This is a genomic window from Nitrosopumilus sp. Nsub (genome assembly GCF_001541925.1).
Classification (GTDB): domain Archaea; phylum Thermoproteota; class Nitrososphaeria; order Nitrososphaerales; family Nitrosopumilaceae; genus Nitrosopumilus.
This window is the reverse complement of the sequence record NZ_LQMW01000026.1, coordinates 1-52,337: the sequence shown is the minus strand read 5'-3', so window position 1 is coordinate 52,337 and position 52,337 is coordinate 1. Positions and strand designations below refer to the sequence as shown.

The 52,337-nt window shown below is 32.6% G+C and carries 70 protein-coding genes, 2 rRNA genes and 1 pseudogene; 38 read left to right on the top strand and 35 right to left on the bottom strand.

All coding sequences use genetic code 11. The annotated features are described in order from the left end of the window. Nucleotides 1-260, top strand: a pseudogene (locus tag AW732_RS08360) (ammonia monooxygenase); the annotation flags it as partial. Between the two features lie 70 nt (nucleotides 261-330). Here AW732_RS08360 and AW732_RS08620 read toward each other — a convergent pair. Both AW732_RS08620 and AW732_RS08355 read right to left on the bottom strand, forming a co-directional pair. Continuing rightward, a complete protein-coding gene (locus tag AW732_RS08620; RefSeq protein WP_156416099.1) occupies nucleotides 331-522 on the bottom strand; it encodes a hypothetical protein in 192 nt (63 codons plus the stop codon). After that, entirely contained in the window at nucleotides 500-829 is a 330-nt protein-coding gene (locus AW732_RS08355; protein WP_067961276.1) for a hypothetical protein, read from the bottom strand. The genes AW732_RS08620 and AW732_RS08355 overlap by 23 nt, the downstream gene beginning before the upstream one ends. Before the next feature lie 124 nt (nucleotides 830-953). Here AW732_RS08355 and AW732_RS08350 point away from each other — a divergent pair, with 124 nt between their 5' ends. Continuing rightward, nucleotides 954-1,214, top strand: coding sequence for a hypothetical protein (locus AW732_RS08350; protein WP_253805612.1), 261 nt, complete (start codon nucleotides 954-956; stop codon nucleotides 1,212-1,214). 120 nt (nucleotides 1,215-1,334) lie between these two features. Beyond that, on the top strand, nucleotides 1,335-1,580 hold the full coding sequence (locus AW732_RS08345) for a hypothetical protein (RefSeq protein ID WP_067961274.1): 246 nt from the start codon (nucleotides 1,335-1,337) through the stop codon (nucleotides 1,578-1,580). Here the strand turns inward: AW732_RS08345 and AW732_RS08340 are convergent. Continuing rightward, nucleotides 1,577-1,789, bottom strand: coding sequence for a hypothetical protein (locus AW732_RS08340; RefSeq protein ID WP_067961271.1), 213 nt, complete (start codon nucleotides 1,787-1,789; stop codon nucleotides 1,577-1,579). The genes AW732_RS08345 and AW732_RS08340 overlap by 4 nt on opposite strands. 285 nt (nucleotides 1,790-2,074) lie before the next feature. Between AW732_RS08340 and ilvB the strand changes: the two genes are divergently transcribed. From ilvB to AW732_RS08315, 6 genes are read left to right on the top strand one after another with little or no spacing between them, the layout of a single operon-like run. After that, nucleotides 2,075-3,763 carry a biosynthetic-type acetolactate synthase large subunit gene (gene ilvB / locus AW732_RS08335; RefSeq protein ID WP_253805611.1) on the top strand — a complete coding sequence of 563 codons (1,689 nt, stop codon included), beginning with the start codon at nucleotides 2,075-2,077 and terminating at the stop codon, nucleotides 3,761-3,763. Between the two features lie 8 nt (nucleotides 3,764-3,771). Next, the gene (gene ilvN / locus AW732_RS08330; RefSeq protein WP_067961265.1) at nucleotides 3,772-4,254 is read left to right on the top strand and encodes an acetolactate synthase small subunit; all 483 of its coding nucleotides are present in this window, start codon (nucleotides 3,772-3,774) and stop codon (nucleotides 4,252-4,254) included. After that, complete coding sequence (locus AW732_RS08325; RefSeq protein WP_067961263.1) at nucleotides 4,251-5,765, top strand: 2-isopropylmalate synthase; 1,515 nt, start codon at nucleotides 4,251-4,253, stop codon at nucleotides 5,763-5,765. The genes ilvN and AW732_RS08325 overlap by 4 nt, the downstream gene beginning before the upstream one ends. A 22-nt stretch (nucleotides 5,766-5,787) precedes the next feature. Further along, the gene (locus tag AW732_RS08320; protein WP_067961260.1) at nucleotides 5,788-6,801 is read left to right on the top strand and encodes an isocitrate/isopropylmalate dehydrogenase family protein; all 1,014 of its coding nucleotides are present in this window, start codon (nucleotides 5,788-5,790) and stop codon (nucleotides 6,799-6,801) included. A gap of 41 nt (nucleotides 6,802-6,842) precedes the next feature. After that, entirely contained in the window at nucleotides 6,843-6,974 is a 132-nt protein-coding gene (locus tag AW732_RS09035) for a hypothetical protein (RefSeq protein WP_256381667.1), read from the top strand. Nucleotides 6,975-7,031: 57 nt separating this feature from the next. Further along, entirely contained in the window at nucleotides 7,032-7,706 is a 675-nt protein-coding gene (locus AW732_RS08315) for a hypothetical protein (RefSeq protein WP_067961258.1), read from the top strand. 35 nt (nucleotides 7,707-7,741) lie between these two features. Here AW732_RS08315 and AW732_RS08310 read toward each other — a convergent pair whose 3' ends face one another. Genes AW732_RS08310 through AW732_RS08300 form a run of 3 tightly spaced genes read right to left on the bottom strand, consistent with a single transcriptional unit; the run spans nucleotide 7,742 to nucleotide 9,158 of the window. Beyond that, on the bottom strand, nucleotides 7,742-8,125 hold the full coding sequence (locus AW732_RS08310; protein ID WP_067961300.1) for a CBS domain-containing protein: 384 nt from the start codon (nucleotides 8,123-8,125) through the stop codon (nucleotides 7,742-7,744). Between the two features lie 59 nt (nucleotides 8,126-8,184). Beyond that, nucleotides 8,185-8,748, bottom strand: coding sequence for a hypothetical protein (locus tag AW732_RS08305; protein WP_253805610.1), 564 nt, complete (start codon nucleotides 8,746-8,748; stop codon nucleotides 8,185-8,187). 59 nt (nucleotides 8,749-8,807) lie between these two features. Then, on the bottom strand, nucleotides 8,808-9,158 hold the full coding sequence (locus AW732_RS08300; RefSeq protein WP_067961251.1) for a helix-turn-helix transcriptional regulator: 351 nt from the start codon (nucleotides 9,156-9,158) through the stop codon (nucleotides 8,808-8,810). A 98-nt stretch (nucleotides 9,159-9,256) separates the two neighbouring features. Between AW732_RS08300 and AW732_RS08295 the strand changes: the two genes are divergently transcribed. Further along, entirely contained in the window at nucleotides 9,257-9,775 is a 519-nt protein-coding gene (locus AW732_RS08295; RefSeq protein ID WP_067961249.1) for a plastocyanin/azurin family copper-binding protein, read from the top strand. A 142-nt stretch (nucleotides 9,776-9,917) separates the two neighbouring features. Here AW732_RS08295 and AW732_RS08290 read toward each other — a convergent pair whose 3' ends face one another. From AW732_RS08290 to AW732_RS09030, 3 genes are all read right to left on the bottom strand, one after another. Continuing rightward, complete coding sequence (locus tag AW732_RS08290) at nucleotides 9,918-10,172, bottom strand: hypothetical protein (protein WP_067961246.1); 255 nt, start codon at nucleotides 10,170-10,172, stop codon at nucleotides 9,918-9,920. Between the two features lie 428 nt (nucleotides 10,173-10,600). Next, entirely contained in the window at nucleotides 10,601-10,903 is a 303-nt protein-coding gene (locus AW732_RS08285; protein WP_067961241.1) for a hypothetical protein, read from the bottom strand. A 284-nt stretch (nucleotides 10,904-11,187) separates the two neighbouring features. Beyond that, a complete protein-coding gene (locus tag AW732_RS09030) occupies nucleotides 11,188-11,316 on the bottom strand; it encodes a hypothetical protein (protein ID WP_256381666.1) in 129 nt (42 codons plus the stop codon). A gap of 167 nt (nucleotides 11,317-11,483) precedes the next feature. On the opposite strand from AW732_RS09030, the gene AW732_RS08280 reads away from it, so the two are divergent. The 5 genes from AW732_RS08280 to AW732_RS08260 all read left to right on the top strand — a co-directional run bounded on the left by AW732_RS08280 (nucleotide 11,484) and on the right by AW732_RS08260 (nucleotide 13,292). Next, a complete protein-coding gene (locus tag AW732_RS08280; RefSeq protein ID WP_067961239.1) occupies nucleotides 11,484-12,044 on the top strand; it encodes a hypothetical protein in 561 nt (186 codons plus the stop codon). A gap of 150 nt (nucleotides 12,045-12,194) precedes the next feature. After that, nucleotides 12,195-12,389 (top strand): hypothetical protein, encoded by a 195-nt coding sequence (locus AW732_RS08275; RefSeq protein ID WP_067961236.1) that lies wholly within the window; start codon nucleotides 12,195-12,197, stop codon nucleotides 12,387-12,389. Nucleotides 12,390-12,435: 46 nt separating this feature from the next. Further along, nucleotides 12,436-12,666, top strand: coding sequence for a hypothetical protein (locus AW732_RS08270; protein ID WP_067961233.1), 231 nt, complete (start codon nucleotides 12,436-12,438; stop codon nucleotides 12,664-12,666). A 20-nt stretch (nucleotides 12,667-12,686) separates the two neighbouring features. After that, on the top strand, nucleotides 12,687-12,872 hold the full coding sequence (locus AW732_RS08265; RefSeq protein ID WP_067961231.1) for a hypothetical protein: 186 nt from the start codon (nucleotides 12,687-12,689) through the stop codon (nucleotides 12,870-12,872). Between the two features lie 66 nt (nucleotides 12,873-12,938). After that, the gene (locus AW732_RS08260) at nucleotides 12,939-13,292 is read left to right on the top strand and encodes a hypothetical protein (RefSeq protein WP_067961229.1); all 354 of its coding nucleotides are present in this window, start codon (nucleotides 12,939-12,941) and stop codon (nucleotides 13,290-13,292) included. 279 nt (nucleotides 13,293-13,571) lie between these two features. Here AW732_RS08260 and aspS read toward each other — a convergent pair whose 3' ends face one another. Beyond that, complete coding sequence (gene aspS / locus AW732_RS08255) at nucleotides 13,572-14,858, bottom strand: aspartate--tRNA(Asn) ligase (RefSeq protein ID WP_067961227.1); 1,287 nt, start codon at nucleotides 14,856-14,858, stop codon at nucleotides 13,572-13,574. Between the two features lies 1 nt (nucleotide 14,859). After that, nucleotides 14,860-15,366, bottom strand: a complete 507-nt coding sequence (locus tag AW732_RS08250) for a transcription elongation factor NusA (protein WP_067961225.1) — start codon at nucleotides 15,364-15,366, stop codon at nucleotides 14,860-14,862. A gap of 82 nt (nucleotides 15,367-15,448) precedes the next feature. On the opposite strand from AW732_RS08250, the gene AW732_RS08245 reads away from it, so the two are divergent. Continuing rightward, entirely contained in the window at nucleotides 15,449-16,384 is a 936-nt protein-coding gene (locus AW732_RS08245; protein WP_067961222.1) for an ABC transporter ATP-binding protein, read from the top strand. On the opposite strand, the gene AW732_RS08240 is transcribed toward AW732_RS08245, so the two are convergent. The 3 genes from AW732_RS08240 to AW732_RS08230 form a co-directional block, all read right to left on the bottom strand. Further along, nucleotides 16,381-16,662, bottom strand: coding sequence for a hypothetical protein (locus AW732_RS08240; protein ID WP_067961220.1), 282 nt, complete (start codon nucleotides 16,660-16,662; stop codon nucleotides 16,381-16,383). The two genes, AW732_RS08245 and AW732_RS08240, sit on opposite strands and share 4 nt — an antisense overlap. 124 nt (nucleotides 16,663-16,786) lie before the next feature. After that, nucleotides 16,787-17,161, bottom strand: a complete 375-nt coding sequence (locus AW732_RS08235; RefSeq protein ID WP_067961217.1) for a DUF6659 family protein — start codon at nucleotides 17,159-17,161, stop codon at nucleotides 16,787-16,789. A 79-nt stretch (nucleotides 17,162-17,240) separates the two neighbouring features. Beyond that, nucleotides 17,241-17,741, bottom strand: coding sequence for a VTT domain-containing protein (locus tag AW732_RS08230; protein WP_253805609.1), 501 nt, complete (start codon nucleotides 17,739-17,741; stop codon nucleotides 17,241-17,243). An 86-nt stretch (nucleotides 17,742-17,827) separates the two neighbouring features. Here AW732_RS08230 and AW732_RS08225 point away from each other — a divergent pair, with 86 nt between their 5' ends. Next, nucleotides 17,828-18,484, top strand: coding sequence for a VTT domain-containing protein (locus tag AW732_RS08225; protein WP_067961214.1), 657 nt, complete (start codon nucleotides 17,828-17,830; stop codon nucleotides 18,482-18,484). On the opposite strand, the gene AW732_RS08220 is transcribed toward AW732_RS08225, so the two are convergent. From AW732_RS08220 to AW732_RS08210, 3 genes are read right to left on the bottom strand one after another with little or no spacing between them, the layout of a single operon-like run. Beyond that, a complete protein-coding gene (locus tag AW732_RS08220; RefSeq protein WP_067961211.1) occupies nucleotides 18,481-19,038 on the bottom strand; it encodes a DNA-3-methyladenine glycosylase in 558 nt (185 codons plus the stop codon). The genes AW732_RS08225 and AW732_RS08220 overlap by 4 nt on opposite strands. Further along, entirely contained in the window at nucleotides 19,022-19,615 is a 594-nt protein-coding gene (locus AW732_RS08215; protein ID WP_067961208.1) for a uracil-DNA glycosylase, read from the bottom strand. Before AW732_RS08215 ends, AW732_RS08220 begins: the two co-directional genes overlap by 17 nt. Before the next feature lies 1 nt (nucleotide 19,616). After that, the gene (locus AW732_RS08210; RefSeq protein WP_067961203.1) at nucleotides 19,617-21,032 is read right to left on the bottom strand and encodes a TldD/PmbA family protein; all 1,416 of its coding nucleotides are present in this window, start codon (nucleotides 21,030-21,032) and stop codon (nucleotides 19,617-19,619) included. A gap of 296 nt (nucleotides 21,033-21,328) precedes the next feature. Here AW732_RS08210 and AW732_RS08205 point away from each other — a divergent pair, with 296 nt between their 5' ends. Next, the gene (locus AW732_RS08205) at nucleotides 21,329-23,149 is read left to right on the top strand and encodes a PINc/VapC family ATPase (RefSeq protein WP_067961199.1); all 1,821 of its coding nucleotides are present in this window, start codon (nucleotides 21,329-21,331) and stop codon (nucleotides 23,147-23,149) included. On the opposite strand, the gene AW732_RS08200 is transcribed toward AW732_RS08205, so the two are convergent. Then, nucleotides 23,136-23,600, bottom strand: coding sequence for an iron dependent repressor, metal binding and dimerization domain protein (locus AW732_RS08200; protein WP_067961196.1), 465 nt, complete (start codon nucleotides 23,598-23,600; stop codon nucleotides 23,136-23,138). The genes AW732_RS08205 and AW732_RS08200 overlap by 14 nt on opposite strands. Nucleotides 23,601-23,728: 128 nt before the next feature. Here AW732_RS08200 and AW732_RS08195 point away from each other — a divergent pair, with 128 nt between their 5' ends. Genes AW732_RS08195 through AW732_RS08180 form a run of 4 tightly spaced genes read left to right on the top strand, consistent with a single transcriptional unit; the run spans nucleotide 23,729 to nucleotide 26,085 of the window. Further along, nucleotides 23,729-24,079 carry a hypothetical protein gene (locus tag AW732_RS08195; protein WP_067961193.1) on the top strand — a complete coding sequence of 117 codons (351 nt, stop codon included), beginning with the start codon at nucleotides 23,729-23,731 and terminating at the stop codon, nucleotides 24,077-24,079. 38 nt (nucleotides 24,080-24,117) lie between these two features. After that, complete coding sequence (locus AW732_RS08190) at nucleotides 24,118-24,612, top strand: DUF192 domain-containing protein (protein WP_067961190.1); 495 nt, start codon at nucleotides 24,118-24,120, stop codon at nucleotides 24,610-24,612. Nucleotides 24,613-24,653: 41 nt separating this feature from the next. Further along, entirely contained in the window at nucleotides 24,654-25,283 is a 630-nt protein-coding gene (locus AW732_RS08185) for a hypothetical protein (RefSeq protein ID WP_067961187.1), read from the top strand. A gap of 37 nt (nucleotides 25,284-25,320) precedes the next feature. After that, a complete protein-coding gene (locus tag AW732_RS08180; protein ID WP_067961184.1) occupies nucleotides 25,321-26,085 on the top strand; it encodes a sulfite exporter TauE/SafE family protein in 765 nt (254 codons plus the stop codon). 103 nt (nucleotides 26,086-26,188) lie between these two features. On the opposite strand, the gene AW732_RS08175 is transcribed toward AW732_RS08180, so the two are convergent. Beyond that, a complete protein-coding gene (locus AW732_RS08175) occupies nucleotides 26,189-26,644 on the bottom strand; it encodes a hypothetical protein (protein ID WP_067961180.1) in 456 nt (151 codons plus the stop codon). Between the two features lie 2 nt (nucleotides 26,645-26,646). Next, nucleotides 26,647-28,413, bottom strand: a complete 1,767-nt coding sequence (locus AW732_RS08170) for an SDR family NAD(P)-dependent oxidoreductase (RefSeq protein WP_067961293.1) — start codon at nucleotides 28,411-28,413, stop codon at nucleotides 26,647-26,649. A 96-nt stretch (nucleotides 28,414-28,509) separates the two neighbouring features. Here AW732_RS08170 and AW732_RS08165 point away from each other — a divergent pair, with 96 nt between their 5' ends. Next, entirely contained in the window at nucleotides 28,510-28,746 is a 237-nt protein-coding gene (locus AW732_RS08165; RefSeq protein ID WP_067961178.1) for a hypothetical protein, read from the top strand. Between the two features lie 2 nt (nucleotides 28,747-28,748). Further along, complete coding sequence (locus AW732_RS08160; RefSeq protein ID WP_067961176.1) at nucleotides 28,749-29,126, top strand: hypothetical protein; 378 nt, start codon at nucleotides 28,749-28,751, stop codon at nucleotides 29,124-29,126. Here the strand turns inward: AW732_RS08160 and endA are convergent. The 5 genes from endA to fbp all read right to left on the bottom strand — a co-directional run bounded on the left by endA (nucleotide 29,123) and on the right by fbp (nucleotide 33,889). Beyond that, entirely contained in the window at nucleotides 29,123-29,659 is a 537-nt protein-coding gene (endA, locus tag AW732_RS08155) for a tRNA-intron lyase (RefSeq protein WP_067961173.1), read from the bottom strand. The two genes, AW732_RS08160 and endA, sit on opposite strands and share 4 nt — an antisense overlap. 93 nt (nucleotides 29,660-29,752) lie before the next feature. Next, on the bottom strand, nucleotides 29,753-30,406 hold the full coding sequence (locus AW732_RS08150) for a DUF47 family protein (protein WP_067961171.1): 654 nt from the start codon (nucleotides 30,404-30,406) through the stop codon (nucleotides 29,753-29,755). 65 nt (nucleotides 30,407-30,471) lie between these two features. Further along, complete coding sequence (locus AW732_RS08145; RefSeq protein WP_067961169.1) at nucleotides 30,472-32,238, bottom strand: ATP-dependent DNA ligase; 1,767 nt, start codon at nucleotides 32,236-32,238, stop codon at nucleotides 30,472-30,474. A gap of 37 nt (nucleotides 32,239-32,275) precedes the next feature. Further along, nucleotides 32,276-32,686 carry a hypothetical protein gene (locus AW732_RS08140; protein WP_067961165.1) on the bottom strand — a complete coding sequence of 137 codons (411 nt, stop codon included), beginning with the start codon at nucleotides 32,684-32,686 and terminating at the stop codon, nucleotides 32,276-32,278. Between the two features lie 66 nt (nucleotides 32,687-32,752). Beyond that, nucleotides 32,753-33,889, bottom strand: a complete 1,137-nt coding sequence (gene fbp / locus AW732_RS08135; protein WP_067961163.1) for a fructose-1,6-bisphosphate aldolase/phosphatase — start codon at nucleotides 33,887-33,889, stop codon at nucleotides 32,753-32,755. A 130-nt stretch (nucleotides 33,890-34,019) separates the two neighbouring features. Between fbp and tuf the strand changes: the two genes are divergently transcribed. The 3 genes from tuf to AW732_RS08120 are packed head-to-tail and all read left to right on the top strand — an operon-like array spanning nucleotide 34,020 to nucleotide 35,858. Beyond that, nucleotides 34,020-35,318 carry a translation elongation factor EF-1 subunit alpha gene (gene tuf, locus AW732_RS08130; RefSeq protein ID WP_067961161.1) on the top strand — a complete coding sequence of 433 codons (1,299 nt, stop codon included), beginning with the start codon at nucleotides 34,020-34,022 and terminating at the stop codon, nucleotides 35,316-35,318. 9 nt (nucleotides 35,319-35,327) lie between these two features. After that, nucleotides 35,328-35,636 carry a 30S ribosomal protein S10 gene (gene rpsJ / locus AW732_RS08125; protein WP_067961158.1) on the top strand — a complete coding sequence of 103 codons (309 nt, stop codon included), beginning with the start codon at nucleotides 35,328-35,330 and terminating at the stop codon, nucleotides 35,634-35,636. Nucleotides 35,637-35,666: 30 nt separating this feature from the next. Continuing rightward, nucleotides 35,667-35,858 (top strand): RNA polymerase Rbp10, encoded by a 192-nt coding sequence (locus AW732_RS08120; RefSeq protein ID WP_067961290.1) that lies wholly within the window; start codon nucleotides 35,667-35,669, stop codon nucleotides 35,856-35,858. Here AW732_RS08120 and AW732_RS08115 read toward each other — a convergent pair whose 3' ends face one another. The 3 genes from AW732_RS08115 to AW732_RS09025 form a co-directional block, all read right to left on the bottom strand. Beyond that, the gene (locus AW732_RS08115; RefSeq protein WP_067961287.1) at nucleotides 35,859-36,056 is read right to left on the bottom strand and encodes a C2H2-type zinc finger protein; all 198 of its coding nucleotides are present in this window, start codon (nucleotides 36,054-36,056) and stop codon (nucleotides 35,859-35,861) included. Nucleotide 36,057: 1 nt separating this feature from the next. Then, a complete protein-coding gene (locus AW732_RS08110) occupies nucleotides 36,058-36,468 on the bottom strand; it encodes a hypothetical protein (RefSeq protein WP_067961155.1) in 411 nt (136 codons plus the stop codon). 107 nt (nucleotides 36,469-36,575) lie between these two features. Continuing rightward, complete coding sequence (locus AW732_RS09025; protein ID WP_256381665.1) at nucleotides 36,576-36,698, bottom strand: hypothetical protein; 123 nt, start codon at nucleotides 36,696-36,698, stop codon at nucleotides 36,576-36,578. Between the two features lie 75 nt (nucleotides 36,699-36,773). Between AW732_RS09025 and AW732_RS08105 the strand changes: the two genes are divergently transcribed. Beyond that, a complete protein-coding gene (locus AW732_RS08105; protein WP_067961152.1) occupies nucleotides 36,774-37,283 on the top strand; it encodes a TIGR00725 family protein in 510 nt (169 codons plus the stop codon). On the opposite strand, the gene AW732_RS08100 is transcribed toward AW732_RS08105, so the two are convergent. After that, a complete protein-coding gene (locus AW732_RS08100; RefSeq protein ID WP_067961149.1) occupies nucleotides 37,273-38,412 on the bottom strand; it encodes a 3-hydroxyacyl-CoA dehydrogenase in 1,140 nt (379 codons plus the stop codon). The genes AW732_RS08105 and AW732_RS08100 overlap by 11 nt on opposite strands. A 55-nt stretch (nucleotides 38,413-38,467) precedes the next feature. Between AW732_RS08100 and AW732_RS08845 the strand changes: the two genes are divergently transcribed. The 3 genes from AW732_RS08845 to AW732_RS08090 are packed head-to-tail and all read left to right on the top strand — an operon-like array spanning nucleotide 38,468 to nucleotide 39,360. Next, nucleotides 38,468-38,635 (top strand): hypothetical protein, encoded by a 168-nt coding sequence (locus tag AW732_RS08845; protein WP_172790434.1) that lies wholly within the window; start codon nucleotides 38,468-38,470, stop codon nucleotides 38,633-38,635. Nucleotide 38,636: 1 nt separating this feature from the next. Next, nucleotides 38,637-38,915 carry a hypothetical protein gene (locus AW732_RS08095; RefSeq protein WP_067961146.1) on the top strand — a complete coding sequence of 93 codons (279 nt, stop codon included), beginning with the start codon at nucleotides 38,637-38,639 and terminating at the stop codon, nucleotides 38,913-38,915. 37 nt (nucleotides 38,916-38,952) lie between these two features. Further along, a complete protein-coding gene (locus AW732_RS08090; protein ID WP_067961143.1) occupies nucleotides 38,953-39,360 on the top strand; it encodes an HIT family protein in 408 nt (135 codons plus the stop codon). Here the strand turns inward: AW732_RS08090 and AW732_RS08085 are convergent. From AW732_RS08085 to AW732_RS08075, 3 genes are read right to left on the bottom strand one after another with little or no spacing between them, the layout of a single operon-like run. Continuing rightward, on the bottom strand, nucleotides 39,357-40,025 hold the full coding sequence (locus AW732_RS08085; protein WP_067961140.1) for a DnaJ domain-containing protein: 669 nt from the start codon (nucleotides 40,023-40,025) through the stop codon (nucleotides 39,357-39,359). The two genes, AW732_RS08090 and AW732_RS08085, sit on opposite strands and share 4 nt — an antisense overlap. Before the next feature lie 50 nt (nucleotides 40,026-40,075). Further along, on the bottom strand, nucleotides 40,076-40,438 hold the full coding sequence (locus tag AW732_RS08080) for a cupin domain-containing protein (protein WP_067961135.1): 363 nt from the start codon (nucleotides 40,436-40,438) through the stop codon (nucleotides 40,076-40,078). A 5-nt stretch (nucleotides 40,439-40,443) separates the two neighbouring features. Next, nucleotides 40,444-40,899 carry a cupin domain-containing protein gene (locus tag AW732_RS08075; protein ID WP_067961285.1) on the bottom strand — a complete coding sequence of 152 codons (456 nt, stop codon included), beginning with the start codon at nucleotides 40,897-40,899 and terminating at the stop codon, nucleotides 40,444-40,446. Between the two features lie 107 nt (nucleotides 40,900-41,006). Between AW732_RS08075 and AW732_RS08070 the strand changes: the two genes are divergently transcribed. Next, the gene (locus AW732_RS08070) at nucleotides 41,007-41,711 is read left to right on the top strand and encodes a hypothetical protein (RefSeq protein WP_067961281.1); all 705 of its coding nucleotides are present in this window, start codon (nucleotides 41,007-41,009) and stop codon (nucleotides 41,709-41,711) included. On the opposite strand, the gene AW732_RS08065 is transcribed toward AW732_RS08070, so the two are convergent. Then, a complete protein-coding gene (locus AW732_RS08065) occupies nucleotides 41,706-42,527 on the bottom strand; it encodes a tetratricopeptide repeat protein (RefSeq protein WP_067961132.1) in 822 nt (273 codons plus the stop codon). The genes AW732_RS08070 and AW732_RS08065 overlap by 6 nt on opposite strands. 492 nt (nucleotides 42,528-43,019) lie before the next feature. On the opposite strand from AW732_RS08065, the gene AW732_RS08060 reads away from it, so the two are divergent. Beyond that, a complete protein-coding gene (locus AW732_RS08060; protein ID WP_067961129.1) occupies nucleotides 43,020-43,373 on the top strand; it encodes a hypothetical protein in 354 nt (117 codons plus the stop codon). Between the two features lie 9 nt (nucleotides 43,374-43,382). On the opposite strand, the gene AW732_RS08055 is transcribed toward AW732_RS08060, so the two are convergent. After that, nucleotides 43,383-44,678 carry an aminotransferase class III-fold pyridoxal phosphate-dependent enzyme gene (locus AW732_RS08055; RefSeq protein ID WP_067961278.1) on the bottom strand — a complete coding sequence of 432 codons (1,296 nt, stop codon included), beginning with the start codon at nucleotides 44,676-44,678 and terminating at the stop codon, nucleotides 43,383-43,385. Nucleotides 44,679-45,057: 379 nt separating this feature from the next. On the opposite strand from AW732_RS08055, the gene AW732_RS08050 reads away from it, so the two are divergent. From AW732_RS08050 to AW732_RS08035, 4 genes are all read left to right on the top strand, one after another. After that, a 16S ribosomal RNA gene (locus AW732_RS08050) occupies nucleotides 45,058-46,528 on the top strand. Between the two features lie 148 nt (nucleotides 46,529-46,676). Beyond that, nucleotides 46,677-49,673 (top strand): 23S ribosomal RNA (locus tag AW732_RS08045). The 16S and 23S rRNA genes sit together here, the layout of an rRNA operon. 328 nt (nucleotides 49,674-50,001) lie before the next feature. After that, nucleotides 50,002-50,241, top strand: coding sequence for an Lrp/AsnC ligand binding domain-containing protein (locus AW732_RS08040; RefSeq protein ID WP_067961127.1), 240 nt, complete (start codon nucleotides 50,002-50,004; stop codon nucleotides 50,239-50,241). Between the two features lie 12 nt (nucleotides 50,242-50,253). After that, the gene (locus AW732_RS08035) at nucleotides 50,254-50,781 is read left to right on the top strand and encodes an Lrp/AsnC ligand binding domain-containing protein (protein ID WP_067961124.1); all 528 of its coding nucleotides are present in this window, start codon (nucleotides 50,254-50,256) and stop codon (nucleotides 50,779-50,781) included. A 270-nt stretch (nucleotides 50,782-51,051) separates the two neighbouring features. Here AW732_RS08035 and AW732_RS08840 read toward each other — a convergent pair whose 3' ends face one another. Continuing rightward, nucleotides 51,052-51,222, bottom strand: a complete 171-nt coding sequence (locus AW732_RS08840) for a hypothetical protein (protein ID WP_172790433.1) — start codon at nucleotides 51,220-51,222, stop codon at nucleotides 51,052-51,054. Nucleotides 51,223-51,887: 665 nt separating this feature from the next. Between AW732_RS08840 and AW732_RS08025 the strand changes: the two genes are divergently transcribed. Continuing rightward, nucleotides 51,888-52,253, top strand: coding sequence for a hypothetical protein (locus tag AW732_RS08025; protein ID WP_067961118.1), 366 nt, complete (start codon nucleotides 51,888-51,890; stop codon nucleotides 52,251-52,253). The last annotated feature ends 84 nt before the right edge of the window (nucleotides 52,254-52,337 follow it).

The following is a 52,337-nucleotide window of genomic DNA, read 5'->3' as shown; positions in this document are numbered from 1 at the left end:
GTTACTTAGCAACAATGTTTACAATTGGGGTCAATGAGATGTGGCATTTCTGGTTTGTAGAAGAAGTATTTGCAGTACCAAATCACTGGATGTTTAACATGGGAGTCGTAGTGGCTTTCATTGGTGCACTTGCATACGTAGTCAGAGTATATGCTCGACTCGTAGAACTAGGTGCAGAAACCCCTGGTGAGAATCCTCATGTTGCAGAAATGTACAAGATGGCCTTAGAAGGTAAATTGTACAGTAGAAGCATCCCATAGACACACAAATTGTGCATTAGCACATTTTTTTTCTTATTTTTATTTAGTCTAATGAAATTTATTTCAAAAATTATTTTTTTTGATATTTTTTCTCTAAATTTACTTTATGATAAGCACGTTGTTTTTTTAAATTAAGTATCTCTCTGTGTTTTTGTCTATATCGTTTATTTTGTTGTCTTCGTAATTCTTTGTCTTCTTTTTTTAATTCATTTAAGAATTGTAAATTCATTAGTTTTTTATTAATATGATGAAGGAGTTGCAATGCCTGTGATGTACTCCACATCTGGATCTTGAGAAAATTGTTCCACAACACTCGTATCCATTTTACCTACTACATTAATTCCATGATCATTTGATTGATTTGGAAATCCAAATCTGTTCCTTAAGATTTCTTTTTTTCTTTCAGCATCTACATTTGGTTTGTAGTGAATATTTAATTCAACTCTAGGAGGGGCATCTGGTAGTTTTCGTTCCAAATACATCATTCTAACAAGTAAATCTGGATCTACATTTTTTATTGTTTGATTGAGAATTGCGATAAACTGATCATATTGTGCCTCTACAGTCATGAATAAAATTTTAAATTAATTTATTTATCTAGTAAGAATACACTGCATGAGATTTCTATTATATGCATACATTGTCTTGCAATAGAGTCTTAGATGATTAATACTGAAAAACGAAAATTAATTCATGGCGTCACGAACAATGATAGTGATTGCAGGAATTGCAGTAGGTGTACTTGCTATGGCAGGTGCTATTGCATATGGAACTGCAAATCAAGCAAATTACGTACAAGAGGATTCAGTAAAGGCTGCTGCCGCAGAGCAAGGCATTTTGCCTAAAACAGGTATGCTGGGAGCTGATTTAAACAAAGAGCAATGGCATGAAGACCCATTTGCAGAAATGGCAGCTGAAGTACGAGCTGAATATGAAAAAAACAAAGGGCAATAATCTAAAAGGTTATTCCCATTTCTTTTAATTATTTTTTTAAACAATTCTATATTCTAGAATTTAATAAAAAGGGTGCATTGTAATCCTCTTTTTTATTAGTTATTTTTTTTGTGAAAATTTATGGATATTGATAAAATTCCAAAAAACCCGTGGAATAGAAATGATGGTGAAAATATTGGGCATGATGAATTTGAATGGGGTAAAATAAAAGATTCAGAAAAACTGCAAATTATAGCTTATGATGTAAAATGGGATGTGGATAAAAAAAATAAATGCATTACATGTGGCCAATCCTACGAATTTGTCGGAAGTAAATTTTGTTCAAAGAAATGTTATAAAAATTACTTTATTCCAAAATTTGATTAATTTTTTTGTAAATGTAAATGGTATTGCTCTTTTCCTTTTCTGCTTCTAGGGAGACATCTCAATTGACTATTGCAACAAGGACATAAAATATTATCAATTTCAATAAAAATTTCACAAAAATTACATCTTTTTTGTCCCATTGCATATCTTCCCACTCCTGTGGGTTTGAGTGCCTTGTACTCTTTACATTTTCCAACACAATAAGTCATAAATTTCAGAAAAAAATACTGAAGATAAAAGGTATGATTGCACTGCACTAAAAATTAAAAAATCATGTCAAAGGAAGTAAAAATTCCATTGTTTTAATAACTATTGAAAGAAATCCGTAATAATTCTAATTTAATCTACTGTAGAGTTCATAATTTTAATGACAATGAAGAATTTTTATTTTTTAATAATCAAAATGGGTAATTGCTGATTATTGCTTGTTTTTTTGTATTTGTGCCTAAAATTTTGATACATTTTAAATTATGGAGAAAAATTTAATCAATATTATGGAAAGTATGACTGGTGCAAAAGCCTTGATGACTGCAATGGAAAAAGAAGGTGTCAAAGAGGTATTTGGATTACCTGGAGGAGCAAATCTTCCAATGTATGATGAATTTTCACGATGTGATATTAGACATATTTTGGTACGTCATGAACAATCTGCATCACACATGGCAGATGGGTTTGGTCGTGTTAGTAGAAAACCTGGAGTTTGTTTTGCAACTTCTGGACCTGGCGCTACAAATATCTTAACTGGGATAGCAACTGCACAAGCAGATTCATCTCCAATGATTGCAGTAACAGGACAAGTTCCTGTTGCAATGATAGGGAAAGATGCATTTCAAGAAAGTGACATAATTGGAATGACAAATCCTGTTGTCAAATATGCTTTTCAACCTAGAACTCCTGGAGAAGTTCCTGAAGTAGTAAAAAAAGGATTTTACATTGCTGAAACCGGTAGACCTGGTCCTGTACTAATTGATATTCCAAAAGATGTTCAACAAAATGAAGCTTCAATGGAATTTCCTGATGAGTTTAACATTCAAGGTTATCATCCTTGGACTGATCCTGATATTGTTGCTTGTGAAAAAGCAATTGAAATGTTACTTAATTCTGAAAAACCAATAATCTTAGCTGGTGGTGGAACTATTATTTCATCAGCATTTGCTGAATTACAATCTCTTGCAGAAACCCTTATGCTTCCTGTAGTTACCACTTTCAAAGGCAAAGGTGCATTTCCTGAAAACCATCCTTTGTCTTTAGGTCCAATTGGAATGCATGGTCATGCTGAAGCAAATAAAATGATGGCTGAAGCTGATTGTGTTTTGGCAATTGGAACTAGATTTTCTGATAGGTCTGTTGGAACCTTTGAGGCTTTTGAAAAACAATTAAAGATTATTCATATGGATGTTGACCCAGCTGAAATTGGTAAAAATCAAACAACTAGTTTGGCAGTTGTCGGTGATGTTCGTACTTCTCTTAGAATTATGGTAAAATTACTTTTACAAAAAGCAATTAAAAAAACTGAAGAATCTGTTTGGTTAAAACATGTTAAAGAAACCAAAGATTATTGGCGAGAAAATTTGAAACTTCATCCTGGTGAAATGGGTGCAGCAAAAATTCTTAGAAAATTAAGAGAAATTTTACCAAAAGAATCCGTTATCACTACTGAGGTTGGCCAACATCAAATGTGGGCTTCATTATTTTATGATGTAATTCAACCTGGAACTTTCTTTAGTTCTACAGGACTTGGTACAATGGGTTGGGGTTTCCCTGCATCTATAGGGGCAAAAGTTGCAAGACCTGATGTACCAGTTGTTGATATAGCAGGAGATGGAAGTTTTAGTATGACTGAAAATTCTCTTGCAACAGCAGTATTGGAAGATATTCCTGTGATTGTATTTGTTTTGAATAACTCTACATTGGGAATGGTAGCTCAATGGCAAAGAACATTCTATGATAGAAGGATGGTCGGTGTAGATCAAGGCGGTTGTCCTGATTATGTTAAATTAGCAGAATCTTATGGGGCTCAAGGAATAAGAGCACAATCCATGGATGAATTAGATAGGGCAATCAAATCTGCAATCAGCAGTGATGTTGCAACAGTAATTGATATTCCAATTGATCCTGAAGAAGATGTGTTACCATTTGTTGCTCCTGGAACTTCGTTATCGGATATGATTTTACCTTCTTAGTGATAATCATGTGGGCTATTCTTTCTGTTTTAGTTGAAAATAGACCTGGAGTCTTGTTTAAGATTACTCATCTTTTTAGATCCAGAAATTTCAATATCGATAGTATCTCTGTTGGAATAACTGATAATCCTAATTACTCTAGAATGACAATTACTTCTTATGGTGATGAAAAACAAATCGAACAAATTGTAAAACAACTTGATAAAATGATTGACACTGTTGAAGTAAAACAACTAGATGAGCACAAAACAGTTTTTCGTGAACTATGTATTTTTAAGTTAAAGCTTAGTAATGCTAATGATAGCATGGAAGTAAACAAATTAGCAAATGCATATGGTGCAAAAGTACATGATGTGAAAAAGGACTCACTTATGGTTGAGTTAACTTCTACACCAGATCAAATTAAAGCATTTGAAGAACTGGCAAAACCATTTGGAATCATTGATGTTGCTAGAACTGGTGTTACTGCTTTGCAAAGGAGCGGAGCTTGAAAGTAAGAATTTTTGATACGACATTAAGAGATGGAGAACAAACTGTTGGCGTTTCTTTATCTCCAGATCAGAAATTATCAATTGCAAAAAAACTAGATGAACTTGGAGTTGATGCTATAGAAGCTGGTTTTCCAGTGATTTCTGAGGGTGAATCTAAAGCAGTAAAGATGATTACTAGTGAAGGTTTATCTTGTGAAATTGCAGGCTTGACAAGAACCATAAAAGGTGATATTGATGCTGCAGTTGATGCTGGATTAAATTATGTTCATACGTTCATTGCAACTTCTGATATTCACTTAAAATACAAACTCCAAATGACCAGAGAACAAGCACTTGAAAAAGCAATTGAAGCCGTTGAATATGGAAAATCTCGTGGACTGCAAGTTGAATTTTCAGCTGAAGATGCAACTAGAACTGATAGAGATTTCTTAAAACAAGTTTTTGGTGATGTTGCAAAATCTGGAGCTGACAGAATTGACATTCCTGACACAGTGGGATATTCTACTCCTGAATATATTGCAGAAATTACAAAAGATGCAATTGCTGCAACACAACTTCCAGTTAGTGTTCACTGTCATAATGATTTTGGATTGGCAGTTGCAAATGCTTTATCTGGCATTCATGCTGGTGCAGCATGTGCACATGTAACAATTAATGGTATTGGAGAACGTGCTGGAAATGCTTCTTTGGAAGAACTTTCTATGGCATTACAATGTCTTCCACAAGATCAAAAATATGAAACAAATATCAAATCAGAATTAATTTACGATGCTTCAAGATACATTTCAAAAATAGTTGGTATCAAAGTTCAACCAAACAAAGCTATAGTTGGTGATAATGCATTTGGGCACGAATCTGGTATTCATACTCACGGTGTTTTGAATAATCCTCTTACTTACGAACCAATTAGTCCTGAATTAGTTGGAAGAAAGAGACAACTTCGAATAGGAAAACATGCTGGAATTCATGGAATGAATGCCATGCTTGAAGAATTTGGAGTAAAAACTACTGAAGACCAATCCAAACAAATTCTTGAAAAAATCAAAGTATTGGGTGATCAAGGACAACAAATTACTGATGTTGAATTGTTATCAATTGCAAGTGATGTTTTAGGTGAAAAAGGAATTAAACGAATTGTTCAATTGTCTGCATTTTCAGTTTCTACTGGAATTGGAATTATGCCATATGCATTTGTAAAACTAAATATTGATGGTGAAGATTTCATTGGAACTGATTATGGTGTAGGTCCTGTCGATGCTGCATTAAATGCCATTCAAAAAATTACTGGAAAGGTTTCAGAATTAAAAATCACAGACTATAGATTGGCATCTATTTCTGGTGGTGCAACAGCATTATGTGAAGTAACAATAACTGTTGAAGATCCTCAAGGAAATTCTGTTTCTGCAAAATCTGTTGGAGAAGATATTGTAACTACTAGCGTTAAAGCTGTAATTGATGGGATCAATAGAATTATGCTTAAAAATATGCTAAAGGAAAAACAGTTAAACTGAATTTAATTATTGATGTGATATAATGTATAAGATTTCTTTAATCACTGGTGATGGCATAGGTCCAGAATTATCTGATTCTGCAATTTCTATATTAAATACAATTCAGGAAAAATATGGAATTGAATTTAAAATTTCTAAATTAATTGCTGGAGATAAGGCACTTGAACAAACAGGAAAAGCACTACCTGATGATGTTGTTGAAACTATCAAAAATTCTGATGTGTGTCTAAAAGCCCCTGTCGGTGAGAGTGCAGCTGATGTGATTGTTGTGTTAAGAAGAATGCTTGATCTATATGCAAACATTCGACCCTCAAAATCATACCCTCACATGCCTGCATTACGTGATGATATTGATATGGTAATCGTTCGTGAAAATACTGAAGATCTTTACACTGGAAAAGAATTCAGTTTGGGTAATTCTGCAGTTGCTTTGAGAATCATTTCTGAAGATGCATCAAAAAGAATTGCTAAATATGCTTTTGAAACCGCAAAGCAACGTAATTCAATGAATAAAGTAACTTGTGTTCATAAGTCAAATGTAATGCGTGTTACTGATGGATTATTTGCAAAAGCATGTGTTGATGTTTCAAAAGATTATCCTGAAATTGAATTTGAAGAAATGTATGTTGATGCATGTGCAATGAACTTAATTCGTCAACCTGAAAAATTTGATGTTGTGGTTACTACAAATCTTTTTGGAGATATTTTGTCTGATGAATCTTCTCAAGTGGTTGGTGGTTTGGGAATGGCACCTGCTGCAAATCTTGGTGATGATTTTGCCTTGTTTGAACCTGTTCATGGTGCAGCATTTGACATTGCTGGACAAAATATTGCAAACCCTTCATCATTTTTACTTTCAATTAAGATGATGCTTGACTGGTTAGGTGCAAAACATAATGATCAAAAATGTTTTGAAATGGCAATAAAATTGGAATCTACTATTTTTGATTTGGTAAAATCTGGAATTAAAACCAAAGATATTGGTGGTGACAAAACAACTTCAGAATTCACAAAACAAATAACTGATAATTTGTAAATTTACCAAATTTTATTAATTGCAAATTTTACTTGTTTAACATGGCAGTTTGTTGTATTTGTAAAATTGCACCTGGAACATTAAAGATCAAAGATGGCAATCCAAAGTATAAAGGAAAACCTGTTTGTAAAGAATGTGAAGGTTATAGAAAACTTTTGAAAGAAACCAAGTGATGTGGGACTTTATTGGGAACAAAAATGCTTATGTAAACAGACTCATGGTATTCTATTATGGGATTTTTGGATAGATTTAGTCATACATTTGACAAACAGGGATATGATCTTGATGGGTATGATCGAGATGGATTTTCTAAAAGTGGGTTCAACAAAAAGGGATATGACAAAAATGGATTTGATAGAAATGGATATGACAAAAAGGGATATGATAAAAGAGGATACAATCGAAAAGGATTTGACAAAAACGGATATGATAAAAAAGGTTACAAAGAAGGATATGATGAAGATGGATTTAATTTTAAAGGTTACAACAAAGATGGATTCAACAAAAAGGGATATGATAAAAAGGGATATGACAAAAATGGATATGATAATCGAGGGTTCTCTGTAGATGGACTTCATATTGAAACGAAAATAGCTTTTGACAAAGATGGATTCAACAAAAAAGGATATGACAAAAATGGTTACAACAAAGATGGGTTCAACAAAAATGGTTACAACAAAGATGGATATGATTTAGACGGATTTGATGAAAACGGTTATGATAATCATGGATATGACAAAAATGGTTACAACAAAGATGGATATGATTTAGACGGATTTGATGAAAACGGATATGATAATCATGGATATGATAATCTAGGATATGATCATTTAGGTTATGATGTGGAAGGATATAATCAAGATGGCTATAATAAATTCAATAAAAAGAAAGATGAGGATTCTTAAAATTCATCAAGTGTTTTAGTTCTTTAAAGTGATTTTTAGATATTAAGATCTTTCATAGTCACAATTCCTAATAATTTGTCCTCGTCAATGACTGGTAATCTTTTGATTTTATTTTCTTCCATCAGTTTTCTAGCATTGGATATATCTTCATTTTCATCAATTGCAACTAATGGATAACTCATCAATCTATTGATGGGCGTATCAATTGGATATGCGTGAGAGCCAATTTTAATCGTAAAATCCCTATCTGTAATTATTCCTACTAATTTTTTATCTTCAACTACCACTACTGCTTCGGCATTACATGTTTCCATAATTTTTGCTGCATCTGAAGCCGTGGCAGTTGATTCTAAAGAAACAATTGTTGGACTCATCACATCTTTGATTTTTTTGTTTTTTTGATATGGATCAAATTGCATTGTTGATATCTTCATTCATACACTATTTCAATATGTTAATCAAATTTCAACATTGAAAATCATTCTTCATTAAAATCATGTTCATTGAAATCTGAACCTAATGAAACTTTTAAAATTACTGTAGAGTCTGTAGTTTGAAAATCTAATTCTTTATCTGGTAAGAAACTTCGGAATACTTGTTTTAGTAATTGTTCTGTAAATACTGACCATTTTGTTCCTAAATCATGTTGAATTAGAAATGTGTGAATGTTACCCTTTACCCTATGATCCGAATTCATTCCAGACGCTTTCATGTAATCTTCTAATGTTTCAACACATCTCTTCAAATCATATCCGCCTTTGATGAACATTACCGTATCTTTAATGGTGGGAAAAATCAAATTAATTATTTCATCAATTTCTTGTCCGTCTAAATCATCTCCCAGTGATTGTAAAATTCCTACTGGAACTGGAATCAATCCAATTTTTTGTGAAAATCTATCCCATTGAATATATTTTTCTAAAATTTGTTTTACTAACACGTTTTGAGATATGCCTTTTTGATTTGCTTCAGTTTCTAATTCTGTAATTAATTTTTCTGATAATCGATAAGTGATACTTCTAGTTGGATCTTTTTTAGTCATATGTATTTGCCTCTTTGATGAATCCATGCCTCTATAGTCAACGTAATGACTCTGTGATATTAATTGATGTCTTCTTGTTTTGTGTTATTTAAAACACAATCAATTTTTGTGTCCATTAAATCACAATGTATGTTTATTTCCCGAATTTTACTCATATAAAGAAAATATCTTTTCCCATCTCTGTTAATTGACCCTGAGATTGCCAACAATTTTCCATCATATAGTTTTTGTAATTTTCGATAAACTGTACTTAGAGGAATTTCTTCTTCTTGGGAGATATTCATTGCTGATTTGGGCTTTTCAAGCGTATTTTTTAAAATTAATTTACAATATCTATCTGCAAGGCTTTCTAAAATTACCTGCTTTCTTTCTTCTTCTGTGATTTTTTTTGTTTGAATTAAGTCTAGCATGGATAAACTATTTCCAAATTAGTTATAATACTGATGTTTGCAAAGTATTGCAATGTATTCCAATTTGTTATATTTCGAAATAACGAAATAGGCTTATCTTGAAAAATTTGAATCTAAAATTAGTCTTCTTTTCAATTTCAGTTTTAATTCTAATTTCTTTATCCACAAGTTCTGTAAATGCTGAAAATGTGCCTGCCTGGATAAAAAATAATGCATTATGGTATGGTCAAGGACATATTACTGAAACAGAATTTCTTAATTCAATTAAATTTTTGATTGAAAATGATATCCTTGTTTTGGAAAAGAATGAGCCAATTAAACGAAATCAATTGGAACAAATTATAATTCCTAATGGAAATTATGTTGTTTCTGGTGGAAATGTTTACTTACCATTAAATTTGGAAATTCGTCCTATGACAACAGTCCAATGGATAAATAATGATATTGTTTTACATACAGTTCAAAGTCAAGATGAGTTTGGAGAAATTATTGGATTATTCAATAGTGCACCCCTAAAGTCAGGTGAAACATTTGAATTCAAATTTACTGAAGAAGGTGTTTACAATTACTTTTGTTCATTACACCCATGGCGAGTAGGATTAGTTACAGTTAGATGATGAAATCTCAATTGTGAGATTTAAGTTCAATATTTAATTATTAAAAATTTTAACTTAATTTGTGAGGGTGACTCATTTAAAATTAGATTTGTTCAGATCTGCCTAGAATTCTGTCATCCTCTACAATGTTTCCAAATACTAATCAGGTAGATTTTTCAGCTTGAGGCTTGTTTTGCATTGCCCATTTTTCATACATTTTCATTAACTCATCAACATCTTTTCCTTCTTCAGAATATGTGACAATTACTCCAAACGTGCCTTTTTTGTCATGACCTCGTGCAAAATATCCCCAAAATGAATCAGGTAATTTTTGAAAACTGTTTGAATCATGTGATACTCCTATCAAATTATTGCCAATCACTTCGATTACTTTTTTTGCATCTTCTTTTTCGATCATATTTTGTAGTTAACTTGTTATAATAAAAAGCTGAATATTTATGCCTAGAATGATAATGTGATTGTTTTTACAAAAAACTTATTTCTATCGTCAACAATAAAGATCAATTTGGATTGTCTTCAATGTGATGGAAAAGGAAAATTCATGAATGAGTTTGGATTGATGGAAAAATGCACTTTTTGCAAAAACCCTGATTTGAGTTTTGGATAGTTTTTTTGTTAAATAATAAAGATAATTTCAAAACTCTAATTTTTTTACAACAAGAAAAACTGGAAAACATTGGAGACGTAAACGAATCCTAACATGAATTGTTTTCCTTACTCACCACTCTACTACGCAGACATGGCGGTTTCTTGTTAATTATACAATGTCAAAATGATATTTAAGACTGATCATGATTTTTAAGATTATTTTCAATTTTAATTGTTTTATGATTTTGCAATATCATAATCTTCTTTACCGTTACCGAATTTTTGTGTGATGATTTTCACTCTGTATTTTTTGCCTTTTTGAATGTCTTGGCATAAAGTGGTTGGGTTTCCATTATCAAAAAATTTTGCAATAATCATCTTTCTTGACGTATAGAATTTTTTAATTCCTTCAAATTCTTCCTCAGTTTCAAGATCTATTTCAAAAATTATTTCTTTTCCAACTTTACGCTCAACTTTTTGTACATTTATGATTGTAAATACTCCTTTATCGTCTAATTTTGAGAGTGAAGCCTCCTTCATATTCGATTCCTGGAATTTTTGTTATTTATCATATTGGAATTCTTTTTTCTATTGATTTTTGATAGTTTTACTAGGGAATTTTAAAAAGAAAAAATCATGAGATTGGCATTACTGTTGTATCTGCAATTACTAGAAATCCTACAAAAAGAACAGAGCGCTCTTTGATCTCGTAAAAGTTTCCTTTCGAGTATATATTTAATTTTTTAATTTAGATTTTAAACAATATATTTTATTTTGTTTAATTTATGATGTGGAAATTCATATGTTAATTTTTGATGCCCACTTCAAAAATTATTTTGAATTGTTCTTTTTTTATCTGCAAAAATTGATTTTACAAAATAAACTACCAATATTCCTGCTGCAGTTGTAGAAAGTATGCTGACCATGTCCATGATCAAAGGAATTGTATCCATGAATAAAATATGTTAAAATATGTTATAACAATCAGGAATACACTGCATTATTTTGAATACAATCTCTTTTAATGATGTCTTATGAGTAATTTTTTAAAAAATTTAATTTTTTATATAGACGTGAAAATCTACATAATCTTTAATTGTGTTATAGATTTTTTTGCCACATGGGTGTTTCAAAAGTTATCTCTACAATAAAAAAAAATAAGAAATTGCCTTTAGAAGTTAGAATTTATCTAATTGATAAGGAAAAACACTACTTTTTCAATAACGGTGTCTTAAAAAATGGATTTGATTCTAAATTAACTATTGTAAAAAATCGTGATAGTGTACTTTCTGCATATTCAAAAATGGCATTTTTGTTTGATGAAATTATTCGATTAAGAATTGTCCAGTCCTCAAATGGGACTGATAGTGACGAATTACTATATCTGTTAAATCTTGTTCCAATTAATCGAAAGATAAGGACATTTTTGGATTGGAAAGTCTTTTCTCCTGAATTTACACGTGATATGTCTAGACTTTTTGAAGTAAGAAATGATGCTGTACATTGTATTTCTATTGATGAAGTAATGTATAATCCAAAAATGAGTATTTCTCTTTCCACTAAATCTGGATTTAATAAATTCTCTTCTGATCTTCAAAGAGCTTGGAAAACATTGCTTAAAATCTATGTTGGAGAACAACAAAAAATAGATTTAGAGAACATCTGTAATCAAAGTAGTTAAATTTGAGAATCTCTTTTTGAGTCACTTTTTTTAGTGGATGTTTTGTAAATATTATGTGGCCTTTACCTCTTGCCCTGCATGTCATCAAGTACGATTTGATAAAAAAGCGAATCGTTGTAATGACTGTGGATATCAAATAGGAAATTAGATATGAAAATCAAGATGTGTAATCATATTGATGTATCTGGAATTAGAATAGAGGCATCTCAATCTGTTTATGCACTTTGTACGGTTGATGAAAATCAATTTGTAACTTATTCATGCAAAAAATGTTTCAATGAAATAAAAGAGTTAGATCACCAAATAATTTCAAAAGAAGAATTTGAAAAATATTTGAATCAATAATATCTTCTATAGTGTGATTTTTTAGTGGCATATGAATTGTATTATTATGGGTCTATTAGGAAAAAAGAAAGAAAGATGTGATGCTTGTAACAAACCATTTGATAGTCTTGATGAATGTCGTGATCATGTGAAAAACATACATCCCGCAACAAAACCTTGTACCAAATGTTCAGGGTTAATGGCATGGGAGAGACAAATGACTCAGGCATATGGAAATCTAATCTATGTCTGCAGAGAATGTGATTTTATTGGTGAAATGTGGAGATATTATCCATAACTGATTTTTGATGATGCATAATGAGTGAAAAATCTGTAAAATTAGACCAAGATGAGGAACAAAAGATTATTGCTGAAATTACTAAAGAATTACAAGCAGAAGGATATTCTGAAGAAGAAGTTAGACAAGGTCTTGAACTTGCTTATCATTTAAAAACAGACGTAAAGTCAAAAATGGATTCTGTTTCAGATTCTTGTGAACACTAAAACTAGAATTATTCCTGAAATCATTCATTACATTTTCCTTAAATTCTGTTTGTGCTAAATAGCATTATGACTTGGGTTCCCATTTTTTATGTATCTTCACAAGATTTTGAAGGAGATATCAAATTATTGAAAACAGTTTTTTCACAATTTGAAAAACAGATTCATCGCAATGATGGTTATAGATTTAGTCTGGAAGCTGAATTTGCAATGGGGTGGTGGTTTTACACAATTTATGTAAGAATTGGTTTTATCAAAAAACTTGTAGAATATAATCACACACGTGATCCTAAAATTAAAGATAAAAAAGCAATTCTAAAGATTATTCAAAACTATTTCAAAACACAAAAGAGTAAAGCTAGAATAAAATTTCATGGTGAAAAACCAATGCTCGGTGGATATTGGCATTGGTTGTTAAGATAACTTGTTGAAATCTTATATTTTTTAATATGTGCTAATTTTTTACAAAAATTTTTTGTTAAAAAAATATTTTGTACATACATTGCAATACATTATGGACTGATTACTTTTATTTCATGTTTAGAAAACTAAATTAAAAGCCAACACAGTACCCATTGTCATGAATTCCCCATCGTGTTACTGGTGTAAGCCTACCTGCTACATTACGTAAAGGGTGTGATTAGTTGGCTTTTGAAAAATTATTGAATCTAATTTTTTTAACGCGTAAATATTTTGAATTGTTTATGGTGATAGTCTGTCTGGATCTCTTGGATAAAGAACCACCTCACGAACATTATCAATTCCAATCAATGTTGTCATGAGTCTGTCTAATCCCATACCCCAACCTGAATGTGGTGGCATTCCCCAATCATATGTCTTAAGATGGTCTGCAAATTGTGCTGGATCCAATCCTTGTTCTGTTAATCTTGCTTTTAGCAATTCAGAATCATGGAGTCTTGTTCCTCCTGATGACAATTCCAGATATCCATATTGCAAATCAAAAGAACGTGATAATGTTGCATCTTCGTCTTTTTCTCTAATGTAAAATGGCTTAAGCTTCATTGGCCAGTCAGTTAAAAAGTAAAATCCTGGATGATTGTTTCCAATAATTCTCAAATGTGAGTCTAACAAGTCATCTCCAAACTCAATTTTTTCTCCTGCTTGTTTGAGTTCTTCTACGCATTGACTGTAAGTAATTCTTTCAAATGGTGCAGTTGGAATCTCAATAGTATGGCCAATTGATTCTTGTTCTTTTTTACAATTTTCTGCTGTAAATTTGTAAACTGCAATAACTAATGCTTCTAAAACATCCATGACGTCTTCATAATCCATAAATGCTGCTTCAATGTCTATGCTAGTAAATTCAGTTAGGTGTCTTCCTGTATGTGAATTTTCTGCTCGATAAAAATTTGAAATTTCAAATACTCTTTCTAATCCAATTGTCATTTGTTCTTTGTAAAGTTGAGGACTTTGTGCAAGGTAAGCTGTTTTGCCAAAATATTCTAATGAAAATAAATCTGCTCCTCCTTCACTTGCACTACCGATAATTTTTGGAGTTGTAATTTCAATAAATTTTTTTTCAGCTAAAGTTTTTCGTAATATTTGTAGAACATAATGTCTCAATTTAAAAATTGAAGCTGTTTTTTGATTTCTCATATCTAATGCACGATGATTTAATCTTGTGTCAATGTTACTTTCTAATCTTCCAATTGGGTCTACTGGTAATGGATGAATTGCTTTTGCTAACACTTCAATTTCTTCAGCCTTTATTTCAAATTCGAAATCTCTAGCTTTTGTTTCTTGAACAATTCCTTTTATTCTTACAGCACTTTGACGATTAATTTCTCCCAGATTGTCATTTAGTTCACCTTTTACAATTACTTGTGAGATTCCTGAAATATCTCGAAGTGTGATAAATGACATTTTCCCTAGTTTTCTAAGATCCTCAATCCATCCTCCTAAAATTACATCTTTTCCGATAAGTTCCTGGTTTAATTCAGAAATATCGTGAGTTTTAACAAAAACCATTTCATTTATCCTCAAATTCTATCTCAATGTCAAGGTTTCGGGCATTTTTGACAATTTCCACCACTTTATTGGTGTCAATTGGGAATTTTGGAGTCCATTTGCCCGAAACTACGGCTTTAGTTTTTTGATTGCCTCCTGAAAAAACAGAATTAATTGTTAAAATTTTGGTAGGAAAAAACAAATCTTCTATAAATTTTTTATCAGTTTCATCTGCTTCTACTAACCAAATTTTTTCTTTAAACTGATCTTGAATTAGTCTGTACAATGTTCTACTTTGTCTAATTGCCATGATGTCATTTTTTGATAGTGATAAAATGTAATTTCCTCCAAAGTTTTTACATGAAAATAACGTAAAATTTTCTAATTCTTTGTTTGATTTGGCAATTTTTGCTAATGTGATTGATGCATCTACGTCTGCTTTAGTTAATTCTCCTCTTTCTACTTTTGCCTCACATTGAGGACATAATACTGCATTTTTTGCATCAAAGCCACATATTGGAAATATCATTTGAATCGATTTTTTTAATTCTAATAATGTTGTTTATATCCCTTAGTGCAAAATAAAAATTCTAGATGGATCTAAGTAATACATGACTCTGTTATCTGTTGATGGGCTATTTTCTAGATATTCTACATCTAAAGGCCCCGTTTATGCTGTAGATGATGTGGACTTTCAATTAGGTGCTGGAGAGTCGTTAGGAATTGCAGGTGAAAGTGCATGTGGAAAAAGCACATTGGGATTATCAATTATTAGAATGCTTTCTGGAGGAAAAAGCACTGGAAAAATAATTTTTGACGATCAATCCATTTTGGATATTTCTGATTCTGAATTTGATGAAAAATTTCGTTGGAAAAAAATATCTATGATTTTTCAAGGCGCCATGAATTCTTTGGATCCTGTTTTTACCATTTCTCAACAATTCCATGAAATTCTGAAACAACATAATTTTGATGGAAATGTCGATAAATTGATTTTAGATTCAATCAATTCTGTTAATTTAGATGAGGCTGTCTTAAAAAAATATCCTCATGAATTAAGCGGTGGTATGAAACAACGAGTTATCATTGCTATGGCTTTAATTTTAAAACCTCAATTTGTTGTAGCTGATGAGCCTACAACTGCATTAGACGTTTTAATTCAAGCACAAATAATCAATTTACTAAAAAAATTAAAAAAAGATGGAATGTCTTTTATGTTAATCACACATGATTTAGCCGTTTTATCTGAAATTGCCGATAAAATAGGAATTATGTATGGTGGACAAATGGTTGAATTTGGAACTTCTAAAGAAATTTTTGAAAATCCTAAGCATCCTTACACTCAAGGACTCATAGAATCAATTCCTACACTTAAGGGGAAAATTCCAAAATATATTCGTGGAACTCCTCCTAGTTTGCTTGAACCTCCAACTGAATGTAGATTCATTGACAGATGTCCTCAAGCTATTGAAAAATGTAAAAAACTGCCTCCAAAATTTAAAATAAATACTGGTTACGTAAGATGTTGGCTTTATGAAGAGAATTAATTTTTAGAATTTAGATACTGTGAATCTATTTTTTTCAAGTATGTTTCTTGAATTAATAGAGTTTCTCTTTCTATGATTTTTTTATAAATCATTTTTGCGTATTGTATCAGATCTGGTTCTTGGTGGTCATCTTCAAATAATTTCAATTTTTTTAACACTATTTGTTCAAATTCCATAACTCTATGAAGTTCATCACTGATTTCTTCTATGTTCATTTTTTCATAATTTTTTGGTTTTCTTGAATTAATCTCTTCAATTAATTCTTTGATGCCTTCCATGTATTGCTAATTTTTATTTCCTACTTTAATTTTGATTCTCTTTTTTATGTTCTAAAATGTGTTTTAATCCATCTGTCATACTTAGTGAATCCAAATCAATTTCACAAAATGGGCATTTCAAATTTTAAGAATGTTTTTTTACTATTGGTAGACATGCGTCAATGATTCTCAGCATTTCTGATCTGATGACTTTTTTATCTATTGATACCCATACTATTGCTTTTTTAATTGCAAAGGAAATTGTTTGTACTTTCTTTCTTTCTTCCCATACAAATTCTACTTCTCCTAAATTTTTGTCAAAAAATCCTTCAAGATCGGTTTTCATAGCAATATGTGAAAATTGATATTTTGTATTTTTTTCATCTAATAATGGTGTTAATTCTTGTCTTCTAGTATGTGCCAATAATTCTCCTCTTTCTCCAATTACTCCTACAAATCTGATAAATGGGCTAATCGAGGCTATATCCTGACAAATCAATTTGAATTTTTTAGATGTCATACCACACACTTAATTTTAAATGTATTTTAATCATCTCTTTGATCTTGAACTATTTTAGATTGAATTCATACGTTGTTTTTTAAAATATTGTTCCTAGTCCTACTACTACGATTATTGTTTTGACTATTTTTCCTGAAACCATGAAAATTGAAAATTTTACAAGTTTCATTTTCTTAACTCCTGCTGAAATTAAAATTAGATCTCCAATCACTGGAATCCATGCTGCAAAAAATATTGCACTCCATCCAAACTTATCTAATATTTTGTTGTGTTTTTTTTCATTTTTTTCGATATCTGTTTCTTTTTTGATTTTTTTAAATAATTTGTTTCCTCCAAATCCTATGAAATAATTTAAAATTCCTCCGATCACTGATCCTATAATTAATGCTAGTGAAACAAGAAAAATATTTTCTCCTCCGATTAATAATGCCGATGTTAAAATTTCTGTTGGTATCGGAATTGCAGTAGCTGATAATAATGAATTCAGAAATAAACCGATTACTCCATATTCTTGAAAATAATTATTTGATAAAATTTCTTGAATTTGTTGATAATATTCTATGATTAATTTATAACTCATGAATACCCCTTTTTCTTGTGATTATTATTCACTTTGATTTTTTGTTGTTAGTTTTGATTAAATATTGCCTAATTATCATTTGAATAATGGAGTTGACAGACATCTTTCCGTTTGCTCCTGATGATGGTTATATTATTCTGGCATTGGTCAATTTCATTGGTTCTTTAGTTCCATTTGTACCTCTTCCTGGATTTTTACTACTTGCAACAATGTCTGTAGGCTCTGAATATGATTTGCATATTCTTGCTTTAGTTTCTGCAATTAGTGCCACTGTTGCAAAACAAATTATCTTTTTCTTAAGTTTTGGCGGTCGTAAAATCTTAAATCCCAAAACAAGAAAACGAATGAAACCTTTTGAAAGATTAGTAAAGAAATATGGTGCAGCTGCCGCATTTTTTGCAGCTGCAACTCCAATGCCTGATGATATTATTTTCATACCTCTTGGTCTTGCAAAATATAATCCAAAAAGATTTTTTGTTGCTACATTAACTGGAAAAATTGTACTTAGTTACATCATTGTGTTTATTTCTCATTATGTTGGATTGTCATTTATTGAACCATTTTTAGAAAATGTATCTGATCCAACTCCTGTTTATGTTGGAATTTTAATTTTTGGTGCTATGATGACTGGCGTAGTGGTATTAGTTCTAAAATTAGATTGGCAAAGAATTATGGTGAAATTTGCACCTTGGACATTAGATGATTCTTTAGATGATGAAAATAATAAAAACTCTAAAAATTAATCCATTACTTTAAAATTCCACAAAAATTCTTTCCCATTTTTAATTCCTATTCTGGGCGATTCAATAATTTTTTTTATTTTGTTACCTTCAGTAATGTATATTTCTGATTTCTTTGTTAAATCCATTCCGTAATGTTCTTTTGTAATTCTTAATGCCTGTGTTAGTTTTGCTGGACCATTTGTAAGATTTTTTAGATCTTTTAGGTTTCTATTTCCTTGTATTTTTTTAATTCCTTTATCTGGTTTTATTGAACGAATTAAAACTGCACCTGCTGGAACTTTTGATTTTTTTGCAACAACATTAAAACAATAATGCATCCCATACGTAAAATAGACATATGAAATTCCAACATCTCCAAACATTACTTTATTCCTGTCTGTGATTTTTCTAAATGCGTGACTAGCAGGGTCATCATTGTGCCTATATGCCTCTGTTTCAGTAATGATTCCTGAAATTTCTTGATTTCCTATTTTCCTTACTAGTTTTTTTCCTAATAGCTTTTTTGCAACAATTACTGTATCTTTTTGATAAAATTCTCTAGGAAGTATATTCAATATCTATCTTAATTTTTTTCATATCTTTTAATTCTTTTATTACTTTGAACAATTTTTTCATATCTTTTTTTAACACATCAATCAATTTCTGATTGTAAATTGTTGCAGCTGGATGTACTGTCAAAAAATATAGTTGATTATTTTTGCTGACTACTTTTCCTCTAAATTTTGTTATTTCCTTACCATCTAATAATGAACTAAATGCAGTATTACCTAAAATACAAATTATTTTAGGTTCAATGATCTCTATTTCTTTCTTAAGATAATTTTGACACATCTCTCTCTCAATTGGTGTTGGAACTCTGTTTTTTGGTGGCCTGCATTTGACAATATTTGTAATGTACACTTCCTCTCGTGTAATTCCTGCACTTTCAAGTGCAATTGATAATTTTTTTCCTGCAATTCCAATAAATGGTTCTCCTTTCAAATCTTCATTTTTCCCTGGTGCTTCACCTACAAAAATCACATCTGCTTTGAAATTCCCTTTTCCTGCAACTGAATTATTGCGTGTTTGACTTAATTCACACTTTGTGCATTCAATTACTTGTTGCTTTATTTTTTCTAATTTTTTTTCCATACTAATTTACACTTTTTACTGTTGCAGTTCCTCTGATTGTAGGACCTCCGTTTCCCATAATCATTGATTGCATAGGATCTCCTTTTCCGCAATTAGTTATTGGTCTTACTGTAAAATCATTTCCACATGCATCTATGGAATTAAAAAATTCAGGTGCAGTTCCCATTACAATGACATCTCTTTGCAAATCTGTTAATTCCCCATTTTCGATTTTTTGTGCGTATTGACATGAAATGCTCCAATTGTATCGTTTCATGTCTATTGATGGGACTTTCATATTTGAAATATAGTATCCATTTTTTACATCTTTGATTATTTCACTTACATTTTGGTTTCCGTTATCAATACAGGTGCAGGCCATTCTAATTAATGGCATATATCGATAATTTGTTGCTCTCATATTGCCTGTTGGTGTAGAATTGAATATTTCAGATGTTTCTCTATTTTGCATATGATTTTTTAAAATTCCATTTTCTACTAGGTTTGTTCTTTTAGTTTCAACTCCTTCATCGTCAAAATAATACCATCCTAGACTTTCTTTTATTGTCGGATCATCAAACACATTAAGATTTTCTGAACCAATCTTTTCTCCAATTTTTCCTTTCCACCAAGCTCCTCCTGCCCAAGCCATTTCTTTACCTAGAACTCTATCTGCTTCTGATGGATGTCCTAAAATTTCATGAGTAAGCAAGGAAACAAAATCTGGATTCATTACTAGTGTTGTTTTTTCTTCTTTTACTGGTTTTGCCTTTATTAATTCTGATGCTTTGTTTGCAATTTCTTTTGCACTTTGTTGAACTTTATTTTGAATTAATTCTAAACCTCCTCTTCCTCCTTCTGTAATGTTAACTGATTGTGTTAATCCTGATTCATGTGCAGTTGCAATCATTTCAATAATTACATCTGTGAAATTTTGTAAAATTTCTGAACCTTCTGAATTAACAAAATATTTTGAACTAGTTACATAATATGGATTTGTAACTGATTTAATTATTGATGGTGAATCCATAATTATTTTATTGCATTCTAATCCTATCGATGTTAATTCTTCAATTTTTGGTTTTTTTAATACAGGAAAATCAATCTGTTTTTTATTTATTGGATTGTCATGAAGATTAATTTTATTTTTTTTATTTGAATTTGTATAATCTGAATTTCTTATTGTATCATCTAAAATATTTTTTATTTCATCAAATGATTTTGGATTGCTAATTGAACAAAAACTCCATGCACCATTTTTAATTAATCTGACTCCTATTCCTTTATCTTCACTATTTCTAACATGTTCAATTTCATTATTTTCTATTAATGTGGATTTTTTCACCTGCTGTTCTGCTCTGGCATCACAATATTGCACGCCTGATTGTTCTGCATATTCAATTATTTTATCAGCTAACTCCTGTAATTTTTTATCCATATTCTACTAATTATGATGAGTTCTAAATCTTGTACTATTTGTGACTAGATATTGCAGGCATGGTGAAATAGTATTCATCTTCAAATTCAAAGTCAACTGTGCTATTTTTTCTCAAAAATTCAAAGTACTCTGTACAATTTTTGTAAAATTCATCATTTTTCTTCATTTCATGATTCATGATTTTGTTATTAATTTGATAATTTTTTCATGAGAGTGAGTCATTTTGATCCTTGATGTTGGTTTTCTTTAACTAATTCTATTGGATATTTTTTATATACAAACATTGATCATATTTTATGACTACTATTGTTGCAGATACTAGTGTAATCATTAATGGCAATCTTGCTCAACAAATTGAATCTGGTTCTATTAGAAATTCCGATTTGATCATCCCTCAGGCAGTATTTGATGAACTTCAATCTCAAGCTTCAAATCATAAACAACAGGGTTTTGTGGGGTTAGAACAAATTGAAAAACTGAATAAATTATCTGAAGACTCTGGAGTAAAAATTCTGTTAATGGGTTCTCATCCTGACATAAATGATATTAAATTTGCGTCAAGTGGCAGAATTGATGCTTTAATTATTGATATAGCAAAACAAAACGATGCAATTCTTTATACCTCTGATAAGGTCCAACATTTAGTTGCAAAAGCTGAAGATGTCCAAACTGTATTTTTAAAACCTAAGATAGTTTTTGAAAAACTTGAATTCTTAAAATTCTTTGACAGCACAACAATGAGTATTCATCTCAAAGAAAACCAATTTCCTCTTGCTAAAAAAGGAAAACCTGGGGAATTTTTGCTTACTCAAATTAGTGATGAAGTATTAACGAGGGATTATTTGAAAATGATTTCTTCCCAAATACTATCTGCTACAAATATTTCTGACTCTAGTACTGTTGAAATTTCTAAAACTGGTGCATCTGTGATTCAACATGATGATTATCGTATTGCAATTACTTACCCTCCATTTTCTGAATCATATGAAATAACAATAGTTCATCCCACTGTTCAATTATCTCTTAATGACTATTCCATTTCTGAATCATTAATGCAACGTTTAACTGATAGGGCTGAAGGAATTGTTATTTCTGGTTCTCCTGGTTCTGGAAAAAGTACTTTGGCATCTGGTTTGGCAAATTTTTATCATCAACAAGGAAAAATTGTTAAAACATTTGAATCTCCTAGAGATTTACAAGTAAATTCTGGAATTACTCAGTACAGCAAATTAGATGGGAGTTTTGATAACACTGCAGATATCTTATTACTTGTTAGACCTGATTATACTATTTTTGATGAAGTACGTCGAAAAGAGGATTTCACCACTTTTTCTGATTTACGATTAACTGGAGTTGGAATGGTTGGTGTAATTCATGCAAATTCTCCTTTAGATGCAATTCAAAGATTTATTGGAAAAATTGAACTTGGTATAATACCAAATGTATTGGATACTGTTGTATTTGTTAATAATGGTGATATCGAAAAAGTCTATGATCTAGAATTAAAGGTAAAAGTTCCTACAGGTATGACTGAATCTGATCTAGCAAGACCTGTGATTGAAATAAGAAATTTTGAAAATAATGATTTAGAACATGAAATCTACACTTTTGGCGAAGAAAATGTCATTGTTCCTGTACAACAACGTGATGAAAAAGTTGGAATTGAAAAATTAGCTGAAGATAAAATTAAAGATTATTTTCAGAGATATGATTCTAATGCACAAGTTGACATTTTGTCCAATAATCGTGTAAAAGTTAGTGTGCATGAAGACTGCATTCCATCTATAATTGGTAGAGGGGGCTCAAATATTGATGAAATTGAAAAATTCCTTAAAGTTCACATTGATGTTGTTGCCAAAGATTCTGAAGAATTATCTTTAACTTCAAATGATCTTCCTTTTAGTTTTTCAGAATCTAAAACTGCACTATTGTTAACTGTAAATCGGGAATTTACTTCTCTACATGCTGATATTTTTCTTAATGGTAAATTTTTCACATCTGTTAGAATTGGTAAAAAAGGACAAATCAAAATTCCAAAACGTTCTGATATTGGGAGGAATTTGTTAAATCAAACTTCTTCTCAAAATGATATTCAATTGTATCTTAAAGATTTTTAAAATTATCAATAATTTTTGGATTTGCTTTTAGAAAAGTAATGAATTTCCTTAATTGTTTGATTGTTTTTGGATTGAGATGATGTTCAATTCCTTCGATATCTTGATTTGCAGTATCATATCCTACTCCTAAAATCTCGAAGAATTCTAATAAGATTCCGTGGTTTTGTCTAATTCCTTCAGCAACTTGAATTCCTTTTTTTGTTAAATTAATTCCGTGATATTTTTCATATTCTAAAAACCCTCCCTCGTCTAATCTTTGTAGCATTTTAGTAACACTTGGGGCACTAACGTTCATGTATCTTGAAATATCTAATGTTGTGGCATATCCTTTTAGTTCTACTAATTCTCCGATGATTTCTAGATAGTCTTCCATTCTGGAACTTGAACGTGTTTTCTCCACTTCATGTGCCGCTTTAATTGAATCTAGTCTCTTTGAGTTTTTATTTTTCATCTATTCTTGTTATGATCAATAATCTACTATAATTTAGTGTCTACCTGAATTAGTTATTCTTTGTTGACTTGAGGGTAATCATTGTTTATCTTTGAATCTTAACTAATTTTTTCTAAATTAATGTTAAAATGAATGATCCATTAAAGGCACGACTAGCAAAATTACAAAAATTTTCTGAATCTGCTAAGCGTAGGGCTAATCTCTACTCTGATATTGCACAAATGGATGATTCTAAAACAGCTCGTTCCTTAGGGGCTTTACAAAAAGCATCTGCTCCAGGTAAAAAACTTCAAAAAATTGGATTTTTGATGTTATGGATTCCTGAACCAACTGGTGTCACTTGTGCTATAGGTGGACCAATGATAGTTGCTGGAAGATATTTAGATAAAAAATACAACGGAAGTACTATACATGATATTGGTCATCATACTAAAAGCACTATTTCTACGATTAGTGATTTTAGAAAAACTGTAAGTTAACGCACTGAGTTTTTAATGGGATTGAACTAAACTAGATTATGACTACTAAGGCACAGGCATTGATTCCCATTTTCATTGCTGCTGTAATTATTGGTTCCATTGGATTATTGACTCTGCCCAGTGAGATAAAGCTTGAACAAGTCAAATTTCCTAAAGGTATGATTAAAGTTGATGAAACTATACTTGAAGTGCAAATAGCTGATACTGAACCAACTCGTGTTCGTGGATTGATGTTTCAAGATCAATTACCTTTAGATCAAGGAATGCTTTTTGTATTTCCTGAACAGGGGTTGTATTCATTATGGATGCTTAACATGCAATTTGAATTAGATATGATTTGGTTTGATAATGATGGTAAGGTTGTACATATTAAAACAAATGTGCCGCCTTGTGTAATTCCTGTTGAAATTGCAGCTGGATGTCCTAGTTTTGTACCTGATGGTGAAGCAACATATATTCTTGAAGTCACATCCGGATTTGTAGAACAAAATAATATTACCAAAGATTCTATTATGGAAATAATTTCTATCTAAAATTGCAAAACCTTATCTTATAATCTATTTTTAAATAATTATTGAATTCTAAAATTATGATTCCTATAATCGTAATAATTATCTCTACTGCTGCTATCTTTTTAATCCCTGAAGAACCTTCTATGCCTTCTTCAGAAAATCTCTATCAATATGGATTCACATTTTATGATGTTGAAAAAATAAAAACATCATTATCTGAAGAAAATATTTTCATGTCTACCCCTAGTCCTGTCACAGATCATACTATTGGAAACTACTGTGCTATTCGTGATGACATTTTATCCAAAATTAGTTATTGTACAACAACTGCCATACAAGGCCCTGATGGTAGATCTCTAGGAAATATTAGCATGGGCGGTGTTCCTGATAATCCTATAATGGCTATTGCACTAGTTGAATCTTCACCATTTGTAAATTCAAAATCTGATGAAGTTGAAATTGTTTTTAAAACTATGGTTGAATCTTTAGTTTGTGATTGTTGGGATGAAAAACAACCTGGGGGCTTTGAATCTATTACTGCCTGGATAGATGCTGCTCAAATAAAATATGTTGAATCTTCTCAAACAGTACCTTTGAAGTCTACAGTTACTGGATTGGGCGATGAAACATTGATTCTTGAAATTACTTACAAAAATGACTCTTATTTGTGGACTTTAATTGTTCTAAAGTAGTCTAATATATGATAAAATTATTTGATTGGCGATTACAATGATTGATCAATTATGGTTAATTCCTTTAGGATTTGCAGCTGGAATATTAGGATCTATGATTGGTCTGGGTGGTGGAATAATTGTTGTTCCAGTTTTAACATTTTTGGGAATTCCTCCTACTATTGCTGCAAGTAATAGTCTTTTTGCTGCATTTAGTAATTCTATTGCTTCTACAATTTCCTATTCAAAACAAAAAAGAATTGAATTTTCTTTAGGATTGAAACTTGGTTTACTTGCAATTCCTGGTACTATTCTTGGTGCAGTTATTTCTACTGATGTTGCCCCTGATATTTTTAAAATTTTATTTGGTTTTGTATTGATAGCATCTTCTGTTTACATTTTCTTAAGAAAACAAGTTGAATCTAAAGAAAAAATAATTTCAAAACAATTAATTCTCCTAATAATTGGTTCTAGCTTTTTTGCAGGGATTATTTCCTCCTTTTTTGGAATTGGTGGTGGGATTGTATTTGTCCCATTGATGATTGTTGGAATGGGAATGTCTATGAAAAAGGCTGCTCCTACCTCACAATTTATTTTATTATTTGCATCATTATCTGGAGTAATTGTTCATAGTATTTTGGGACATCCTGATTTTATACAATCAGGATTTTTAGCAATAGGTGCTTTTTTTGGAGGACTAGTGGGAGCAAAATTATCGTTAAGTGTAAAGGAACGAAATTTAAAAATTTTAATTTCTATGGTACTTGTAATTACAGCTGTAAAATTATTTTTTGATTCTTTGACCAGTGGTTCTTTATTCTAGCCTCAAAAAATTATTGGCATTTTTATAGTAATTTTTTGATAAAAGGTGTTCGTTAGATCTTTTGATCTGATGGCTGAGGAGACTAGTCGGCTCCTTAGTTTAATTAATTATTTTCTGGTTCCTTTTTAATTCTGTAAATATTATTTTTGGCAATTATTATTAGTTCATTTTCTTGTGTAGTTCCTTCAAAATTAATTATTATTTTTCCAAAGTTTTCATCTATTTCTTCTTTTTGAACTATTGTGAATTTTAATTTTAAAACTTGATCTGTATACAATGGTTTTAGAAATCTTGTGTTTCTATTTTCCCATTCTGAGTCTCCATCTGTTCCCAAAAATATTATTTGATTTCCATAAATTTGATTTAGTCTTGTAAATTCTCCTTCCATTCTTGATAAAATTGCTCTTCCTGAAACTAATTGACGTCCTTCATTGACTTTATTTTCCAAAAATACATTTTTTACTCTTGAGAATTTTAGATATTCTTCTAATTCATCATCTGAAATACTGCATGTTGAATAAAATGATTCACCGACAATAAATTCTGAAAATTTTTTCATTCTTATCTTGTTTCATCAACACAGAATGTTACTTCTGCAGATGAATCTGAATTTTCTGAAACTAAAAAGTTGAATGCATCCGCAATTTTTTGATTATCTGGTTCTGCACCTGTAACTGAACCTGGGAAAACTGTAAACATTCTGATTTTTGATTTCAATACATCACTTAATTCTTGATTAACTGTTGTAGTGAATGGGCGTAATGCTCCTCTGAAAACCTCTACTTGAGCTCTTTGAGTTCCTGTCACTTTACGTCCTATTGGTAAATCTGGCCCAATTATCATGATTGCTCCTTTGGTATCTTTGTATAATCTTGGATCTTTGTCTCCGCCTGGTACAAAGTGTTCTAATGCTCTTTGTGCAACTGTTGCTGGGGTTGAAATGAATTTTGCAACTAATTCTTCCCATCCTGCTCTATTCAATTCTGTTAATTTACCAATTTCTGGAAGTTTTCCAGTTACATGAATTACACCTAAAATTTCTCCTAGATTTGTCTTAGCGGTATTAAACCATCTCTCCATTTCTTCAGGATTTGTAATATCTACAACATGTGAATGGAATTTACTGCTGATATGTTCTTGAACATCTGTTGGAGTTGATTGTGAAATGAAACATGCAACTTTACCTCCGTTTTTCTCAACATGCTGTGCTAAGAATTCTACTCTCTCTGCATCTGTTTTATCAGTGCCATCAATTGCAAATACAACTGACTTACCTGAAAAGTCTGGTTGATGTACTCCTGGAGCTGTTGTTCCAATATGTGGTTTTACTGGATAAAATACTCTATCTCCTGGAATAACTTTTCCGTTAAGGATTTTGGCAATTTCATCATCACACAAATTTAGAACTGATTCTGATACTTGTGTCTGAGCTAAAAATTCTCTGTTAGCAATCATATGTGATGTATTGTTTTGAACTTTTTCAGCAATTGTTTGAATTTTTGTAAGTAAATTTGTAAATGTCTCTGTTAGTTTTGCAACATCTTTTCCATTTGCTAATTTCTCAGCAGTTTTTGCAATTCCTTCTTTGTCAATTCCATCTGCAAGAATACATTCTAACAAATCATCTTTTGCTTCTTCAACTTCTGTAGGACTCAAGTCTTCAAATCCACTTACTCTCATGAATTCAGCTGCAGCTTTTGGATATACTGTTTTGTAAATTCTATCTGAATGTACTGGACCTGGGTTTGTTGCAATTGATATGATTCCTTTATCAGTTAATTCCCATGACATTGCTTCAGCAAGTCTGTTTTTAGCTCCTTGTGATGCTGTATATGGACTTCTAAATCTGTAAGGTCTTTGTTCAAGTGGTCTTTCTTCTGTAAAGAATGTTGAAATTGTGATAATTTTTCCACCTTCTTTCATTACTTTTAGTGCTTGAACTGAACCCCAAAATGTACCTGTTAGATGAATTGCAATTGTACTTTTGAAATCTTTTAATGGTGAATTTGGAAAACATGTTACAGGACCTGAAACTCCTGCATTGTTAATAATATAATCTACGTTAACATTGTCATTTTTTAGCGCATCAAACATTGAGGTCATTGCTGATTCGTCTGCAACATCTACTCCGGCAAAAATCTTAACAGATGCACCACTATTTTTATTTGAAATAATTTGTTCTAGATCTTTTGATGCTTCTTCTAATGGTTCTTTTCTTCTACCTAAAATAATCACACTTGCACCATTTTCAACAAATTTTGTTGCTATGGCCTTACCAATTCCTGTACCACTACCTGTAATTAATGCAGTTTTGCCTTGGAATTTCAAGTTAAAAAAATAAAAAACTTTTGCATATTTATTTGGATTGATCTCTAGGGATTTTTTCTTGATATCTTTATTTGTGGGTATGTTCAGAGATTTTTTATGCATGATACAGAATCTGATACTTTCATTTACCAAACATGGCCTGAAAAATTCAGTGATATGTTAAAAGAGATCGGTGTGGATTCTGAATCTAAAGAAATCGCCACTGATGAAGTTGAAAATGATGATTACTATAGCAGATACTTTTCTCAAACTCCTAGAATGGTTACAAATAAGGGGTGCATTGAAATTAAAAATTCAAATATTGACGTCGTACAAATAATTCAAAAGGGATAATCATGCAAGATCCAAATCCACTTCCTTGGGGTGCCTTAGATAGATTTCAAGCACAATTTATTGTAAGAAAAAACGCTGGTTCTTCTGGTATCAATTATATCGCAAAGACATCTTTGAGTACTAAAGGTCATTTTGGTTCCAAAGTAATTGCTAAAGTAGAATGGAACGGATATGGTGATTTGGCTACTAAATTGAATTCTGATTCTGAATTAAATGAAATGATTGCAAAACAAACTATAAAGGATGCAACAATCTATGTTGAACCTACAGATACTGCAATTCGAATTCGTGGTAAATGGGAAAATCATATTTCATTTGGCATCACCAAAGAATTATTTGAAATTTATGACCGCATTGCTGGTCACATTAAATCTGTTTAAGCTTTCCACCAATCTAGAGCAAGAAAATCTACTTTATCTTTTCCTTTTGGAATAGCTAAGATGAATTGTTTCCTTACTGTCGTAGCTAATCGTCCTGCAAGAACAATTCCTGTAGATGTAATTGGTTCATTTCTGTTATACACCTGAATTAAAAATGGTGCATGATCAATTCCTGGACCTTTTTCATATACTGCAAAATCAAATCCGAATTTTATTCCTGGATTAATTATGTATCCTTTCTCTCGAAAATCTTTGTAAACAATATACTTTTTTTCAAAATCATGTACTTCGTTTTTACAAATCTCTATCATTTCTTCTGTCTTAATTTTTTGTTTTAATTTAGTAATTGTGATTTTTTTCTTTTCTAACAAGTAATACCCTTCAATTAAATCCAAAATTAATGGGACATCAATTTCTTCAATTTTTGGTTTAGGCATTCCAATCGGTTTCCCATAATATCCTTCACTGAAAAGTTTCTTTGAATCTTCAATATTCCATACAATTATTCTATTTTCTATTAATTCACTTTTCATATTGTTATTGAATATTCAATGTATATGAATTCTATACTTTACAACTAACGTTAATTATATTAAAAATAAACTAGAAATTTTAATTCTCTTTGGCTATAGGCTTAATGCTAATAGGATGAATGAGTCTGAAACTCTCTGACATTTGTCAGACATCTCCTCAATTCCTTCAATAACATCTTTGATTAACAACAATTCTTTTGGATCTTTAACTTCGTTGAGAAGTTTAATTGTTGCATCTCTGTATTTGATGTCTATCTCTCTTTCAATTGTTTGAGTTTCTTGAGCTAATTCAATTGCATTGGCAGTGTTTGTATTGAGACTTCTAATAATTTCATTAAGTTTGTAGACTTCATCTACTACTAATGATATTAGTTCTGCAATATCCTTGTCAAGTTTTGAACTTTTTAATGTAGTAATTTTTACATTAGAAAGTTTGAATGCAATTCCTGTGATATATCCTGCAATTTCATCCATCGTATAAGCTGTGTTCAGAAGATTTTCTCTATTCATGATTAATCCTCCTACGTCTGCAACTTCACGTGTGATTTTTCTTCTCAAGTTTTCTACTTCTTCTTCAATTGTTGAGATTTGTTCTAATGTGTTTTTGATTCCTTTTTTGTCCTTTTTCATTAAGGCTTCTGTTAGTGTTGCAAGTTCTCTTGATGCATTTAGAATTCTATTGATCTCATCTTGTAAAACTGCTATTGCCTTTCTTTTTGCTTGAACTTCAAGTTCTCCACTATACATAATACAAAGTCAGATGCCTGTTGGTAATTTAAATCCTCTATGATTTTTGATATTTTTTGAGCGTGTTAGATTAAATTTTTATCGTGAGCAGCTTTATTCTGCCCTTTGTATAGTGAAATTACTTCATCATCTGTTGATGCATCTTCTGCCATTTTTTCAACTCTAATTTTTCCTGTAAACTTTGGAAATCTCAATGCCAATCCTGTATCTTTTCTTATTTCATCTCGTGCTACTTTGTGAATTGGACTCAATGTTATTTCTGATGCAACAACTTCAATTACTAATTCTGGTTCAAACCATACGTCTGCATTCATCTCACTGTTGATGCGAGGATTTTTTTTGATTGTTGTTTTTGGGTTCAAAATTTGATATAATTGATCTAAACTTTCATCAGTAAACCCTGTGCCGACTTTACATATGCTGGGAAATGTGTCTGTGTTTTCATCATATGTTGAAAGCAATAGTGTTCCATAACTTCCAGTTCTTCTACCTTTTCCAAAAAATCCTCCTACAACTACAAGATCTAAACTATCTCCTAATTCATTTCTATATTCTCTTTTCAATTTTAACCAGTGACTTCCTCTAGAGCCTGCTTGATATGGTTTGTCTAACATCTTTAACATCAATCCTTCACTTCCTGCATTGATGCTATTTTCAAAAAATTCTTCAATTTCATTTTCATTTTTTGCTAAAGTCATTGGAATAAATTTTGCAAATTCATTTTCCTGAATAATATTTTCTAATTTTTTTCTTCTTTCAATGTAATTCAAATCTGTACAATCTTTTCCATTACAATAAAGTAAATCAAAAAAATTCACTGTAATTGGATATTCTGTAACTGCTTTTTCAATTTTGTATTTTCTTCTTCTATGCATTAATTCCTGAAACGGTAAAAAATCTCCTGTGTTTTCATTAATTGCTACAATCTCTGCTTCCATAATCGCATCTTCAGCTTGAATCATTTTTGGAATTTTTTCAATAATGTCTGGATAATAACTTGAAATTTTTTCCAAACTTCTTGAGAATAATTCAATTTTCTCTCCTTCAATGTGAAGTTGAACTCTTTCTCCATCCAATTTGTATTCAATTGCAAACTCTTCCCCCATTTTTTCAATAACTTCTTTTTCACTTTTTACTCTGTCTGCAAGCATTGGACGAATTGGATTAAACAAATTCACTTTGAATTTTTCAATTCCTTGAATTCCTTCTGATGCAATTGTCTCTGCTACTTTTCCTAAATCACTTGAGACATTGTATGCATTTTGTAATAATTTCCTATTTTCTTTGTTTCCTGAATACCTCACTGCCAGTGCATCCATTACTGTGTTTTCAGCTATGCCTAATCTTAGAGTACCCAACAAAATTTTCAAAATAAAACTTGCTTCTAATGGATTTGCATCATTTAACAAACTTGAAATGTATTTTATTTTCATGTCTTGAGATCTTGACCCTTCTAATTTTGCAATCTTGAACAACGTGTCATAGACTCTTTCTACTGTAATGTCTTCAACAAGAAACGTCGTTTGTGTTTTTTGTTCTAAAATTATAGCTGCAGCATGTCCTAAGTCTCCTCCTTTTGTATACTCTTCTTCAATTTTTTTAATTGCAATTCCTGATGATTTTGAAATTGCTCTAATTGCTAATTTTTCTGCAACTCCTAATTCAACACCTTCAAAGTCTGGTCTTAACTTTCCCTGAATCAAATAAACTATTTTTGAAATTACTTCTTGTGGTGTTTTTTCAAATAACTCAACTAATAATTGTGTAAGCTCTAATCTTTTTCTGGTTGATTCCATTTTTTCAAAAGATTCTGCTAAAATAGAATATTCCATAATCTGTTTCTAACTGATCCTGAATAAAAGTTTGAATTTAGATGTATTTGAAAATTGTTGGTTTCTCTGAATCTTTAACATCTGAAACTAATGCAAAATTGTGTAGTGGGTATGTTTTCTTGTACTGTTTCATGAAACTCCATGCTACATCGTGTGTTTTGAATTCTGTCCTAATTTCTGCAATAACGCTTTGTTCTCCTAATGCATCTATTGGAACAACTCTATAACTTTTTGGACGATTGTGTGGTCTTACACGTAAGAACCATGAAAATGCAAAAATTAAGACCGTTCCTAGAATTACATATTCTCCTGCCACTTTGAAAAATGTCAGAATTATACCTGGTATGGTTTGTCCAAATAATACTGCAACAAAACTAGAAAACGAAATTACTGCTAACACTGTGAAAATGTATGTTTTCCAATCAAAGATTCTCTGAAAGGCATTCATCCCTTAATAGATTACTCCTTTTTTTGATTTAACTATTTCGTAATTTTGTAAAATTAAGAATGATCCCTAATCTGGATCTTCGTAATTTTCTTTTCTATCCGAATTTGTTGGTTCATCTTCCATTGGTTTCATTTTACTTTCAAGAACATCCATTCTTGCTCTATATCCTTCAGCATATTCTAATTCTGATGGAACTAATGTTGCTGGATGAATGAATCCTTGACTTCTAATCGCCATTGCTTTCTTTGTTGCAATTTCTCTAATGTAGTCCCAATCTGGAGTTGAGAATCCATCAAATGGTCCAGTGAATTTTCCATTATGCATACTGAATACCAATGCCTCTACAATTGGAATGCAGAAGTTAATTGATGCAGCTGAATTTAATTTCACTGGCATAAGTGGCATGTTGTGACTTCCTCTAGTGTTGCCTGCAACGTAGTGTGGATTGTTAAACATGCTTCCAACTTCTTCTGTTGCTGGGAAATTTTTCTGTGTTCTAACTAAACAAATTGGATCATCTTTTCCAACATATGTTCCTGCAATATTGTGAAGTCTATCTGTTGATGCATCTAAAATTGGTTCTCCATCTCTAGTGTAAACAGAATCAACAACATATCTTCCAGGATACATTAATGCTGCTTCAATTGTTGGTTTGTCTTCCCATAATTGTAATTCTGCAATTTGTGCTTTTTCAACATCCATGATGTTAAACTTAACTCCCTTTGCAAGACTTTTGTTTACAATTAATGCTGTATTGCTTAATGTATCAACGAACATTCTATAGATTGGATAGTTGAATGCACCTGGTTCAGTTTTATCTGCTGCAAAAACTGTGAATGCTTCATTTGGTCTTTCTTCAAATTCCATTTCTGCAACACCTGGACCCATTCCTTTGACATTTCCTGAAAATGAATCTCTTAGTAGATCTTGTCCTGCACCATAGAGACCTTCTTTCTTGGCAACTTCTGTACCTGCCATGAATGCATCCCATGCTAATTTGTGAATTTTTTCATTATTGGTTCCATGTGTATGTGACATTACAATATGAGTGTCATCACCACAATAACCAATGTAATGATCTATTAGTAAATCTCCTGAATTCTCAACGGTATCTCTAATTGCTTTGATTAGGCCGTCACTAGGTTTTGTATGTCCTCCGATCCCTCCGACATCTGCTTTGATAACTGAAACTGTAATTTTCATAATACTGATTTTTTCTTCTTTGATTTATGTGCTTTTAGTAAAGTCTCAAAAACCAAATATTACAAAAAAAAATAATTTTTTTTGAAAAAAATTCATTACAGTAATATATCCCCTCGACAACGAATTCGTTATGGCAGATAAACCACACTTAAACATGATTGTAACAGGTCATATTGATAACGGTAAATCCACAACTATGGGTCATTTCTTAATGGATCTAGGAGTTGTAGATGAGAGAACCATTGCAGCACACGGAGCCGAATCCGAGAAGACCGGAAAAGGTGATACTTTCAAGTATGCATGGGTTATGGATAACATAAAAGATGAAAGAGAAAGAGGAATTACTATCGACTTAGCATTCCAAAAATTTGAGTCAAGCAAATTCTTCTTTACTTTAATTGATGCACCTGGTCACAGGGACTTCATTAAAAATATGATTACTGGCGCTTCTGAAGCAGATGCCGCTGTCTTAGTACTTTCAGCTAAAGAAGGTGAAACAGATACTGCAACTGCAGCTGGTGGACAAGCAAGAGAACACGCATTCTTGCTTAAAACATTAGGTGTAAAACAGATTATTGTCGCAATCAATAAGATGGATGCAGTTGAATACAAAGAAGACGCCTTTAAAGCAGCAAAAGAGAAAGGTGAAAAATTAGTAAGATCTGTTGGTTACAAAATTGACGACGTACCATTCATTCCAGTTTCTGGATGGAAAGGTGATAACTTAGTTAAGAAAACTGAGAACATGCCATGGTATTCCGGAAAAACACTACTAGAAGCATTTGATGATTTGACAGTAGAAGAAAAACCAACTGGTAAACCATTAAGAACTCCAATTCAAGACGTTTATACCATTACTGGTGTCGGAACTGTACCTGTAGGTAGAGTTGAGACTGGTATTATGAAAGCAGGACAAAAAATCATTGTAATGCCTTCTGGTGCATTAGGTGAAATCAAATCAATTGAAACTCACCACACTGAAATGCCATCTGCAGAAGCAGGTGATAACATTGGTTTCAACCTTAGAGGTATTGAAAAGAAGGATATCAAGAGAGGAGATGTTCTTGGTGAACCTGATAACCCACCAAATGTAGCAAAAGAATTCAAAGCCCAAATTATTGTAATTCACCATCCAACAGCAATTGCACCTGGTTATACTCCAGTTATGCACGCACACACTACACAAGTTGCAGCAACTGTTACTGAATTCCTTCAAAAAATTAACCCCGCAACTGGTGCAGTTGAAGAAGAGAATCCAAAATTCCTTAAAGTTGGTGATGCCGCAATTGTTAAGATTAGACCAGTAAGACCAACCTGTATTGAGACATTCAATGAATTCCCAGAAATGGGTAGATTTGCTCTCAGAGATATGGGTGCAACAATCGCAGCAGGTATTGTTAAGGAAATTACTGAAGAGTACAAACCATAGGCGTTTTTTATGACACAAACCGCCCGTGTTAAACTCACTTCTACAAGCCTCCCTAAATTAGGGGATGTTTGTAATGAGATTCTGGGTATTGGTAAAAAAACCGGTGTTAAAGTAAAAGGCCCAACTCCACTTCCTGTTAAAAGACTCCATGTTGCTACAAGAAAATCTCCTTGTGGCAGCGGAACTGAAACTTATGAAAAATGGGAAATGCGAATGCATAGAAGAATAATCAATATTAATGCAGACGATAAAGCAATTAGACAACTAATGAGACTAAAAATTCCTGATGATGTCTATATTGAATTATCTTTGACTTAATTTGATATCCTTAAATTATAGAAATTAATGATGATAAATATGGCTGAAGAAATTGAAGAAACTCCTGTTGAGACATTTGAAGTAAATTATGCATGCTTAAGATGTGGAACAATTGTTTCAAATACTGAATTATCTCGTTTGCCTGAAATCAAATGTATTTGTGGATTCAGAGTCTTTACCAAAGTTCGACCTCCAGTAGTTAAAACTGTAAAAGCAATTTAGTTATCTATCTTTTTTGTAACTATGCTCTCTTTGTAAATGAGTTCTCATATCTTCCATATTTGAAAAATTCTTGTTACATTCTTTGCAATCATATTCTAAATTTTTTCCGTGTATGATTTGTTGATGATTCATTAACTCTTCTTCTTTTGAAAATTTTTTGTCACATTTATTGCATGAGTGTTTTTTTAAAAAATTCACTTTATCCAAACTCTGCTTTTTTACTGTCCCAGCATTTTCTACATAATTGACCATCTATTTTCCAATGTCCTTTGGCATTGTGTCTAATTAGGCCCATTTTTGTTTCACATACTGCACAAAAATTTTTCTTTTGGTCATGACTTTTTTCTTTTTCATCAAAACAGTTTTTGCATAGTAATCCTTCCATGTCCCATTGCCATCTGGGTTCCCATAAATCTGTAATTTTTCCTGTTACTCCACATTTGACACATGGCTGTCTGACTTTCCCTTCGTAGTATTCTTTGGATTTCTCAAAATGACAATCACCACATAATGAACCTTTGATATTCCATTCTCTTTTTGGCTTATGTCTATGTGTTAATTCTTTATTACAAATAGTACAATTAGTTGCTTTTTTGCTAAATAACCCCATATCTCTAATTTTATTTTAAAATATTTAATTATTAAATGTAAACAACTGAATTAGCCTATTGCTACTGGTATTGAAAAATAAAATAAATTAAAAATTTGAAAAACTATCTATTTGTTAAGAATTTTTTCAAGAGCTTGACTTGCATTTAACATTCCATTTCTCTTGGCAAATTCTTCAATCATTTTGTATTGTTTTTCACTAAAACAAACAGGCATTGATCGTGTTTTCATATTAAATATATGAATAATTTCACTAATATCCTTTTCTCTGATAACCTTTTTCAAACCGATTCAAAAAGATCTATCATGGTAAAGAAAAAACAGATCTTAGTTATTGGAAATAATACCATTGGGTGCACCCCTGAACATGAAAAAGTGGCATATGATATAGGACAAGAGATTGCAAAATCTGATTCTTTGTTGATCACAGGAGGCTTGGGTGGAATAATGAATGCTTGTTCTCATGGTGCTAAAGATGCAAATGGTCTAACAATGGGAATAATCCCTCAAGATGATCCTAAATTTGCAAATGAATTTTGTGATATTGTTATTCCTTCTGGGATGGGATTTACACGAGATTTTCTTAATGCTTTATCTGCAGATGGTGTGATAATCGTTGGTGGTGGCTCTGGAACTCTATCTGAAGTATGTGCTGCATATATGAGTAAAAAACCAATGGTTGCAATACGTGGTTTTGATAGTGCAATTTCTCCATACATTGATGGATATGTTGATCATCGAAAAAATGTTAAAATCATTGGGGTTGATACTGCAAAAGAAGCTGTTGATAAAATAATAGAATTGATTACTGCATAGAGATTAACAGTGGGTCTGGTTTGTAAAATTCTCCATGTTCTTCTGCTAGTTTATTTAATTCATCAACAATGTTTTTAATTCCAATTTCTTTTGCTGTTTCAAAAAGAGGTTTTCTTAATCCTAATCCTAACTGTGCTGCTTTTTCAATCTCTTCTATGTCACTTGCACCATTAGTAATTAACCAAGCTGCATTGTTAACAATATTTGCAACCAATTGTATTGGATTAAATTTTTTTGCTAATTCTTCAGATAATGTAACTCTTTCATATTTGTCATCGGAATATTTGTAATACCCTTCTCCTGATTTTTGTCCCAGTTTCTTTTTATCAAACATTTTTTCAACTGTTGGATGTGGATTGATTACTTTTTTATCTCGTAAATGCATTTCTGTAGTTGCTTTGTGAATTACATCCATTCCGGTGAAATCAGCTAATTCAAAAATTCCCATAGGAAATCCTAACTTGAATTTAACTGCAGAATCTATTTCTTCTAATGTTGCATTTGTTCTGTCTTGTGCAAAACATGCTTCATGTACCATTGGAATAAATAATCTGTTGATGATAAATCCTGGAACGTCTTTTCTACATAGAACTGCTTGTTTGTTTACTGATTTTACAAATTCTTGAGTTAGTTCCGTAATATCTTCTCCAGTCTTTTCTCCAGGAATTACTTCAACTAATTTCATTAATTGTGGTGGGTTGAAAAAATGTATTCCTATAAATTTTTCAGGGCGTGATGTTGTGTTTGCAATTTCTGTAATTGGCAAAGTACTTGTGTTTGATGCAAAAATTACTTCAGGTCCTGCTGCTTTATCTAATTCTGCATAAACTGATTTTTTTAAATCCATAATCTCTGGAACAACTTCTATTACCAATTCTGCATTTTTTACTGCCTCGTTCAAATCTACGATTGGGGTAATTCTTGCAAAAATTGCATCTCCTTCCTCTTTTGAAATCTTTTCTTTTGAAACAAGTTTGTCCAAACTCCATTTGATTTTTCCCATTGCTTTGTCTAAAAATTCTTGTTTGATATCTCTCAAAACTACATTATATCCTGCAGTTGCTGAAACTTGAGCAATTCCATGACCCATTACCCCTGATCCTAATACTGTGATATTTTTTACTGACATGAATTGACAAAAATTCAGTATCCTTTATAATGTATTTCTTCACCTTTGTGATATTATGGGCCTGTTTAATCGTAAAAAGTCAAATGAGACTAAAACAAAATGTGATGTTTGTGGAACTGAACTTCATGATCCTGAGAGATTAAAAAAACATATGAAAAAAGCACATGGAAACGTACCTGCCAAAAAAATGGATATGAATGGTGGGGACGGCGGCACATGGTAAATTGAATTTAAGTTCTAGTCAACAACAAGGTTTGGTTTTTGGTTGTGCCTTTTTAGCAGCGGGAGTTGTTTTATCTACGATGATTTTTCCCTTTTGGCATTTAATCCGAGAAGATGTTTTTGAAGATGTTGTTATCTTGAGTAATGATGATGGTACTTGTTATGTTGAAACTATTGATGCTGTACCTAAAATCATTGAAAATTGTGAATTAAATACAGGAGATAAAGCGACAATAAAATTTGGTAAGGATTTGGCTTGGGCTACTATAGTGACACCTTGATAGATACTTTGATATTTTAAAAATTTATTTGATAATTATGGATTGTATTTTTTGTAAAATTATATCAAAGACAATTCCTGCTAAAATTCTTCATGAAACAACTAATTCAATTTGTTTTCTAGATGCTTTTCCGTTAACTAAAGGACATGTTCTAGTAATTCCTAAAAATCATTGTGAAAAAATTCAGGACATGACTGTAGATGAAAACGCTGATTTATTTTCTCTAGTTCATGTTATGATGTCTAAAGTTGATTCGATAACTGGTTCAACTTTAATTGCAATTCATAATGGTAAAGAAGCTGGACAAGAAATTCCTCATTTACATGTGCATTTAGTTCCTAGAGATTCTTCTGATACTGGTGGGCCTATTCACAGTATGTTTGACTCTTCTTTACAATTGCCTGACTCTGAAATTGAAAAATATTATAATCTATTAAAAATTTAATACGGAAACAATTTTTCTTTTGTGATAACATTCTCTACTTTAATTGCTTTTGTTGGACATGTTTCAGCTGCATTCATTATTTTATTCACTCCTGCTCCTTTTTGGTTAATTACTTTTGATTTAGGATTTGTTTGAGTTTGTTTATTAATTTCAAATACTTCTGGCGCAATAATTTCACAACTACAACATCCGATACACAATGATTTGTCTATACTTACCTGAAGATCCGGTTGTTTTGTAGGCTCTTTGGCTTTTTCATATTCTCCATTTTTACCATCTGCTCGAACTTTTGCATTGTAATCTTCCCAGAATTTTTTTTCATATTCTTTCCAAAAAGTTGGATCACCTTCTTCAAACTCTCTTGTGTATTTGCTCCAATCCTGTTCTGGTATTCCTCCATCATTTGGAGCTCCCCACTGTGGTTTTGGTTTTACTCTTTGATTTCCAGAACTTTTCTTTGCTTCTTGGTATGATGAATCGTCTTTTTCATTCTTTTTTAGAAAATTATATGCCTCTGTAATTTTTTTAAATTTCGAGTCTTCATTTTTTTCTTTATTTTTATCTGGATGTAATTCTAGTGCCATTTTTCTATATGATGCCTTAATTTCTTCTTGTGATGAATTTTGATTTACTTTTAATGTTAGTAATGCCTCTCTTCTATTCACATTATCTTTAATACCTTATATTTTAAAAATCATTGTCATATTTTGACAAATCATTCTAAAATTTTATCATCTTCTGGTTTCCATGCTGGTTCCACGATACATAAAAAACTTAATTCTTCAGTTCCAATATTTTCAAAAAATTGTTCTGAATTTGGGGGAACGTATGCTGAATCATTCTTTTTTAATTGATATTCTTTATTATTAATTCTCAATCTTCCATTGCCTTCTAAAATATAGTATATTTCTGATGATTTGATTTTATGAAGTTTAGTTTTTTCTCCTATTCCCAATGAGAATTGTGCAAGACTAAAATTAATTCCGTTTGATGTATTTTTAGGATCGAAGTATTGTTTAATTTTCACATTTTCATTACCTTCAATAAAACTGATTTTTGAATCCTCTTTGATGGACATTATCTTTAAATGATATTTGTTACATTATTTTTAAAATCTGATTCATACCAAACTGTTTTGTAAATTGAGTTCTTTTTTGGTAAAATGTTGATTGCTATGTGTGAAAATTCTTTGTTTTTATTAATTGAACCATGTGTATGGAGGGTTTTAGCTGGTATGTGAACAATATCTCCTTCATTCAAACTAATCCTTTCCGTCTTTTTAATTTTAAAATCCGATTTTTTTGTTCCATACTTCCTAAAAATTTCTAAACTGCCTTTGCCTTTTACTGCAATTAACACTTGATTTCCATCATGATAGTGTAGTTTGGTTCTTGAACCTTTTTCAAAATGAACATGATAGATATCTTGATCTTTTGATTTTATTTTTTCTGAAAGTACTTTCATCCATGTTTTTCCAGTAAACCATTCGGAATTTACGTCTCTTTTATCATTTGAACCTTTTATGTTTGATTTATTCATCATATTTTTCATCAAAATACTTCTTTTTCTTTGTTTGGAATTTTTGTCTGACTGCTTATCTAAATCAGAATTGGTTTAATATGATGAATTTCATATTTTTAATAGTTTTGAAAAAAACACACGAACACAAAACAGTCGTTTTACGGAAAAAACTTGAGGAATCTGAAGCTTTAGAAATTATCGATGATAAAAAAACTAGTGTATTCAAATCCTTATTTTCACACCCAAAAAAAAGTGATATTCACATTCATTCTGTGAAATTATACTATGAATGCATCCTAATTGTTTCTGGGAAATATATGGCAAATTATTTTCGAAAAACAACTCACTCTATTTCTGTTTCTTCCAATGTATCTGAAGTTCTTTTAGGTGATGGTGTTTTTCCAGTTAGAACAAAATCCAATTTCAAAAAAGCAATTGTTGGAAAACGTGGTAAAAATAAAGTTGATTTAAAATTAGAGGAACACGTTTTTGTTGAAAATGAAGATGAAATAACTTTTGATCATCATGGTCGAGAAATCAAATTTCCATTTAAATTAAATTCTAAAACCACAGAAAATTATCCTAATCGTTTATTAGAACAAAATTCTTCCAATGTGAAAAATTCTGAATTAACTCATGATGATGCAATTAAAAAATTACAATCGTTTTTAAAAAAACCTTTAGTTGATGAAGTTCGTAAACTTGAAGAAGAATTTGTATTAAGAGAAATTAGTGAAGTATATGTCCCAATTTATGAAGCTCGTTTAATAGGACCAAAAAAGAAAGTTGGAATAATCCGAATCGATTCTGTAAGAAAAAAAATCCTATAATTTCACTAATGCTCTAAACTTATCATTGTTGTGTAATTTTGTAAAAACCGGTTCTTCCTTTGCCCAGTTTCTTATGATTTTTGGATTTCTTGCAATTGCTTGTTTTAATAATTCCATTGATTCTGGAATTTTGTCAATTGCTGCACAACTTCTAGATTTTGCGTAAATTACATTTACATTATCTTTGTATTTTTTTAGAATTTCATTAAATACATCGATTGCTTTTTCATGTTTTCCTAATTCTGCAAACTGTACTCCCTTCTGAAAAAATGCATCTTGATTGTTAGGATATTTTTTACAAATATTTTGAAAACAATTTAGTGCTTCCTCATGTCTTTTCATTTTTCCTAAAACAATTCCTTTGTATATCATTGCATTTGGTTTTCTTGAATCTACTGAAATTGCTTTTTCTAATGCAGTTAGTGCTTCCTCATGCTCCTGAAGTTTGTCTAAGAGAACTCCTTTGTTAAAATAAGATGCTGCATATTTTGGATCAACTTCGATTGCTTTATCGTAACATTCTGCTGCCTCTTGTATATTTCCATTCTCTGCCATTGAAATTCCTCTGTTGTTTAGTGCTTGTGCATTTTTTGGATCAATTTCTAATAATTTGTCAAAACAGGTAACTGCATCACTGTATTTTCTTATTTGATTTAGTGCTAAACCCTTGTTTAGTAATGCGTCACTATCTGAATCATTCTCTTTTAGAATTTTATTAAATAATGAAATTGCTGCTTTTGGTTGGTTTTTTTCCATCATTGACATGGCGTCATATCTCAAGTCCTCTGGATTCTTTTTTGATCCAAATAATCCCATAATTTTATCAGATTTTAATTGCTAATGAAAGTTTACTTTAATTCAATGATTTGAATTTTTTAATTGCTTCTTTAGCCATCTCTTCTTGTTTTTCTGCAGATGTATCTGTAGGATCATCTGTTGCATATGCCTCTTTTTCTTCTTTTTTCTTATCCATACCCAATACAAATTGTCATTTTATAAAAATCTGAATAACTTTGAAAAAATGTTTGATTTTTGACTAATTTTTTAATATTTTTTTTAGCAATAATAAAAGAAACAATTGCCTAAGATTATGTATGAATAAAAACAAAGAAAATCGTAAAGAAGAACTTCAGCAAAAAAGTGATGATGCAGAAATGTTTGAATTCACATGGGCAAAATTATGCTTATTTTAAAAATTGGAAATGTTTTGTGATATTCTGTTATTAATTGTTAAAACATGAATTGCTGTAAAATAGGTTGACAATTTTGATGACAAACTCTTAATTTGATTTAAAAATTATTTTAATTATGTCTGAATCACAAATTTCATATTTTGCTGAAAAAGTGTTTGTCCATCACTGGCCTAAAGATTCTCCTGCATGGGATGAATCCTTACAGAAAAAATTAGATGTCTCTATCAATAAAAATTCAAATTTAAAAAAAATAATTGTTGATTCTGAAACTGTTTTGATTGAAAATTTTCTAATAACAAATCTAAAAAAAATTGGAGTTTCTGTCCCTTTTTTTAAAAATGAATGTAGGATGATTTTTGAAGGTCAATTTGAAAATATTTTTGCTCATATTCATATTACTACAAAATCTGATGATTTTTTGAATATTTTTAATCAATTAATGTCTTGGAAAAATAATTTTTCAAATTGATTTTGAATTTTAGAAATTTTCTGACGCTTTGATAATTTTTTTAATATCTTCTTTTGAATGACTATTTGATATTGCACCTAATTTGCCTGGTAAGAAAAATATTCCATCTTCAGAAATCATTTTAAAATGATATTTTTGTAATTTCTCTGAATTACATTTTGCTACATCTGCTGAATTTTGAATCTCTGTAACTCCCTCCTCAAGAAAATGAGTCATGAATAAAGATCCTTTACCTGAAACTGCAACTTTTCCATCAAATACTTTTTCTAATTCTTTTCTAGCATAATCTCCTAATGAATTAATTTTATCGTATACTGTTTTTCTTATTTTCAAATAATTTAATGTGGTATATCCTGATGTCATTGATACTGGATTGGCCGAAAATGTGCCTCCTCCAATGTATGAGCGCTCTGATTTTTTCTTTTCTGTTGTATCTGCATAATTCATTATTTCTTTTTTACCGCAAATAATTCCTATTGCCATTCCTCCTCCAGTAATTTTTCCTAATGTAACAATGTCTGGATCTAATTTCATTGTAGGATACAAACAACCATATCTAAATCTGAATCCTGTAACAATTTCATCTAAAATAAATAATGATTTATTTTTATGAACAAATTCTTGAATTCCTTTTAGATATTCTTTTGTTGCTGGAATACAGCCCCCTCCCCCTAAAACTGGTTCTATAATTACACCTGCAAGATTTTTAGAATATTTTTTTAATATTTTTAAAGAGTTTTCCAAATCGTTGTAAGGAATGGAAATAATTTTTTCGTCATTAACAATTCCACTACTTTCTGATTCTTTAAATGGCCAGTTAACACTTTTTAGTAAATCTGATGTATATCCATGCCATCCTCCATCTATTTTTGCGATAATTTTTTTCCCAGTTACTGAACGTGCTAATCTAACAGCATACATTGTAGCTTCTGTTCCTGATGTTACATAACGAATTTTTTCTGCAACTGGAACTGCTTTTGAAATTAATTCTGATAATTTTATTGTCTGTTCGTTAACTGTTCCATACATCCAACTTTTTTCAATTTGTTTTTTGATTGACTCTTTAACATTTTTTTGTCCATGTCCTAGAATTAAAGACCAATGCCCCATCCAATAATCTGTGTACTTGTTATTGTCGACATCAACTAAATTTTTTCCTAACGATGATTTTACAACAAATGGGTGTGGTTCGAAATATCGAATATTATGTGAAACTCCATTAATGTGAAGTTTTGATGATTTTGCAAAAATTTTTGCAGAAGTTGGTGTTTTCTTTTTGTAATTTTTTATCTGATCCAAAAGCAAACTATTCAAATTCCTTCTATCATTTTAATCAACATCCAGATTCTGACTAATTGTATCGTTACTATTTTTTTTGAGCCTAGTTTTGGCTAATTTTTGTTGAAAATTTTATCATTTTTGAAGCGATCTGGTATAATTTCACGCATGGTTTATATGGATTCTGTCTTCTTCGGATTCTGCATACGTAAAGCAATAGGCGGCGCTCGTGTTGAAGTATGGCAATATGCCATTTTGTGATTCATGGGCCTCCATTTACGCATACAAAAATGAGGATTTGATTGAAAGATCATTTCTGAGATGTGAAGATTATGTGCATCCGTCAATTCCAATTTACAAGTACAAATGTACTTCAATAATCAAGACCAAAAAGAAAAAAATTCAGAATCCGGTTGATCCTGCCGGACCTGACTGCTATCGGATTGATACTAAGCCATGCGAGTCATTGTAGCAATACAAGGCATACGGCTCAGTAACGCGTAGTCAACCTAACCTATGGACGGGAATAACCTCGGGAAACTGAGAATAATGCCCGATAGAACATTATGCCTGGAATGGTTTATGTTCCAAATGATTTATCGCCGTAGGATGGGACTGCGGCCTATCAGTTTGTTGGTGAGGTAATGGCCCACCAAGACTATTACAGGTACGGGCTCTGAGAGGAGTAGCCCGGAGATGGGTACTGAGACACGGACCCAGGCCCTATGGGGCGCAGCAGGCGAGAAAACTTTGCAATGTGCGAAAGCACGACAAGGTTAATCCGAGTGGTTTCTGCTAAAGGAACCTTTTGTCAGTCCTAGAAACACTGATGAATAAGGGGTGGGCAAGTTCTGGTGTCAGCCGCCGCGGTAAAACCAGCACCTCAAGTGGTCAGGATGATTATTGGGCCTAAAGCATCCGTAGCCGGCTCTGTAAGTTTTCGGTTAAATCTGTACGCTCAACGTACAGGCTGCCGGGAATACTGCAGAGCTAGGGAGTGGGAGAGGTAGACGGTACTCGGTAGGAAGGGGTAAAATCCTTTGATCTATTGATGACCACCTGTGGCGAAGGCGGTCTACCAGAACACGTCCGACGGTGAGGGATGAAAGCTGGGGGAGCAAACCGGATTAGATACCCGGGTAGTCCCAGCTGTAAACTATGCAAACTCAGTGATGCATTGGCTTGTGGCCAATGCAGTGCTGCAGGGAAGCCGTTAAGTTTGCCGCCTGGGAAGTACGTACGCAAGTATGAAACTTAAAGGAATTGACGGAGGAGCACCACAAGGGGTGAAGCCTGCGGTTCAATTGGAGTCAACGCCAGAAATCTTACCCGGAGAGACAGCAGAATGAAGGTCAAGCTGAAGACTTTACCAGACAAGCTGAGAGGTGGTGCATGGCCGTCGCCAGCTCGTGCCGTGAGATGTCCTGTTAAGTCAGGTAACGAGCGAGATCCCTGCCTCTAGTTGCCACCATTACTCTCAGGAGTAGTGGGGCGAATTAGCGGGACCGCCGCAGTTAATGCGGAGGAAGGAAGGGGCCACGGCAGGTCAGTATGCCCCGAAACTCTGGGGCCACACGCGGGCTGCAATGGTAACGACAATTGGTTTCAAATCCGAAAGGATGAGGTAATCCTCAAACGTTACCACAGTTATGACTGAGGGCTGCAACTCGCCCTCACGAATATGGAATCCCTAGTAACTGCGTGTCATTATCGCGCGGTGAATACGTCCCTGCTCCTTGCACACACCGCCCGTCGTTTCATTGAAGTGAGCTTTTAGCGAGGTGACGTCTAATTGGCGTTATCGAACTTGAGGTTCGTGACAAGGGAAAAGTCGTAACAAGGTGACCGTAGGGGAACCTGCGGTCGGATCACCTCCTTAGACATGGAAAGTGTACGGATGTACGTAATCTTCACATTGAATCATCGATGCAATGCATCACGAAAGTGGTGTATGAAGGATGTAGCGGACCATTTACCGGTGGTTTGCAATGATCGTCGTGCATAGTCGTGTAATATGTGGCTGAATTTACTGGTGTAAAGACGCCAATAGGTGGATTGCTAGGCTTGAGAAGAGATGAAGGACGTGGCAAGCTGCGATAAGCTCGGGGTAGGCGCACGCATCCTATGATCCCGAGATGTCCGAATGAGAATCTTACACTTTTGTGTATTCCAGTACAATGGTATTGGAAGTCGAACCGTGGGAATTGAAGCATCTTAGTACCACGAGGAAAAGAAATCAATAGAGATTTCCCAAGTAGTGGCGAACGAAACGGAAATAGCCCAAACTGAATCCTTCGGGAGATGTGGTGTTTTGGTATGATAATGTGGAATCCTGGAGCACAGCTGAAATGATCTGAAAAGTTCTGGAATAGAGGGTGATACCCCCGTAAGCGAAGTGTGAAGGGTCCTATTCATACCCGAGTAGTTGTCCTTGGTAGTGGGCAATGAATACAGGTGAAAGTAGCATCTGAGGCTAAATATTTCTCAAGACCGATAGTGGACTAGTACCGTGAGGGAAAGCTGAAAAGTACCCCGGAAGGGGGGCGAAAAGTGCATGAAACCTATTGGTTACAGACGTGCGTGGCATGGAAGGTGATTTTTTCAGATTGGAGATTCTAGCAATAGAGTTGAAGATTTGATGTTCAAATCATCAGTGTCACGCGTTCCGTCTCGAAACACGGGCCAAGGAGCTAACTGTCATGGCAAGCATAAACTGTAAAAGTGGATGCGAAGGGAAACCGAGCTCTCGCAGCTTCGCAAGAAGTCAGGAGAGGCGTGTGAAAGTGCGTAGAGTCATGGCGGCTAGGCTAGAAGCCAGTCGATCTATTCCTGAGCTAGATGAAGGAGGGCGAAAGCCCTCTGGAGGTCTTAAGACGTTCTGACGTGCAAATCGTTGTTGTGACTTGGGAATAGGGGTCAAAAACCAATCTAGACTGGCGCTCGCTAGTTCCAACCGAAGCGTCTCGCAGGGCGTGCTTTGTGGAGATAGCGTTTCCGGTAGAGCACTGATAGAGAGGCGCGGGGGAGAAATCCCTCACCTCTCATTCAAACTCCGAACGGATACGCATTGTAGAAGCAAGGACACGGGTTCATGTGGCGTAAGGCTCATGACCGAAAGGGGTTTAACCCAGACTGAAGTTAAGGTCCCCAAATTTTTGCTAAGTGTCAAGCTAAAGAGCGTGTTCTCGCCAAGACAGCAGGGAGGTAAGCTCAGAAGCAGCTATCCTTTAAAAAGTGTGTAACAACTTACCTGCCGAGGGGGGATGCCTCAAAAACGGACGGGGCTAAAGCAAAGTACCGATACTTTAGATAATTATTAATGAATAATTCGTGGTAGGTTGGCGTAGTGATTGGGCCGAAGCAGGGCGATGACGTCCTGTGGACCGATTTCTATTGCAGATCTTGGCGGCAGTAACAGCATAGTATTGTGAGAACCAATACCACCGTAAGCGCAAGGGTTTCCAGGCAATGCGTTATCAGCCTGGAGGTAGTCGATCCTAAGATGTACCTCAACAGAGTTCATCGAATGGGAAACTAGTTAATATTCTAGTACCTTGTATCGATCGTTTGATCTATATGGTTCGCTTCCGGATAGGGAGTGTACAATTATCGTTGTATCTAACTATTCAAGGGTGAAGGAGTGTCGTAATGACGAGATCTCACCCGAGGTAGGAATGGCTTCGCGTCAGCGAAGTTTTCTCGAATCCAGGAGACCATGAAAGACTGTGTAGTTAGAAAGATACAAGTTCGTACCCAGAACCGACACAGGTGCGCTGGCTTAGAAAGCTAAGGTGCTACGGGTATACCGTATGGCGAGGGAATTCGGCAAATTAGTCCTGTAGCTTAGGTATAAGGGATGCCTGCGGTCTTCATGAGGAATGGGGATCGCAGGTTGCAATGACAAGGGGGTTTCGACTGTTTAATAAAAACACAGGCGACTGCTAGTCCGAAAGGATTTGTATAGTCGCTGAATCCTGGCCGGTGCCGGTACCTAAAACTTGGGTTCAACCGAGCTAAGGGCCGGTTAACGCCGGGAGTAACTCTGACTCTCTTAAGGTAGCCAAATGCCTTGTCGGGTAAGTTCCGACGCGCATGAATGGAACAACGAGAGCCCCACTGTCCCCGCCTACAACCCGGTGAAGCCACATAAGGTGGACGAACAGTCCATCAACTTCCATTGGGGAGAGAAGACCCCGTGGAGTTTTACTGCAGCTTGTGCTTGTGGTATAGTAAGAATTGCACAGGGTATCTGGGAGCCATGCTTAACATTCTCTGGGATGTTAATGAAGCAACGATGTAACACCAGACTCTTTTTGCAGTACCACTTATCCAGTGAAGACCGGAGACATGTGCAGGTAGGCAGTTCGGCTGGGGCGGCACCCCTTTGAAAAGATATCAAAGGGGCCCAAAGTTGAGTTCAAACGGGGCAGAAATCCGTTGAAGAGGGCAAAGCCAAAAACTCGACTGAATGGATTTCCAAACGCACGGAATTCATAGACGAAAGTCTGGCTTAGCGATCCTTCGTGTGCCCACTATTGGGGCCCGGAGGTGACAGAAAAATTACCCCAGGGATAACAGGCTCGTCGCGGGCGAGAGCTCCTATCGACCCCGCGGTTTGGTACCTCGATGTCGGCTTTTCCTATCCTGGTCCTGCAGCAGGGGCCAAGGGTGAGGCTGCTCGCCTATTAAAAGGGAACATGAGCTGGGTTTAGACCGTCGTGAGACAGGTCGGTCTCTGCCTAATGGAAGCGTGAATAACTGAGGGGAAGTTGCTCCTAGTACGAGAGGAACAGAGCAGCGTGGCCACTGGTTTACCGGTTGTCTGATAAGGCAGGCCGGGCAGCTAAGCCGTTTGGGCTAAGTGCTGAAAGCATCTAAGCACGAATCCCATCCCGAGACAAGTTATTCTTTCGTAAGATGAAGGTCGGCAGCAGAAGACTGCGTTGATAGGAAGGTGGTGTAGATCACAAGCTTCGGCGAGTGGTGAGCCAGCCTTTACTAATAGACCAACATAACGGTTCAGCCACTTACATAGAGACTATGCGCGAGGATTCATTTCTATCATCTAAGTGGAATATCCACGACTTGTACGATGATTTTATTTTTAATCACTCCCTAGTGTAAACTAGGTATCCATCATATTACACGACTAAAATTATCTTGAATTTTTTAAGTTAAATTTTGATTTATTTAATTAAAAATTTGATAACTTTTTTTAAAAAATAAATGAATTTACTAAACATTTATTGAGAAATAATTGATTCTATATCATAATTATTCAGTAAATTTTGATTATTACTTATATGTATCAACATTGTATTGAATCTATGAAAATAGGAGTCACACAATAATGGCAACAGCTTATGTCCTCATAAACTGTGAGCTAGGTTCTGAAGAAGCAGTAATCTCAGAGCTAAAATCTATTGAAGGTGTAACTGAAGTACACGGCACCTTTGGAGCATATGACATCTTGGCAAAAGTTGAATCCAACCAAGTAGAGGCATTACGTGAAACCATTACCTGGAAGATTCGAAAAATTCCAAAAATTCGCTCTACATTGACACTGATGGGAATTCAGGGTCAAGAATAATCGGTGATACCATTGGCAAAAGCATACGTCTTGATGAATTGTGATTTGGGTGCTGAAAAAAATATCATATCTGCATTAAATGCAATTGATGGAGTAACTGAATCTCATGGAACTTTTGGACTCTATGACATCTTGGCAAAAGTTGAATCCGATGATGATGAGGCAGGAATTCAAAGAATTGTAACTGGAACTATTCGTAAAATGCCTGAAATACATTCTACGATGACCCTTACTCGCTCTGAATGTGAAGAACTCTTCAAACCTGCAGATAAACTTGTCAATGTAATGCTTGGAAAAAATTCTTCTCAAGCTTATGTTGTGATCCATGCTGAAAAAGGTGAAGAATATGAGGTGTTGCGAAATCTCAGCCACATTCCAGAAGTAAAAGAAGCAGACGTTGTGTTTGGATTCTATGATGTTTTGTGTAAAATTGAATCACAAGACTATGAATCTCTGGAAACTGTAATCACAAAAGCAATTAGAGCACTACCTCACATCAAAACTAGCATGACTCTAAATATTATCTCAGAACAAGACTGAGATTATTTTTATTTTTATTTTTTTTGAATTAAATCTGTATTTCATTTTTAAAATACTTGTAATGTAAAATATTTACAAAAAGTTTTTGTATGTTTTTTTAATGTTTTACAACGAGGATATGAATGGATAAAAATCCAATATGTTCTATCAATCTGTTCTGCAATTGATAGCATTTCCTCGTTATAATTAAGTACGTAAGTAAAGTATTAAAATATTTTTTAAAAAATATTGTACTAATTTTAACTCATACTGTTTTTTAAAATTGAATATCTATTTTCCAACAAAACCATGCCGTTTTTTAATAATGGCCTTTGAGTCTTTAACATCTATTTCTAAAATGTATCCTTTCTTACATCCTAATTCTTTCATGCATTCTTGTGGAATTTCTATTTCAAATTTATTTTCTTGCTGTGTTAATCTTGTTGTTTTTAATAGACTCACACAATCAATATGTTTCCATACTATCTAAGATTATTTTTATAGAATCTCAAAGAATTTTTAAAATTACAAACAATTTAGAATTATCTGAAAATACAAAAAGAGAATCTATTAAAATTTTTGATAGATTGAAAAAATGTGATTTAGTTTCTGGTAAAAATCCTGAAGGTGTCACATCTGTAGTAATCTATATGGAAAGCATTTTGACATCTGAAAACATATCTCAAAAAAATATCTGACATTTCTGGAATTTCAACAGTAACAATTCGTAATCATTACAAAGAATATGGTAAATACATCGACTTGAACTAAATTAACAATATTTTGAAATCTGCTTTAAAAATCATTTCTTAAATTATGTGTATATTTGACCCTTAAAAATTTTTAAATTTTTTAAATTTTTCTTTACATTTGTAATGATTATTCGCATAGAAGATTAAATTTCATTTTGTATATCCTTATGTTGCTATGGTAATTTTATTTGTGGGACTAGTCATTGGAATAATTTTGATTTTTGTATTAATTTTGGAATTCACTAGTACATCAAAAAATGAGTATGTTCAATTTCATATAAGATGTAGACATTGTGGAGATAAAACAAATAGTTTGAAATGTCCTAGGTGTGAGAATCGTTGACTTTGAAACAGAAATCAAATATTTCATAAATCATGGATTATGCAAAATTATGTTCATTAGTATTGGGAATTGAAACCCAAATTAGAGGTGTATTTGTTTATAATAGTAATGGTGATTTGTTAACTGGTGGTATGCAGAATGGTGTTCAATCTTATTTACCTTCAGAGGAATTATCAAAATCTGCACATAACACGATTTTACGTTGGAACACTCGTGAATTATTGTACCCTTTCTTAGGATTTGGAAAATATTCTCTAACTGAATATGAAAAAATTAAAAGAATTACATTTCCGTTGGATAGTCATAAATTGCTCGTGGTGGGAACTGAAATTGAAGCAGAACATGATAAAATAATTAAAAAAATCTTACAATTAATTGAATTGAAATCTAATGAATAAATTCTGTCTTTTTATCTAAAAATGATTTGAATACTTTTTCACTCATTTTCATAATTGAAAAATCACATAATTTTGATTTGCATA

Bases quoted from the DNA above. Each gene is read 5' to 3' on its own strand.
- AW732_RS08100 (WP_067961149.1), bottom strand. From the start codon at position 38,412: ATGTCAGTAAAAAATATCACAGTATTAGGATCAGGGGTAATGGGTCAT.
- ilvN (WP_067961265.1), top strand. From the start codon at position 3,772: ATGTGGGCTATTCTTTCTGTTTTAGTTGAAAATAGACCTGGAGTCTTG.
- AW732_RS08315 (WP_067961258.1), top strand. From the start codon at position 7,032: ATGGGATTTTTGGATAGATTTAGTCATACATTTGACAAACAGGGATAT.
- AW732_RS08195 (WP_067961193.1), top strand. From the start codon at position 23,729: ATGAATGATCCATTAAAGGCACGACTAGCAAAATTACAAAAATTTTCT.
- AW732_RS08190 (WP_067961190.1), top strand. From the start codon at position 24,118: ATGACTACTAAGGCACAGGCATTGATTCCCATTTTCATTGCTGCTGTA.
- AW732_RS08105 (WP_067961152.1), top strand. From the start codon at position 36,774: ATGGTAAAGAAAAAACAGATCTTAGTTATTGGAAATAATACCATTGGG.
- AW732_RS08160 (WP_067961176.1), top strand. From the start codon at position 28,749: ATGCAAGATCCAAATCCACTTCCTTGGGGTGCCTTAGATAGATTTCAA.
- AW732_RS09025 (WP_256381665.1), bottom strand. From the start codon at position 36,698: ATGAAAACACGATCAATGCCTGTTTGTTTTAGTGAAAAACAATACAAA.
- AW732_RS08310 (WP_067961300.1), bottom strand. From the start codon at position 8,125: ATGCAATTTGATCCATATCAAAAAAACAAAAAAATCAAAGATGTGATG.
- AW732_RS09035 (WP_256381667.1), top strand. From the start codon at position 6,843: ATGGCAGTTTGTTGTATTTGTAAAATTGCACCTGGAACATTAAAGATC.
- AW732_RS08285 (WP_067961241.1), bottom strand. From the start codon at position 10,903: ATGAAGGAGGCTTCACTCTCAAAATTAGACGATAAAGGAGTATTTACA.
- rpsJ (WP_067961158.1), top strand. From the start codon at position 35,328: ATGACACAAACCGCCCGTGTTAAACTCACTTCTACAAGCCTCCCTAAA.
- AW732_RS08260 (WP_067961229.1), top strand. From the start codon at position 12,939: ATGACTTGGGTTCCCATTTTTTATGTATCTTCACAAGATTTTGAAGGA.
- AW732_RS08060 (WP_067961129.1), top strand. From the start codon at position 43,020: ATGTCTGAATCACAAATTTCATATTTTGCTGAAAAAGTGTTTGTCCAT.
- AW732_RS08165 (WP_067961178.1), top strand. From the start codon at position 28,510: ATGCATGATACAGAATCTGATACTTTCATTTACCAAACATGGCCTGAA.
- AW732_RS08180 (WP_067961184.1), top strand. From the start codon at position 25,321: ATGATTGATCAATTATGGTTAATTCCTTTAGGATTTGCAGCTGGAATA.
- AW732_RS08270 (WP_067961233.1), top strand. From the start codon at position 12,436: ATGGGTCTATTAGGAAAAAAGAAAGAAAGATGTGATGCTTGTAACAAA.
- AW732_RS08090 (WP_067961143.1), top strand. From the start codon at position 38,953: ATGGATTGTATTTTTTGTAAAATTATATCAAAGACAATTCCTGCTAAA.
- AW732_RS08235 (WP_067961217.1), bottom strand. From the start codon at position 17,161: ATGACATCTAAAAAATTCAAATTGATTTGTCAGGATATAGCCTCGATT.
- AW732_RS08140 (WP_067961165.1), bottom strand. From the start codon at position 32,686: ATGAATGCCTTTCAGAGAATCTTTGATTGGAAAACATACATTTTCACA.
- AW732_RS08275 (WP_067961236.1), top strand. From the start codon at position 12,195: ATGAAAATCAAGATGTGTAATCATATTGATGTATCTGGAATTAGAATA.
- AW732_RS08300 (WP_067961251.1), bottom strand. From the start codon at position 9,158: ATGCTAGACTTAATTCAAACAAAAAAAATCACAGAAGAAGAAAGAAAG.
- AW732_RS08205 (WP_067961199.1), top strand. From the start codon at position 21,329: ATGACTACTATTGTTGCAGATACTAGTGTAATCATTAATGGCAATCTT.
- AW732_RS08250 (WP_067961225.1), bottom strand. From the start codon at position 15,366: ATGATATTTCCAATATGTGGCTTTGATGCAAAAAATGCAGTATTATGT.
- AW732_RS08240 (WP_067961220.1), bottom strand. From the start codon at position 16,662: ATGGAAGGCATCAAAGAATTAATTGAAGAGATTAATTCAAGAAAACCA.
- AW732_RS08145 (WP_067961169.1), bottom strand. From the start codon at position 32,238: ATGGAATATTCTATTTTAGCAGAATCTTTTGAAAAAATGGAATCAACC.
- endA (WP_067961173.1), bottom strand. From the start codon at position 29,659: ATGAAAAGTGAATTAATAGAAAATAGAATAATTGTATGGAATATTGAA.
- AW732_RS08175 (WP_067961180.1), bottom strand. From the start codon at position 26,644: ATGAAAAAATTTTCAGAATTTATTGTCGGTGAATCATTTTATTCAACA.
- AW732_RS08210 (WP_067961203.1), bottom strand. From the start codon at position 21,032: ATGGATAAAAAATTACAGGAGTTAGCTGATAAAATAATTGAATATGCA.
- AW732_RS08080 (WP_067961135.1), bottom strand. From the start codon at position 40,438: ATGTCCATCAAAGAGGATTCAAAAATCAGTTTTATTGAAGGTAATGAA.
- AW732_RS08065 (WP_067961132.1), bottom strand. From the start codon at position 42,527: ATGGGATTATTTGGATCAAAAAAGAATCCAGAGGACTTGAGATATGAC.
- AW732_RS08215 (WP_067961208.1), bottom strand. From the start codon at position 19,615: ATGGAAAAAAAATTAGAAAAAATAAAGCAACAAGTAATTGAATGCACA.
- AW732_RS08245 (WP_067961222.1), top strand. From the start codon at position 15,449: ATGACTCTGTTATCTGTTGATGGGCTATTTTCTAGATATTCTACATCT.
- aspS (WP_067961227.1), bottom strand. From the start codon at position 14,858: ATGGTTTTTGTTAAAACTCACGATATTTCTGAATTAAACCAGGAACTT.
- AW732_RS08150 (WP_067961171.1), bottom strand. From the start codon at position 30,406: ATGTATAGTGGAGAACTTGAAGTTCAAGCAAAAAGAAAGGCAATAGCA.
- AW732_RS09030 (WP_256381666.1), bottom strand. From the start codon at position 11,316: ATGGATACAATTCCTTTGATCATGGACATGGTCAGCATACTTTCTACA.
- AW732_RS08290 (WP_067961246.1), bottom strand. From the start codon at position 10,172: ATGATCGAAAAAGAAGATGCAAAAAAAGTAATCGAAGTGATTGGCAAT.
- ilvB (WP_253805611.1), top strand. From the start codon at position 2,075: ATGGAAAGTATGACTGGTGCAAAAGCCTTGATGACTGCAATGGAAAAA.
- AW732_RS08355 (WP_067961276.1), bottom strand. From the start codon at position 829: ATGACTGTAGAGGCACAATATGATCAGTTTATCGCAATTCTCAATCAA.
- AW732_RS08075 (WP_067961285.1), bottom strand. From the start codon at position 40,899: ATGAATAAATCAAACATAAAAGGTTCAAATGATAAAAGAGACGTAAAT.
- AW732_RS08110 (WP_067961155.1), bottom strand. From the start codon at position 36,468: ATGGGGTTATTTAGCAAAAAAGCAACTAATTGTACTATTTGTAATAAA.
- AW732_RS08200 (WP_067961196.1), bottom strand. From the start codon at position 23,600: ATGAAAAATAAAAACTCAAAGAGACTAGATTCAATTAAAGCGGCACAT.
- AW732_RS08040 (WP_067961127.1), top strand. From the start codon at position 50,002: ATGGCAACAGCTTATGTCCTCATAAACTGTGAGCTAGGTTCTGAAGAA.
- AW732_RS08340 (WP_067961271.1), bottom strand. From the start codon at position 1,789: ATGACTTATTGTGTTGGAAAATGTAAAGAGTACAAGGCACTCAAACCC.
- AW732_RS08320 (WP_067961260.1), top strand. From the start codon at position 5,788: ATGTATAAGATTTCTTTAATCACTGGTGATGGCATAGGTCCAGAATTA.
- AW732_RS08265 (WP_067961231.1), top strand. From the start codon at position 12,687: ATGAGTGAAAAATCTGTAAAATTAGACCAAGATGAGGAACAAAAGATT.
- fbp (WP_067961163.1), bottom strand. From the start codon at position 33,889: ATGAAAATTACAGTTTCAGTTATCAAAGCAGATGTCGGAGGGATCGGA.
- AW732_RS08845 (WP_172790434.1), top strand. From the start codon at position 38,468: ATGGGCCTGTTTAATCGTAAAAAGTCAAATGAGACTAAAACAAAATGT.
- AW732_RS08230 (WP_253805609.1), bottom strand. From the start codon at position 17,741: ATGAGTTATAAATTAATCATAGAATATTATCAACAAATTCAAGAAATT.
- AW732_RS08025 (WP_067961118.1), top strand. From the start codon at position 51,888: ATGGATTATGCAAAATTATGTTCATTAGTATTGGGAATTGAAACCCAA.
- AW732_RS08305 (WP_253805610.1), bottom strand. From the start codon at position 8,748: ATGACTAAAAAAGATCCAACTAGAAGTATCACTTATCGATTATCAGAA.
- AW732_RS08350 (WP_253805612.1), top strand. From the start codon at position 954: ATGGCGTCACGAACAATGATAGTGATTGCAGGAATTGCAGTAGGTGTA.
- AW732_RS08280 (WP_067961239.1), top strand. From the start codon at position 11,484: ATGGGTGTTTCAAAAGTTATCTCTACAATAAAAAAAAATAAGAAATTG.
- AW732_RS08120 (WP_067961290.1), top strand. From the start codon at position 35,667: ATGATAAATATGGCTGAAGAAATTGAAGAAACTCCTGTTGAGACATTT.
- tuf (WP_067961161.1), top strand. From the start codon at position 34,020: ATGGCAGATAAACCACACTTAAACATGATTGTAACAGGTCATATTGAT.
- AW732_RS08345 (WP_067961274.1), top strand. From the start codon at position 1,335: ATGGATATTGATAAAATTCCAAAAAACCCGTGGAATAGAAATGATGGT.
- AW732_RS08225 (WP_067961214.1), top strand. From the start codon at position 17,828: ATGGAGTTGACAGACATCTTTCCGTTTGCTCCTGATGATGGTTATATT.